Here is a 57671-nt window from a genome sequence, read left to right as displayed (position 1 = left end):
TGGCCGCAGCCGGCCTGGACCCCAAGACGCTGGGCCTGCAGACCCGCGCCTACCCCAATGCCGATGGCAGCCTGGTGCTGGATGCCACCAAGTTCGAAGCGGCCCTGGTCAACCAGGCCGGCGCGGTGCGCCAGGCCCTGACCGGTGATGACGGCGCGGCCGCCAAGCTGTTCAACATGGTGGATGGCTACACCAGCACCACCGTGGGCAAGGAAGGCGCCTTCGTCTCGCGCACCAAGAGCATCAATGCCACCCTCACCGACATCGACAAGCGCCGCAAGGCCCTGGACGTGCGCATGGCCGGCGTGGAAGAGCGCTACAAGAAGCAGTTCCTGGCCCTGGATACGTTGATGGGCAAGCTCAGCCAGACCACCTCCTCGCTGAGCGCGCAGCTCAGCCAGCTGGCCGGTTGATCCATACGGCAGCGTGCTCAAGTTAACCGCGCACGCTGCCGATACAGGTACCGACGCAGTACCAACGCAGGCTCCACCCCCGGTGCCGCAGACCTCGCGAGGCACGCGGCCCCGCACGAAGGAGACATGATTGATGTACGGTTCGAACCGTCAATTCACCGAGCAGTACCGGCAGGTCGGCGTGCAGAGCGCGATCACCGACGCCGATCCGCACAAGCTGGTCGCCCTGCTCCTGGCCGGCGCGCTGGAACGCGTCCGCCTGGCCCAGGCCTGCCTGGAAGGCGGCGACCAGGCCCGCAAGGGCAAGGCGATCGGCGAAGTCTGCGCGATCGTGGGCCACCTCAACGGCTCGCTCGACCACGAGGCCGGCGGCGAGATCGCCGGCAACCTGTCGGCGCTGTATGACTATGTGATGCAGCGGCTGACCGAAGCCAACCTGCACAACGACCCCGAAGCCCTGCGCGAATCGCTGGAGCTGCTGGGCGAAATCGACGCCGCCTGGAACGCGATCCCGCGCGACCAGCGCGTGCCCGCACAGGCCGCGCTGTAATGGCGGCCACCCTGCTCACCCTGGCCGACCTCAACGCCGAGCTGGACACGCTGGAAACCGCGCTGCTGGCCGACGACCACGAGCGCGCCAGCGACTGCCTGGACACGCTGCACGTCAACCAGGGGCGGTTCCTGGCCCAGCCGGGTGCGCTTGACGATGTGGCCGGCCTGAGTGCCCTGGAAGGCCGCCAGCAGCGCATCATGGTGATGATGATGAGCCAGCGCGACGAAGCCGGCCGCCACCTGCGCCACGGTGCCAACGCCAACCGCGCGGCGCATGCCTACCTCACTGCGGAGTCGCTGGCATGAACGACGCGCGCCCCGCGGCCATCCATCATCCGGCCGAAAGCGAGCTGTTCGATGAAACCTTGAGCTGCGAGGTGGCGCTGCCGGCCGAGTTCCGCCTGGGCAGTGCGGTGATCCGCCCCGGCAGTGCTGAAACCCTGCTGCGCAGCGTGGCGCTGGTGGAAGATGCACGCAGCGACGACGGCCACGACGACCGCGGCGAATCCAGCGCGCAGATGCAGCGGCTGGAGGCCAAGCTGGACCTGACCATGGTGCTGCTGGGCCGGCTGGTGCGGCAAAGTGCCCAGGACCTGGACCTGCGCCCGCTGCGCTGGTCGCGCCGGGGCATCCGGCTGGAACAGGGCGCACGCAGCGGTGCCGCGGTGGGCAGCCTGGGCGTGATCCGCCTGCAGCCCTGCGACTGGCTGCCCGACCATATCGACCTGCCGGTCGCCGTGCTGGCCGAAGCAGCCACCGGCGCCGGCGCGCACTTCCTCTGGCTGCGCTTCGAGCCGATGAGCGATGCGCTGGAAATGGCGCTGGAACGCCACCTGTTCCGCCTGCATCGGCGCCAGATCGCCCAGGCGCGGCTGGCCGAGCGTCGCCCGTAAGCGGCCATGAGGGGGCGCCGGCCGGCGGCCGGCACTGCACACCGTGACGGGTTCGGCTTGGCGGTAGGCCGCCACTCCGTTAATGTGGCCGTCTTCTTCACATCCCCCCAAGCCTGCCTGTGCGCGTTCTCATCGTCGACGATCACACCCTGGTCCGCGCCGGCCTCAGCCGCCTGCTCCAGGGCTTTGCCAATGTCGAGGTGGTCGCCGATGCCAGCAATGCCGAACAGGCGCTGCAGATGGCCATCCAGCACAGCCCCGACGTCATCCTGATGGACCTGTCGCTGCCGGGCCGTACCGGCCTGGAAGCCCTGAGCGACATCCTGCTGCGCGCCCCCGGTACCCGGGTGGTGATGATGACCATGCACGACGACGCGGTGCACGTGCGCGATGCGCTGGATCGCGGCGCGGTCGGCTTCGTGGTCAAGGACGCGGCCCCGCAGGAGCTGGAACTGGCGCTGCTGGCCGCCCATGCCGGCCAGGTGTTCCTGAGCCCGCAGATCTCGGCCAAGATGCTGGCGCCGATGCTGGGCAAGGAAAAACCGGTGGGGGTGGCGGCGCTGTCGCCCCGCCAGCGCGAGATCCTGCGCCAGATCGGCCGCGGCGAAAGCAACAAGGAAATCGCCGCCGACCTCGGCATCAGCGTCAAGACGGTGGAAACCCACCGCGCGCGCATGATGGAGTCGCTGGGCTGCCGCCGCGCCAATGATCTGCTGCTGCTTGCCGCGCGCCACCAGCACGAACTGGAGTGAACCGCGCCGGTTCTCCGGCAGCCTGAAGCCTTCAGGCGGCGTGGTGACGGGATTTTGAACGGCGCCAGGCCACCCGGGCGACCAGATACAAGGGTTCCAGCCGCAAGAGGCGTCAATTTCCCGCGCTGATGTAGGGATTTTCCTGACTCACTGTCAGGAACCTGACGACAGCACTAGGGAACCCCCTGATTACGGTGTCGGGATAACACAAGCAAGATGTGTTCCATAACGCGCCGGGGAGTCGGCGCGATGGGGAACACACATGAAGCCGACGATGTCGACCCAGCTGGGTCAGCAGCTCCACCTCACGCCGCAACTGCTGCAGTCGATCCGGCTGCTGCAGCTGGATGGCATGCAGCTGGAGCTGGAGATCCGCCGCGCCCTGGAGACCAACCCGCTGCTGGAGATCGAGGATGCGCCAGAAGCGCCCGCCGCCGAGACCAGCGACACCACCACCGTGCAGGAAGTGGCCGCGTTCGACGAGCTGCCCGAAAGTGCGATGTGGGATGTTCCCGGCGCCAGCTGGCAGGACGGCGACGACGACCGCATGCAGCGCATTGCCGCCGACGAGTCCAGCGACCCGCACCTGCGTGCCCTGCAGCGCCTGAGCCTGGAACTGGATGCACGCGAACTGGCGGTTGCCGGCTTCTGGCTGGAGCACTGCGATGACGCCGGCTACCTGGACGCGCCGCTGGCCCAGCTGCAGCTGCTGGCCAGCGCCCATCACGACGTGGACGCGGCCGGCGTGGAAGCCGTGCGTCAGCAGATCCTGCACGGCGACCCGGCCGGCCTGGCCGCCCGCGACCTGCACGAATGCCTGAGCGTGCAGCTGCGCGCCCTGCCCGGCCGCGTCCCGGCCCGCCACCTGGCCCAGCGCGTTCTGGACGACGGGCTGGAAAGCCTCGCCGCGCACGACTACATCGCCCTGGCCCGCCAGCTCGACGCCGAAGTGGCCGACATCCATGAAGCGGTCCGGCTGATCCTGTCGCTGCAGCCGCGCCCGGGCGACAGCCTGCGCCCGGACGACAACGGCGTGGTCATCCCCGACGTCATCGCCTGGCACGCCGACAACCAGTGGCGCGTGGCGCTGAACCCGGCCACCAGCCGCCGCCTGAGCATCAACCCCAGCTACGAGCATGCGCTGGCCGATGCCGGCGAGGCGGCCCAGCCGCTGCGCGACATGCTGCAGGAAGCGCGTTGGCTGACCCGCGGCCTGTCGATGCGCTATGACACCCTGCTGCGCACCACCCGGGTCATCATCGAACGCCAGGCCGGCTTCCTTACCCGCGGCGAAGAGGCCATGGCGCCGCTGACCTTGAAGGAAGTGGCTGATGCGATCGGCATGCACGAGTCGACCGTGTCGCGCATCACCACCGGCAAGTACCTGCAGACCCCGCGCGGCACCCTGGAACTGAAGCACTTCTTCGCGGTGCGGCTGGAAGGCGCCAGCGTTTCCGGCCAGGCCGTCAAGGCCATGGTGCGCCGCCTGATCGACGCCGAACCGGCCGGCCGCCCGCTGGCCGACGAAGCCATCGCCGGCCTGCTGTCGCGCCAGGGGGTGAACATCGCCCGCCGTACCGTTGCAAAATACCGCGAACAACTGGACATCGCCCCGGCCCGTGAACGCCGCCGGAGCAATGCCAGGACCCCGCAACTGGCCCGGGTGGGCTGAAGGAAATGGAAGACATGAACAAGCTCACCGTCCTGCTGGTCGACGACCACGAGGGCTTCATCAACGCCGCCATGCGCCACTTCCGCAAGGTCGACTGGCTGGACGTGATCGGCAGCGCCGCCAACGGCCTGGAAGCCATCGAACGCTCGGAAACGCTGCGCCCGCAAGTGGTGCTGATGGACTTGGCGATGCCCGAGATGGGCGGCCTGCAGGCCACCCGCCTGATCAAGTCGCAGGACGACGCCCCGTACATCGTCATCGCCAGCCACTTCGACGACGTCGAGCACCGCGAGCACGCCCTGCGTGCCGGTGCCGACAACTTCGTCAGCAAGCTGTCCTACATCCAGGAGGTCATGCCGATCCTGGAAGGTCTGAAGGGGAATGGGTCATGAGTGAGTCGCGCATCCTGGTACTGGACAGCGACGCGGTGCGTGCCGAGCGCACCGTCGCCCTGCTTGAATTCATGGACTTCAACCCGCGCTGGGTGGCCGACGCGGCCGACTTCGACATCACCCGCCAGCGCTCCACCGACTGGATGGCCGTGATCATCGGCGGCCTGGAAGCCGGCGCGCGCAGCGATGCGTTGTTCGCCTGGGCCGGCCAGGGCGCCTTGCCGCCGCCGGTGATGCTGATCGACGGCGACGCCCCGCGCTTCGCCCAGCAGCATGGCCTTCATGAAGCCAACGTATGGCCGCTGGAAGCGCCGTTGCGCCACGCCCAGATGGAAGCCCTGCTGCGCCGTGCCAGCCTGAAGCGGCTGGACGCCGAGCACCAGGCCGGTGCCGTGCAGGAACAGGGTCCCACCGGCGAAGGTGCGGCGGTCAGCGCACTGCGCCAGATGATCGAGCAGGTCGCCGCGTTCGACACCACCGTGCTGGTGCTGGGCGAATCGGGCACCGGCAAGGAAGTGGTGTCGCGCTCGATCCACCAGCGCTCGCCGCGCCGTGACGGCCCGTTCGTGGCGATCAACTGCGGCGCGATCCCCGCCGAGCTGCTGGAAAGCGAGCTGTTCGGTCACGAAAAGGGCGCCTTCACCGGTGCACTGAGCGCGCGCAAGGGCCGGTTTGAAATGGCCGAGGGCGGCACCCTGCTGCTGGATGAAATCGGCGACATGAGCCTGCCGATGCAGGTCAAGCTGCTGCGCGTGCTGCAGGAGCGCAGCTTCGAACGCGTGGGCGGCAACCAGACCATCCGCTGCAACGTGCGGGTAATCGCGGCCACCCACCGTGACCTGGAATCGCGCATCGCCGACGGCAAGTTCCGCGAGGATCTGTTCTACCGGCTCAACGTGTTCCCCATCGACGTGCCGGCGCTGCGCGAGCGCAGCGAAGACCTGCCGGCGCTGGTGACCACCATCGCTGCGCAGCTGGCACGCACCGGCCGTGGCGAAGTGCGCTTCAGCGCCGAGGCCTTGCAGGCCCTGGCCAGCTACGAGTGGCCCGGCAACGTGCGCGAGCTGACCAACCTGGTCGAGCGCCTTGCCGTGCTGCACCCCGGCGGCACCGTGCGCGTGCAGGACCTGCCGGCGCGCTATCGCGGCGATTTCAGCGTCAGCGTCCCGGCGCCGGTGGTGGCCCCGGCACCGGTGAGCGACGAGCGCCTGGACCTGCGCAGCTTTTCCTTCCACGTGCCGACCCCGGGCAACGGTGCCGCGGTGGACGGCGGCCCGGCCGCCCGCGCCCCGGCCCTGCCCGACGCCGGCCTGGACCTGCGCAACCACATGGCCAACATCGAGTTGAACCTGATCAACGAAGCCCTGGAACGCACCCAGGGCGTGGTCGCCCACGCCGCCCAGCTGCTTGGCCTGCGCCGCACAACCCTGGTGGAAAAGCTGCGCAAATACGGTATCGAGCGCGACCAGGAGCAACTGGCCGGTTGATTCGACCACCTCTGGAACGACGCAGAAGCCCGGGCCTGTCCCGGGCTTTGTCGTTGTGGGGCTCCGACCCGGCATTGGCCTGCCCTGCGATTGCACGTTTTCCTACAGACACGCGCCAGGCGCTGACTAGCATCGAAGACACATCCCGCTGGAGGTCATCCGATGCGCCTGTTCCCCCTGCTGCTCAGCCTGGGCCTGCTGCCCGCCACCGCCCTGGCGTGCTCGACATCCTCGGCACCCCGGTCCACGTACAGGGTAGCTACCGCTACCAGCGCCATGCCCCGCACCTCGGTGAGATCCGGATGCGCGAAGCCTTCCCGGGCGGTACCGCCGCATACACCCTGCTGCTCACCTGCCTCACCGACAACGAAGGCATGTTCGTCTTCACCCAGCACGCCGGCCCGATCGCCCCGGCCCGCCGCCAGAACAGCGGCCGCTGGACGCTGACGCCCTGACAAGCGCAGCCACCCATGGGGTGGCTCTACCCCGATACCGCCCCATGGGCGACCGCACGACAACGGTAGAGCCACCCCATGGGTGGCTGCACAACCCGGACCCCCACCGGTAGAGCCACCCCATGGGTGGCTGCATGGCTGCACGACGGTAGAGCCACCCCACAGGTGGCTGCACAACACCCCGCCGGTTTTCCGACGCCGACGTTCCGGCACGCCCGCCGCGTCACACCGCCGCAGCAACATTCCGTCGCGCGGCCCCACCGGCCGCCTCGCCCGCCGTCACCCCGTGAACACGCAAACCCTTGTGCGACCAACAAAACTGAACCGATAAACGGTTTCGGCACGCCACTTGCAACGTATTCACTCGAAACCCCATCCCAGCTTCGGAACGTTCCAGATGTCGCACTCCGTCACCTCCGTCCTTTCCCAGATCCGCTCCTTCCAGACCCAGATGGGGCAGTCCGCCGTCAGCCCGCTGACGGAGGCGCCGAAGAACAATGCCATTCAGGGCCTTGTTTCCCCCCAGGAAGTGCAGGGTCCGAGCTTCACCGAAACCCTGCGTGGCGCCATTGCCGGCGTCAACGATGCCCAGCAGAAATCCGGCGCCCTGGCCAAGGCCTTCGAACTGGGTGAAGCCGGTGCCGACCTTGCCAAGGTGATGGTCGCCTCGCAGCAGTCCCAGATCGCCTTCCGCGCCACCGTGGAAGTCCGTAACCGTCTCGTCCAGGCTTACCAGGACGTGATGAACATGCCGCTGTAAGGATAGAAACGCATGGCCCTGTCGCTCTCCAAGGAATCCCTGAACGCCGAAAAGGCGGGCCAGTGGTTCGACCGGCTGCAAAGCCTGCAGATCACCCGTCGGCTCGGACTGATGGCGATGATCGCCGTGGCCGTGGCGGCAGGTCTGTTCGTGTTCTTCTGGTCGCAGAAGCCGGGCATGGTGCCGCTGTACACCGGCCTGGACCAGAAGGCCACCGCCGAAGCCACCGACCTGCTGCGTGCTGCGCAGATTCCGTTTGAACTGGATCCGGCCACCGGTGGCATCACCGTGCCGGAAAAGAACCTGCACGACGCCCGCCTGAAGCTGGCCGGCTCGGGCCTGACCGACAGCGGCAGGCTCGGCTTCGAGCTGATGGAACGCGATCCGGGCTTCGGCGTCAGCCAGTTCATGGAAAACGCCCGCTACCAGCATTCACTGGAAACCGAGCTGTCGCGCACCATCAACACGCTGCGCCCGGTGCGCGATTCGCGCGTGCACCTGGCCATTCCCAAGCCCAGCGCCTTCACCCGCCAGCGTGACGTGGCCAGTGCCTCGGTGGTGCTGGAACTGCGCGGTGGCCAGCAGCTGGAACGCGGCCAGATCGATGCCATCGTGCACATGGTGGCCGCCAGCATTCCCGACCTGACCCCCGAACGCGTCACCGTGGTGGACCAGAGCGGGCGCATGCTCAGCGTCTCCGACCCCAACAGCGATGCGGCGATGAATGCCGCGCAGTTCGAACAGGTGCGGCGCCAGGAAACCTCGTTCAACCAGCGCATCCGCGAACTGCTGGAACCGATGACCGGCCCGGGCCGGGTCAATCCGGAAACCAGCGTGGACATGGACTTCTCGGTCATCGAAGAAGCCCGTGAGCTGTACAACGGCGAGCCGCAGAAGCTGCGCAGCGAGCAGATGAGCGAGAACAGCAGCAACGTGCCCGGCCCGCAGGGCGTGCCCGGTGCGGCCAGCAATACGCCGCCCGGCCCGGCCGCCGCGCCGGCCACCGCCGCCGCGCCGACCGAAACCTCGAAGAACGCTACCCGCAACTACGAGCTGGACCGCACGCTGCAGCACACCCGCCAGCCGGCTGGGCGCATCAAGCGCGTGTCGGTGGCGGTGCTGGTGGACAACGTGCCGCGTGCCGGCGCTAACGGCAAGACCACCGAGCAGGCCCTGTCGGCGGCCGAACTGACCCGGGTTGAAGCCCTGGTCAAGCAGGCGGTCGGCTTCGATGCCGAACGTGGCGACACCGTGTCGGTGATGAATGCCCCGTTCGTGCGTGAAGTCGCTCCGGTCGAAGGCCCCAAGTGGTGGGAACTGCCGCAGGTGCAGGACGCCCTGAGGCTGCTGCTCGGCGCGATCGTGGTGCTGGCGCTGGTGTTCGGCGTACTGCGCCCGGCGCTGCGCTCGATCACCGGCCAGAACAAGAAAGACAGCGACGAGGCACTGGAACCGCATAGTGCCGACGTACAGCTGGTCGACGATGGCGAAGGCCTGCCCGCGCTGGGCAGCGAACGCCTGAACGCGGCCGGACATGAAACCCTGGCGCTGCCGGTGGACTCCTACGAGGAACGACTGCGCATGGCGCGTGAAGCTGTAAAGACCGATTCCAAGCGTGTGGCCCAGGTGGTCAAGGGGTGGGTGGCCAATGACTGACGCCACCACTGCGCCGCTGAGCGGCGTACAACGCGCCGCCGTGCTGCTGCTGTCGCTGGGTGAACTGGACGCGGCCGAAGTGCTGCGCCACATGGAGCCCAAGGAGGTGCAGAAGATCGGCATCGCCATGGCCACCATGACCGACATCACCCGTGCCCAGGTTGAAGGGGTGATGGACCAGTTCAGTTCCGAACTGGGCTCCAAGACCTCGCTGGGCGTGGGCTCGGACGACTACATCCGCAACATGCTGGTGCAGGCGCTGGGCAGCGAGAAGGCCGGCAACCTGATCGACCGCATCCTGCTCGGCCGCAACACCACCGGCCTGGACGCGCTGAAGTGGATGGACCCGCGTGCGGTGGCCGACCTGGTCCGCAACGAACACCCGCAGATCATCGCCATCGTGATGGCCCACCTGGAAACCGACCAGGCCGCCGACGCGCTCAAGCTGCTGCCCGAGCGTACCCGGGTGGACGTACTGCTGCGCATCGCCACCCTGGACGGCATTCCGCCGAACGCGCTGAACGAGCTCAACGAAATCATGGAGCGCCAGTTCGCCGGCAACCAGAACCTGAAGTCGTCCAACATCGGCGGCGTGCAGTGCGCGGCCAACATCCTGAACTTCATGGACAGCGGCCAGGACCAGGCGATCCTGGGCGAGATCGCCCGCATCGACGCCCCGCTGAGCGGGCGCATCCAGGACCTGATGTTCGTGTTCGACGACCTGGTGGACCTGGACGACCGCGAACTGCAGCTGGTGCTGCGCGAAGTCAGCGGCGAACGCCTGGGCCTGGCCCTGCGCGGCGCGGACATCAAGGTGCGCGACAAGATCACCCGCAACATGTCCCAGCGCGCCGCCGAGATCCTGCTCGAAGACATGGAGGCACGCGGTCCGGTGCGCCTGTCCGACGTGGAAGTGGCGCAGCGCGAGATCCTGGCCATCGTCAAGCGCATGGCCGATGAAGGCACCGTCACCATTGGTGGCAACGCGGAGGCGATGCTGTGAACAACGCCGTGCGCTGGCTTGCCCCGGACCTGCTGGCGGTGCCCGAACCGGCACCGGTGGAGGAGAGTTTCGAACTCACCGAACCGGACCCGGAGCACGAACCGGAACCGCTGCTGCAGCTGCCCACGCTGGAGGAAATCCAGCAGATCCAGGACGCCGCCGAGAAAGACGGCTTCGACCGCGGCCATGCCGACGGCCACGCCCAGGGCCAGGCCGAAGTGCGCCGCCTGGTCGCGCAGATCGAAGGCATCCTGGACAACTTCAGCCGGCCGCTGGTGCGGCTGGAGAATGAAGTGGTGGCCGCGCTCGGCGAGCTGGCGGTGCGCATCGCCGGCACCCTGGTCGGGCGTGCGTACCAGGCCGACCCGGCGCTGCTCGCGCAACTGGTGGGCGAGGCCGTCGACGCGGTCGGCGGCGCCAACCGCGAGGTGGAAGTGCGCCTGCACCCGGACGACATCGCCGCGCTCACCCCGCTGCTGCAGCTGTCGCCCACCCAGCGCCTCACCCCCGACGTCAGCCTGAGCCGCGGCGACCTGCGCGTGCACGCCGAAGCGGTGCGCATCGACGGCACCCTGGAGGCCCGCCTGCGCGGTGCGCTGGATGCGGTGCTGCGCAAATCCGGAGCCAGTGCATGAACACCGCCCCCCTGCCCGTCCCGGCCGCCGAGTGGGCGCCCGCGCGCAACCTGCGCCTGGCCGCGCGCCTGGACAGCATCCAGCCCGACGGCAACCACGGCCGTGGCCTGATCCGCGAAGGCGTGCTGCGCCGCGCGGTCGGGCTCACCCTGGAAGCGGTGGGCTGCGAATCGCCGATGGGCGCCAGCTGCAAGGTGGAAGTCGCCGACGGCGGCTGGGTGGATGCCGAAGTGGTCGGCTTTGCCGGCGAACGCACCTACCTGATGCCCAGCGCCGAACTGCACGGCCTGCTGCCGAACGCGCGGGTGGTGCCGGTACTGGGCCGCGGCGGCGTGGAAGTGGGCGAAGGCCTGCTTGGCCGGGTCATCGACAGCGATGGCGTGCCGCTGGACGGCAAAGGCCCGATCCGCGCCGAAGGCACCGTGAGCATGGCCGGGGTGTCGATCAATCCGCTGGCCCGCGAACCGATCACCCAGCCGCTGGACGTGGGTGTGCGCGCGATCAACGCGCTGCTGCCGATCGGCCGTGGCCAGCGTGTCGGCCTGTTCGCCGGCTCGGGCGTGGGTAAATCCACCCTGCTCGGCATGATGACCCGCTACACCGCCGCCGACGTGATCGTGGTGGGCCTGATCGGTGAACGTGGCCGCGAAGTGCGCGACTTCGTTGAAAGCACCCTCGGCGAAGAAGGCCTGCGCCGCGCCGTGGTGGTGGCCAGCCCGGCCGACCGCCCGCCGCTGGCCCGCCTGCACGGTGCCTACCGCGCCACCGCCATTGCCGAATGGTTCCGCGACCAGGGCCTGAACGTGCTGCTGCTGATGGACTCGCTGACCCGCTTCGCGCAGGCCCAGCGTGAGATCGGCCTGTCGGTGGGCGAGCCGCCCACCACCCGCGGCTACCCGCCGTCGGTGTTCGCCAAGCTGCCGGCGCTGGTGGAACGCGCCGGCAACGGGGCCAAGGGCCGGGGGTCGATCACCGCCTTCTACACCGTGCTCACCGAGGGCGACGATCCGCAGGATCCCATCGCCGACGCCGCCCGCGCGATTCTCGATGGCCACATCCTGCTGTCGCGCCGGGTCGCCGACAGCGGCCTGTACCCGGCCATCGACGTCGAATCGTCGGTCAGCCGCGTGGTCACTGAAATTGCCGACGAACCGTGGCGCCTGCGCATCCGCAAACTCAAGCGGCTGGTCTCGGCGTACTCGTCCAACCGCGACCTGATCGCCATCGGCGCCTACCAGCGCGGCAACGATCCGGCCACCGACGAAGCGCTGGAGCGCTGGTCGGACATCGCCGAATTCCTCGGCCAGGACGTCGGCAAGGCCGCCGACCTGCCGCACAGCCAGGCCGCACTCAAGCGCCTGGTGGAACCTGAGAGCTAAGCCATGATCCAGTCCAAGCGTTTCGATCCCCTGCTCAAGCGAGCCCAGGACCACGAAGACGAGGTCGCCCGTGACCTGGCCGAACGCCAGCGCACGCTCGACACCCACCTGTCGCGCCTGGACGAGCTGCGCCGTTACGCCGACGAGTACGCCAATGCGCAGATGGCGGCCACCAGCCCGGCCCAGCTGCTCAACCGGCGCGCGTTCCTGGACCGCCTGGACAGTGCCGTGGCACAGCAGCGCCAGACCGTGGACCACAACCGCGAAAAGGTCGAGGCCGAACGCGCGCGCCTGATCCTGGCCAGCCGCGACAAGGCGGTGCTGGAACAGCTGGCCGCCAGCTACCGCGCGCAGGAGAAGGTGGTCACCGACCGCCGCGACCAGCGCGAGATGGACGACCTCGGCGCACGCCGCAGCCGCCAGGCGCAGCGCGAAGACACCGACACCGGAGGCACGCCGTGATGCCCCCCGCCCTCCAGGGTACCGCGTCCACCGGTGCCTCCAAGGCCACCGGTACGCCCGCGCGCAGCGACACGCAGACCGGCGATACCCGCCGGGACTTTGACGCGCTGCTCAACGGCGACGCCTCCAGCACCGCCAAGGCGCCCGCGCGCCCCGCCGGCAAGGCCGGCAACGCAGGCAAGCCGGACGCGCCCGACAAATCCGGCACCGAACCGAACACCCCCGCCACTGCCGATGCGCCCAAGCGCACGGGCAGCGATGCGTCCACCGAGGCTACGGCCGACGCAGGCGCCACCGAAGGCAGCGCCACCGCCAAACCGGCGGCACAGGATGGGGCGGACGACACCGAGCCCGCGCCGTGGCCCCCGCTCGGCCTGGCCGGGCTGGCCCTGGCCGGCCTCCCGCCCCAGGTGCCCGCCGCGCTGCAACCGACCGCCCCGGCGGCGGCCGATGCCGACCTGCTGCTGGCCACGGCCGCCCCGCTGCCTGCCCCAGCGGTGCCGTTGCCGGCCGCCGCAGCGGCTGCCGCTACCGCCAGCGAACCGGCCGCCGCATTGGTGCTGCCCGCCGATGCCACGGTGGCCGACGACCCGGCGCTGCTCAAGGCCGTCACCGACGCGCTGGCCGGCGCCGACACCGCCGATGCCCCGGCCACCCCGCTGCTGCATGCGCTGCACGCCGCGGCCGAGCTCAAGACCGGCGCGGTCACGGCCGCGTTCACCGGCAGCCCGACCGCCACCCCGGACGTGGGCGCCGATGACTTCGGCGACGCCATGAGCGCGCGCATTGGCTGGTTGGCCGACCAGAAGATCGGCCATGCGGTGATCCGGGTGACCCCGCATGACCTGGGCCAGATCGAGGTGCGCCTGCAGATTGACGGCGACAAGGTGCACGCCAGCTTCAGCAGCGCCCATGCCGAGGTCCGCCACGCGCTGGAAACCAGCCTGCCCCGCCTGCGCGAAATGCTCGGCGAGCAGGGCTTCCAGCTCGGCAACGCCGATGTGGGCCAGCAGCACACCGCGCAGGGCGGCCAGGACGGCAATGGCCAGGCCGGCGCGACCGGCGGCGATGGCGAACCGACGCTGGCCGATATCACCGTCTCGCCCGCGCAGCTGATGCGCCAGCGCGGGTTGGTTGACGCGTACGCGTAGGCGCATGCGCGCCGTCTAGCCGTAAACACGGCACCCACCGGGCCGTAAACACGGCACCCACCGGGTAGTGCCGGCCGCTGGCCGGCTCCTCAGGAAATCACGGGTGCACGTGAAGCCGGCCAACGGCCGGCTCTACCGGGGGGATCACGGGTATGCGTGAAGCCGACCAACGGTCGGCTCTACCGAAGGCATCACGGGTGTGCGTGGAGCCGGCCAGCGGCCGGCACTACCTGCGGTCATGGGTTTGCGTGGAGCCGGCCAGCGGCCGGCACTACCTGGGTCACGGGTGTGCGTGGAGCCGGCCAGCGGCCGGCACTACCTGGGTCACGGGTGTGCGTGGAGCCGGACAGCGGCCGGCACTACCTGGGTCACGGGTTTGCGTGGAGCCGGACAGCGGCCGGCATTACCGGGGCGCCACGGGCGCCAGAAACCCGACGCCGGCCTGCCCCGGCATTCAGGCACGGCCTTTGCATGTAGCCAGGAAGCAATCCAATGGAGCTTCCCCTCGTGGCCGCAGCCGCCGACAAAACCAAGAAATCCGCCGACAAGGACAAGGCCGCCAAGCCGCGTAGTCCGTTGTTGATCACCGCCCTGGTGGCCGTGCTCGCCGCCGGCGCCGCCGGTGGTGGTGCGTGGTATTTCGCCACCTCGTCCCAGCACGACAGCAAGGCCGCCAAGCCGGCCACCAGCAAGGCCATGCCGGCACCGGCGCAGTACTTCGGGCTGGAGCCGCCGTTCGTGGTCAACCTCAACAGCAGCTTCGACGGCCCGCGCTACCTGCAGGTCGAAGTGCAGTTGATGACCCGCGACCCGGCCGCGCTGGAGGCGATCAAGCTGCACGCCCCGGCCATCCGCGCCAAGTTGCTGATGCTGTTCTCGCAGGTCGAGCCGACCCAGATCGCCGACCGCGCCGGCAAGGAACGCCTGCAGGCCGACTCGCTGGCCGAAGTGCAGAAGCTGCTCAAGGCCGAAACCGGCTCCAAGGGCGCCGACGAACTGCTGTTCACCAGCTTCGTCACCCAGTAAGGGCACACCATGAATGACCTGCTTTCCCAGGACGAGATCGATGCGCTGTTGCACGGCGTGGATTCGGGTGCGGTCGAAACCGATGTGGACGCGGCTACCCCCGGCGAAGCGCGCAGCTACGACTTTGCCAGCCAGGACCGCATCATCCGTGGGCGCATGCCGACCCTGGAGATGGTCAACGAACGCTTCGCGCGCCTGTGGCGGATCGGCCTGTTCAACCTGATCCGCCGCTCGGCCGAGCTGTCGGTGCGCGGCATCGAGCTGATCAAGTTCAACGACTACATGCACTCGCTGTACGTGCCTACCAACCTCAACCTGATCCGCTTCAAGCCGCTGCGCGGCACCGGGCTGATCGTGTTCGAGCCGACGCTGGTGTTCGCGATCGTGGACAACTTCTTCGGCGGTGACGGGCGCTACCCCACCCGCATCGAAGGCCGCGAGTTCACCGCCACCGAAATGCGCGTGATCCACCTGCTGCTCAAGCAGACCTTCGCCGACCTGCAGGAAGCGTGGGCACCGGTGATGGACGTGGAGCTGGAGTACATCAACTCCGAGATCAACCCGCACTTCGCCAACATCGTGACCCCGCGCGAGTACGTGGTGGTCTGCCGCCTGCACGTCGAGCTCGATGGCGGTGGCGGTGACATCCACGTCACCCTGCCCTACTCGATGCTCGAGCCGATCCGCGAACTGCTCGATGCCGGCATCCAGAGCGACCGCAACGACCGCGATGCCAGCTGGGGCGTGATGCTGCGCGAACAGCTCAACATCGCCGAAGTCACCCTGTCCAGCGTGCTGGCCAGCAAGCGCATGACGCTGCGCGAACTGACCGGGCTGAAGGTCGGCGACATCCTGCCGATCGACCTGCAGCCGCAGGTGCCGGTGTGCGTGGAGAACATTCCGGTGTTCACCGGCGAGTTCGGCGTCGCCAATGGCAGCAACGCGGTGAAGATCATCGCCACCCATCCCCCGGGCACCCGCCCACGCGTCCCCGTTATCCAGGAAGACCCGCAATGAACGATATCGAAACCAACGAACCGGCACCGGCACAGTTCACCACGCTGCAGTCCGATGAAAGCCTGGGGCCCGAACTGAACCTGGATGTCATCCTCGACGTGCCGGTGACGCTGTCGCTGGAAGTGGGCCGCGCGCGCCTGCCGATCCGCAACCTGCTGCAGCTCAACCAGGGCTCGGTGGTGGAACTGGAACGCGGTGCCGGCGAATCGCTGGACGTGTTCGTCAACGGCACCCTGATCGCCCATGGCGAAGTGGTGGTCATCAACGATCGTTTCGGCGTGCGCCTGACCGACGTGGTCAGCCCCAGCGAACGGATCCGGAGACTGCGTTGATCGCATCGCTGCTCATCGCCGCCGGCACCCCGGCGGCCAAGGTCGGCCAGCACGCGGCCGCCGCACCGAGCATGTTCGGTGCGGTGTTGGCGCTGCTGGCGGTGCTGGCGTTGATCGTCGGCCTGGGCTGGTTGCTCAAGCGCATGCCCGGCAGCGGCTTCCGCCCGGCCGAAGGCATGCGCGTGGTGGCCAGCCTCAACGTCGGCGCCAAGGAACGCGTGGTGGTGGTGGAGGTCAACGGTGAGCAGCTGCTGCTGGGCGTCACCGCCGGCGGCATCAACACCCTGCACCACCTGCCCGAACCGCTGCCGACGCCGGCCCCGGCGCGCCTGCCGGACCTGAAGAACCTGCCGAATCTCAAGAACCTCCCGAATTTCGCCCAGCTGCTGCAACAGCGGCTGCGCAAGGAACCCTGATCATGCGTGGCCCGAACGCCTCCTGGACCCGTTACCTGCCGTTGCTGCTGCTCCTGCTGTTGTGTGCGCTGCCGGCGCTGGCGATGGCCGCCCCCGGCCTGCCCGGCACCCCGGCACTGCCGGACGTGAATGTCGGCAAGATCGGCGGCCAGCCGGTCAGCCTGCCGCTGCAGACCCTGCTGCTGATGACGGCGATCACCCTGATCCCGTCGATGCTGCTGGTACTGACCGCCTTCACCCGCATCATCATCGTGCTGGGCCTGCTGCGCCAGGCGCTGGGCACCGGCCAGACCCCGTCCAACCAGGTGCTGCTGGGCCTGGCACTGTTCCTCACCGCGATGGTGATGCTGCCGGTGTGGCAGAAGGCCTGGGGCAGCGGCATGGCGCCCTACCTCAACGGTGAGATCGACTTCCAGACCGCCTGGACGCTCACCACCCAGCCGCTGCGCGCCTTCATGCTGGCGCAGATCCGCGAAACCGACCTGATGACCTTCGCCGGCATGGCCGGGCACGGCACCTATTCCGGTCCGGACGCGATTCCGTTCCCGGTGCTGGTGGCCTCGTTCGTCACCAGCGAACTGAAGACCGCTTTCGAAATCGGCTTCCTGATCTTCATCCCGTTCGTGATCATCGACCTGGTCGTGGCCAGCGTGCTGATGTCGATGGGCATGATGATGCTGTCGCCGATGCTGGTCTCGGCCCCGTTCAAGATCCTGCTGTTCGTGCTGGTCGACGGCTGGGTCCTGGTGGTCGGCACGTTGGCCGCCAGCTTCAACGCGGTGCAGTGACATGACGCCCGAACTTGCGTTGACCGAACTGCGTGGCGGCCTGATCGTGGTGCTGTGGGTCGCCGGCCCGCTGCTGCTCACCGTGCTGATCGTCGGCGTGGTGGTGGGCGTGGTGCAGGCGGCCACCCAGCTCAACGAGCCCACCATCGCCTTCGTGGCCAAGGCGGCTGCGCTCACCGCCGTGCTGTTCGCGCTGGGCAGCCTGCTGATCGGCCAGCTGGTGGAGTACACCACGCTGCTGTTCCAGCGCATCCCGCACCTGATCGGGTAGCAGGCCATGGATTCCGCCACCCAGATGGCTGCCGACGGCCTGCAGGCCTTCGGCATGATCGGCACCATCCTGTGGACCATGCTGCGCATCGGCGCCATGCTCATGGCGATGCCGTTGATCGGCACCCGTGCGGTGCCGTCGCGGGTGCGCGTGGTGCTGGCCGGTGCCCTGGCCGTGGCGCTGTCGCCCTTGCTGCCGCCGGTACCGCAGTGGACCGGATTCGATGCGGCCACCGTGCTGAGCATCGCCCGCGAACTGGCGATCGGCGTGTCGATCGGCTTCCTGCTGCGTCTGGTGTTCGAAGCCGGCGCCATGGCTGGCGAGCTGGTCGCCCAGGGCACCGGCCTGGCCTTCGCACAGATGAGCGATCCGCTGCGTGGCGGCAGCTCCGGCGTGATCGGCCAGTGGTTCTACCTGCTGTTCGGCCTGCTGTTCTTCAGCACCAACGGCCACCTGGCCTTGATCTCGCTGCTGATGGACAGCTACAAGGCGGTGCCGATCGGCACGTCGCTGCCCGATATCGATGCCTTCCTCAGTGCCGCACCGACGTTTGCCCTGCAGGTGTTCCGTGGCGCGCTCGGCCTGGCGCTGCCCCTGACCGTGGCGATGCTGGCGATCAACCTCGCCTTCGGCGTGCTGGCCCGCGCCGCGCCGGCGTTGAACCCGATCCAGCTGGGCCTGCCGGTGGCGCTGCTGCTGGGCCTGTTCCTGCTGACCGTACTGGCCGGCGAAATGGGCCCGCCGGTGCAACGCCTGTTCGATGCCGCCTTCCAGGCTGCCGATGGCGTGACCCGATGATTCACCCCGCCCTCACGAAAAAGTGCACGCGGACACTTGCCCTCCCCCCCATCGTTGGCGGTAGGCTGTAGTCACCGCCCGCGTTCCGGGGCCGGGAGCCGCACACGCCGGGGAAAGGCACGTGCGGCCTGCATGCCCAACGCCATTGCAGATGTGCTGACCAAGGAGAGTCATCGATGCTCGACGGCAGCTACACACCGTGGTTGGTCGTGGTTTCGCTGCTGGTCGCCATGCTCGCGTCGTTCACCGCGCTGGACATGGCCAATCGGATCACTACCGCCCCCAGCGCGCGGTTGAGCACCCTGTGGCTGTTCGGCGGTGGCTGCGCGATGGGGCTGGGCATCTGGTCGATGCACTTCATCGGCATGCTTGCCTTCCGCCTGCCCATTCCACTGGGCTACGACCTGGGCTGGACCGCGGTGTCGCTGCTGGCCGCGATGGCCTCGTCGATCTTCGCGCTGTGGCTGGTGTCACGCCCCACCCTGCCGCACTCGCGGCTGGCGCTGGGTGCGCTGCTGATGGGCAGCGGCATCGCCTCCATGCACTACCTGGGCATGGCGGCGATGCGCATGCAGCCGGGTATCGATTACCACCCCGGCTGGCTGGCCGCGTCGCTGCTGATCGCACTGGCAGCCTCGTGGACCGCACTGTTCGTGGCCTTCCGGCTGCGCCACAGCCAGCGCCGCATGCGTCACCGGCTGATGCCGGCCGTGCTGCTGGGCAGCGCCATCGTCGGCATGCACTACACCGGCATGGCCGCCGCGCGGTTCCCGGCCGGCAGCATCTGCGGCGCCGCGGCCGGCGATGGCCTGCAGGCGCAGTGGCTGGCCGCGCTGGTGCTGGTGCTCACCACCGCGATCCTGGCCGTGGTGCTGATCGTGTCCTGGCTGGACCAGCGCATGCAGGCGCACCTGCTGCGGCTGCGCAATGAAACCCTGCGCAGTTCGCTGGACGACGCCCAGGCCGAGCTCACCCAGGCCGCCCTGCATGACCCGCTGACCCGCCTGCCCAACCGCCTGCTGCTGCAGCAGCGGATCGAACAGGCCCTGGCCGAGGCCGAGCAGCGCGGCAGTCGCTTCGCGGTGATGTTCATGGACCTGGACGGGTTCAAGCAGGTCAACGATGCCTACGGCCACCAGACCGGCGACGCACTGCTGGTGGCCGTGGCCGAACGCACCCGCCAGCTGCTGCGCCCGACCGATGTACTGGCCCGCCTGGGCGGCGACGAATTCGTGCTGGTGGTGCGGATCGACAACGACGAAGACATCGCCACGCTGGCCAGCCGCATCCTGCAGGCGGTGGGCGGCGGCCCGCTGCTGCCCGACCACGAACTGCAGGTCACCGCCAGCATCGGCATCGCGATCTGCCCGGATCACGCCGCCAGCGAACGCCAGCTGATGGGCTTTGCCGACGCGGCGATGTACCAGGCCAAGGAAGCCGGCCGCAATGCCTACGCGGTGTTCTCCGACTGGATGAACGACAGCGCCGAGCAGCAGTTCCAGCTGCTGGCCGACCTGCGCCGCGCGATCGGCACCGAGCAGCTGTTCCTGCACTACCAGCCCAAGATCCGCGTGGCCGGCCAAGGGGTCAGTGGCGCCGAGGCCCTGATCCGCTGGCGCCACCCGCAGCAGGGCCTGATTCCGCCGGACCGCTTCATCCGGCTGGCCGAGCGCAGCGGCGTCATCAACGAGATCGGGCGCTGGGCGCTGGGCGAAGCGTGCCGCCAGTTGCGCCAATGGCAGGACGCCGGCCACGAAAGCTGGACGGTGTCGGTGAACCTGTCGCCGATCCAGTTCAGTTCGCCGCACCTGCTGCAGGAGGTACGCGACGCGCTGCGGACCCATCGGCTGGAGCCGCGGCGGCTGGTGCTGGAGATCACCGAAAGCACGGTCATGCGCGACACCGAGGCCAGCCTCACCCTGCTGCAGGGCATGGCCAGCCTGGGCGTGGGCATTTCCATCGACGACTTCGGTACCGGCTATTCCAGCCTGCTGTATCTCAAGCGCCTGCCCGCCACCGAGATCAAGATCGACCACGCCTTCGTGCGCGACCTGGAAACCAGCTCGGAAGACGTGGTGATTGTGTCGGCGATTGTCGCGCTGGGCCACGCGCTGGACATGGACATCGTGGCCGAAGGCGTGGAAACCACCGGCCAGCGTGCCTATCTGGAGCGGTTGGGCTGCGACTACCTGCAGGGTTACCTGCTGGGCCGCCCGGTCGATCCGGAGCGCTTCATGCAGCTGCACGACCACCCGCGCCCGCGGGTGGAGATCGCCGCCGGATGGAAGGCGCAGGCACGGCCGGGCGCGGCGACGGGCTAGCGGCACGCGCTGGAAATTGGCGGCTGCGCGCAATACCCTGCCCATACCATGGGAATAGCAGGCAGCAGGATGTCAGGGAAGAATGTGTTTGAAGGTCCGCGCTGGCAGCGCGATCTTGTCCGTTTCCTTCCCTTGAAGAGCCAGTTCGTGCTCTCCGGGAACATCCGCGACCTGCAGGCCGCCGAAGTGGCACCGGGCACGGTAACCGCGCAGAGCTTCAACCAGACCCTGTGCAACACCCTGCTCGACCAAGGCTACGCGCAGGTGCTTGGCTGGGACCCGTTGGCCGGTTTCCGCGCCTTGGAACGCCCAGGCATCGATCCCGCCAGCGGCATCGCCCTGCTGCAATCGTTGGGACTCACCCCGGTGGACGGCGCCGCGCCCGCCGGTATCGACCTGCTCAGTGCAACGCTCCAACGGCTGGTGGTGCGCCCGGGCGAGCCGGTGGCAGTGATCATCGATTTCGCCTCGCGCCTGGCGGTGCGCAGCGACGCCCTCAGCGCCGCCGAACACCAGCTGTTCACCCAGGCGCTGGTGCTCTCCCACCAGGCACGCAGCCGACCGGGCGGCGTGCAGCGCAAGCCGTTCTTCAACACGGTGCTCTGGGTGGTGGAGAAGGAAGGCGACCTGCCCGACTGGCTGCTGGTCGGCAACCCGCGCATCCGCCACATTCCGGTGGCCAAGCCGGACCAGCTCACCCGGCGCGCACTGGCCCCGGCCCTGCTCAAGGGGCTGGCCGGTGCCCCGGACGCCAGCGCCGAGGCCACCGCGCAGGCGGTGGATGCATTCGTGCAGAGCACCGAGGGGCTGCTGTTGCTGGACCTCAGTGCCATCGCGCAGCTGGCCCGGGTCGAAGGGGTGGCGGTGGACCAGATCGGCGACGCCGTGCGCCGCTACAAGGTCGGGGTCACCGAAGACCCCTGGCTGCGCATTGACCGGCAGCGCATCCGCATGGGCGATGCGTTCGTCCACCAGCGGGTCAAGGGCCAGCACCATGCGGTGACCCACATGCTGGACATCGTCAAGCGTGCCATGACCGGCGTGGGTGCAAGCCGCAAGGGCAACCGGCCGCGCGGCGTGGCGTTCCTGGCCGGCCCCACCGGCGTGGGCAAGACCGAGCTGGCCAAGACCGTCACCAGCCTGCTGTTCGGCGACGAAAGCGCCTACATCCGGTTCGACATGTCCGAGTTCAGCGCCGAGCATGCCGACCAGCGGCTGATCGGCGCTCCGCCCGGCTACGTGGGCTACGACGTGGGCGGCGAACTGACCAACGCCATCCGCGAGAAGCCGTTCAGCGTGGTCCTGTTCGACGAGATCGAGAAGGCCCATCCGCGCATCCTCGACAAGTTCCTGCAGATCCTCGACGACGGCGTGCTCACGTCCGGGCGTGGCGACCGCGTGTACTTCTCCGAGGCGCTGATCGTGTTCACCTCCAATCTGGGCATCTACCGTCAGGGCGAGCATGGCGAGCGCGTGGCCAACGTGTTGCCGGGCGAGCCCTTCGAGCAGGTGCAGAGCAAGGTGCACGACGAAATCGACCGGCACTTCAAGCTGGTCCTGAACCGGCCGGAGATCCTCAACCGGATCGGCGAGAACATCATCGTGTTCGATTTCATCCGCGAGGAGGTCGCGGTGCAGATCTTCGACCAGATGGTCGACGCGACCCTGGCCGACCTGCAGGCCCAGCACCTGCGCGTGACCCTGGCCGCGCCGGCCCGCCACGCGCTGCGCGCGCTATGCCTGAAGGACCTCTCCAACGGCGGGCGCGGCATCCGCAACCAGCTCGAAGCGCACCTGCTCAACCCGCTGGCGCGTGCCCTGTTCGACCAGGACGCGCAGCCCGGCCAGCAGTTCACCATCGTTGCGGTGGATGCCAACGTCCTCAACCTGGAACGCGGTTGAACCGTCCCCTGCAGCTGTCGCGCGTGCATTTCCCGGTGACCACGCTGGGGCCCGGGCAACGCCTGGGCATCTGGTTCCAGGGCTGCAGCATCCGCTGCAGCGGCTGCATTTCAGCCGACACCTGGGGGCCGGGGCGCACCGTCGTCGACGTGGCCTCCCTGCTCGAGCAGGTGGCCCCGTGGCTGGACCAGGCCGACGGCATCACCATTTCCGGCGGCGAGCCGTTCGACCAGTTCGACGCCCTGCTGCAGATGCTGGTGGGGCTGCGCCAACGCACCGCCGCGGACATCCTGGTGTACAGCGGCCACCCGCTGGAAATGCTGCAGCCCATGCTGGACCAGGCGCGCGACCTGATCGACGCGGTCATCAGCGACCCCTACATCGAACAGGCGGACCAGTCGCTGGCGCTGCGCGGCAGCGACAACCAGCGCCTCACCCTGCTCACCGCGCTGGGTCGGTCGCGCCTGGCCGGCCTGGAACGGGCCAGCACGCCGGCCGACAAGGCACTTGACCTGATGTTCGATGCCACCGGCACCGTCTGGATGGCCGGCATCCCCCGCCGCGGCGACCTGCTGCGCCTGCGCGAGCTGCTGCGCGCGCAGGGCCACCAGGTACAGACCAGCGCACACACTTCATCGCGTCGTCCAGTCGAGTAAGTCCATGATTCGTTTTTGCCCCAATTGCCACACCGAACGCGCGCTGGCCGAGATGTTCTGCGAAGGCCATGTTGATGCGCACGCGTGCGGCTGGGATCTGGCCGGCGAGCCGATCCATCCCGATGGCTGGCGGCCGCAGAGCGTGGTCACCCAGGCAGCGGTGCAGGCATCGACGGTCGGCGCCGTTGCCGCGGACGTGGTCTGCGACAACGGCCACCCGATGACCCCCGGCGACCTGATGTGCCTGCACTGCGGCGCCAGCGCTACCGATGGGACGGCGGCGGCGGACCTGCCGCCCCCGGTGGCCGACAGCAGCGAAACGGTCATCGATGGCTGGCGGCTGCTGCGCCAGATCAGCAGCACCGACGGCGTGCGTGACCGCTACCAGGCCGAACACACCGCCACGGCGGTGCAGGCCGTGCTGACCCTGTACCGCCCCGGTGCCGAACCCGACCCGGCCATCTACGACGTGATCCGCCGCCTGCCCCGCGCGCACGTGCCGGAGATCATCGCCACCGGGCGCTGGGATGACCGCGCCTTTGAAGTGGTGGAAATGCTCACCGGTGGCACCCTGGCCGAACTGGGCAGCGTGATCGGCGACCGCGATGCGGTCCGGCATATCGTCAGCGAACTGGGCCAGGCGCTGCATGCGTTCAACGAAGCCGGGCTGCGCCACCGCGACCTGCGCCCGGCCAGCCTGCTGGTGCGGGCGCGCGCGCCACTGGACCTGGTGATCAGCGGATTCGGTTCGGCCCGGTTGTCCGAGTTCGACCTGGACATCGTCTCGCCCCTGGAGATCAGCCGCTACATGGCGCCCGAGGCGATCGCCGGTGGCGTGGCAGCGGCGTCGGACTGGTGGAGCCTGGGGATGATCCTGCTCGAACAGCTCACCGACGGCGCCTGCTTCGACGGCATCCATCCCAATGCGTTCCTGATCCACGTGCTGGCCAATGGTGTCCCGATTCCGGAAACGCTGGACCCGGAGCTGGCGCTGCTGCTGCGCGGGCTGCTGGCCCGCGACCGCCACCAGCGCTGGCAATGGCCGCAGGTGGCCGACTGGCTGGCCGGCATCGCCGTGCCGGCGCCGCCGGCGGCACAGCACGCGCACGATGAGGGCGATGGCGCCAGCCTGCCGCTGGGCACGCGCCGCTATCATCGCCCCGCCGTGTTCGCGCTGGCCGCTGCCCAGGCCGACGGCTGGGACCAGGCCCTGGACCACCTGCTGCGTGGGGCGATCGTCACCTGGGCCGAGCAGGTCGCCCTGCCTGCCACCGGCATCGCCGGGCTGCGCCAGATTGCCCGCCACGAAGGCATCGAGGACGATTTCCGGCTGATGCTGGCGTTGAAGGTGCTCAACCCGGAAATGCCGTTGATTCATCGGGGCGACATCGTCACGCCCGGCTGGTTGCTTGAGCACCCGTTGGAGGGCTACCGGCTGGTCAGCGGTTCGGTGCCGGACCTGCTGGAACACCTGCAGACCGACAACTGGCTGTGCAGGCTGAAGCGGCGCGAGGAAAGCGTACGCCAGCGCGCGCTGCACCAGCACATCGCCCTGGTCGAGGAATCCCTGCGCGTCTACCTGCTGTCCACCTCGCGGGCCAAGCTGGCCTCGCAATGGCAGGAACGCCAGCGCCTGCTGCCCGACACCGCGCATCCCGGGCTGCTGTCGCTGGCCGAGCGCCGGGTGGTGGCCGAAGAAGACCTGATCGTGTTGCTGAGCGCGGAAATCGGCCAGTTCCGCAGCGCCGAGGCCATCCTTGCCGAGGCGGCCACACTCGCCGCCAGCGCCGGTCTGGATGCCTTCGACAGCGACGCAGCCGCGGCCCTGCTGCAGCACCCGCGTACCGAGCTGTATCGCAGCGTGGACGCGCGCATCCTGGGCTTCGCCCGCTCCGGCTTGCCCGTGGTGGATGGCTGGGCCGAGCAGTTCCGGCTGGAACGGCGCATGCCGCTGGCGCGCGCCTTGGTGGTGCTGGCCGTGCCCGCCAGCCGCTGGCTGCAGCCGCAGAAGCAGCAGTACGTCTCGCAGATCCTGGACTTCTTCGAAAAGAAGGTGGTCACCGCGGTGATGCGCGGCCCGCTGGTGCGCATGAGCATCGGCAAGACCACCGCACGCGTGGACATGCACGACGTGGACAGCGCCCGGCGCCCCGCCGCCGCGCTGCTCGATCACCTGTTGCAACGCAACGCGCGCGCCGTGCAGCTGGACCCCGAATCGTTCCAGCGCAACCCGCTGCTGGAACCCCGCCTGATGGCCCTGGCACGGCAGAGCGCGCTGTACAAGCGCGACACCGGCATCGACGGGCTGTATCTGGGTTTTCCGTTCCTGCTCAGCCGCGATCCGCGCGGCACCTCGCGCACCCGCATCATTCCGCTGCTGCTGTGGCCGGCCACGCTGCTGCTGGAGCCGGGCGCGCGCGGCCAGGTCGGGCTGGCCTTCGATGGCGAACGCGAGGAAGTGCGGCTCAACCCCGCGCTTGAAAGCGTGCTGGGTGCCGAGACCTGCAAGCGCTGGCGCAGCACCGCCGACGAACTGCTGGGACGCTCGGCGATCCGCGCCGCCGATGTGATGGATGCCTTCGGGATGCTGGCCACGATCCGCTCGCGCAGCCTGGTCGGCCTGCCCTCCAGCAGCGTGGACGTGGCTCCGTACCAGGACGAACTGGACTGCGCCGCGGTGCTTTTCCATGTCACGTTCATGGGCCAGGCCATCGGCGAAGACCTGCGCCAGCTCAAGGTTCTGTCGCCGTCCGGCACCGGCCTTGAAACCGCGTTGCGGCTGGCACCGCCGACCGACACCGACGGCACGCCCCCGCCTGCCACGCCGGAGCTGCAGCGCTACTTCACCGTGGCCAGCGATCCCTCGCAGGAAGCGGCGGTGCTGCAGGCACGGCAGGGACCGGGCTTGTTGATCGAAGGCCCGCCTGGCACCGGCAAGAGCCAGACCATCGTCAACATGGTGGCCGACGCGATCGGACGGCAACGCAGCCTGCTGATCGTCTGCCAGAAGCATGCGGCGTTGGAAGTGGTGCACAAGCGCCTGGTCGCCGAAGGGCTGGGCCAGCGCGTGGTCATGCTCAACGACGTCAACCGCGACCGCGAACCGGTCATCCGCAGCATCCGCGAGCAGCTCGACGCCCTGTTCACCGCCGGCGCCACGCAAACGGCCTGGCAGCAGCAGCGCCAGCAGGTGGCCGCGCGAATCGAGGCACTGGAAGGCGAACTGGATCGCCACCAGCACAGCCTGCACCAGATCGACGACGCCACCGGGCTGAGCTACCGGCGCCTGCTCGGCGAACTGATCGCGCTGGACGCCGGCACGCCCCCACTGGTCCTGCCCGCCCTGCGCCAACGCCTGCTGGCCCTGGACCTGCCCACCCTGGTGCAGCGCGAAGAAGCCTGCGCGCCCTTGATCCGGTTGTGGCTGCCGGCCCGTTACGAGGGCAGCCCGCTGGCGCAGCTGCGCCCCTTCGCGGCCGACGCGGACACCCTCGCCGCATTCGTTGCCGCCCTGCAGACGTTCACCGCCGCCGAGCAGCACCGGCAGGCGATCCTGCTGGCGCACCCGGCCAGCTTCGAGCTGGACGATCCCGCGCCGCACCAGGCGTGGAAGTCGGCGCATGTGGCGACCCTGCTCGGCCTGGACGACGCACAACGGAGCCGACTGGCACGCTGGCTGCCGCTGTTCCGCACCGCACGCGCGGGGCAGCCAAGCCAGGGCGACATCGCCCTGGACCGGCTGCAGCAGATCGAGAAGGCCGTGGCGGCGCTCGACCTTGACGCGTTCTCCAGCACGCTGTCGCCGGCCCTCACCGGCATCGACGAGCGCACGCTTGCGCAGCTGCAGCGCGACGCCGCGCGCGTGCTGGGCGCGCGCGGCCTGCTGGCGCGCATCAACCCGCTTCACCTGCTGCGCCGGCGACGGGTGAACCGCGTCCTGCAGGCGCAGTCCCATGCGATGGGGGAAGCGGGCACCGCAGCACTGCTGGCCGCTGCGACGCTGGAAGCGCGCCTGCGCCCGCTGCGCACCGAACTGGCCGGCCTGCACCAGCAGCTGGCGCTGGACCCGGTTGGCCAACAGACCGGCATCGCGCTGGGCCCGATGGCACGCGCCAGCGGGCGCCAACTGCTGGATGTACAGGCACTGGCGCAGGCGCTGGCGCAGTCGCCGCGCCCCCAGCAGGCCGACGACGCAGCCCTGGCGGGCGACCGCGCGCACCTGGACGCACTGCTGCAGGACCTGGATGCCTCGCTCGCCCGGCATGCCGCCCGCCATGCCAGTGCGCAGCAGCTCGCATTGCTGGCCGACTGGCTGGAGCAGGCGCTGGCCGACGCATTGGCCACCACCATCGCCCTCAACCAGAGCAACGCCCAGGCGCTGCAGCACCTGCACGATGCCCTGCCCCATCTGGCTGCCTACCAGGCTTTCCGCGGGCGCGCCGGGCAGCTGTCGGGCGCAGACCTGGAGCTGCTGGCACTGCTGCGCCAGCTGCAATCGCAGCTGGATTCCCTTGCCAGCGACGCGCTGGAGCCGGCCGTGCGCCGCCTGCTGCATCGCGAAGCACGGCTGGGCTGGAAGCACCGCATGGAGCAGGCGAACCCGGCGCTGCAGTTCGGCCAGGATGAAACCCAGGCCAAGGTCGCCAGCCTGGCCGCGGCCGACCAGCAGATGCGCCGGCTCAACCGCCAGATGCTGGGCACCCACATCGACCTCCAGCAGTTGGGCAACCGCAAACAGTGGGAAGACGTCACCCGGCTGACCGGGCGCCGTTCGCGCCGCCTGCGCGAGTTCATCGAGCTGGGCAGCGAACTGGGCCTGATGCACCTGCGCCCGGTCTGGCTGATGAACCCGGACGTGGCCAGCCGCGTGCTGCCACTGCAGGCGGGGCTGTTCGACACGGTGATCTACGACGAGGCCTCGCAGATGCCGGTCGAGTTCGCGCTGCCCACGCTGTTCCGTGGCCGGGTCACGGTCGTCAGCGGTGATGAGAAGCAGATGCCGCCCACTGCCTTCTTCTCCAGCCGGGTGGAAAGCGATGAAGCAGAGGTCTTCGATGGCGACGAGCCCGATGCCGAGGTCGATGCCGAGCAGCGCGACGCCTTCGAGGAAACCTGGAACCGGCGCGAAATCAAGGATTGCCCGGACCTGCTGCAGCTGGCCCGCAATGCCCTGCCCAGCACCACGTTGCAGATCCACTACCGCTCGGCGTACCGCGAACTGATCGGCTTCTCCAATGCGGCCTTCTACGGCAACCGCCTCAACGTGCCGGTACGCCATCCGCGCAGCAGCATCGCGCGGATCAAGCCCCTGGAGCTGATCCAGGTCGACGGCGTGTACCAGCACCAGAGCAACCCTGCCGAGGCGGCGCGGGTGGTGGAGTACCTGGCCCAGGTGTGGCAACAGCCCTATGCCATGCGCCCCTCGGTGGGCGTGGTCACCTTCAACCGCAAGCAGGCCGAGTTGATCGAGGAACACCTGGAGCAGCGCGCCGGGCAGGATGCCGCCTTCCGCGCCGCATTCGCCGAGGAACGCGAGCGCAGCGAAGACGGCGAGGACATGGCGGTCTTCGTCAAGAACGTGGAAAACGTGCAGGGCGACGAGCGCGACATCATCGTGTTTTCCTCCACCTTCGGCCGCAACGCGCAGGGCACCTTCCGGCGCAACTTCGGCGTGCTCGGCCAGACCGGCGGTGAGCGGCGCCTCAACGTGGCCGTCACCCGCGCCCGGCAACGGGTGGTGATGATCACCTCGATGCCGATCGCCGACATCTCCGACCTGTTCAACACCCAGCGCGCCCCGGCCAGCCCGCGCGACTACCTGCAGGGTTACCTGGAGTACGCCCGGGCCCTGTGTGCCGGCGAGTTCGACGGCAGCGCACGGCTGTTGGATCGCCTGCAGACCGACCGCAGCGTGGCCAACCGCACCCACGCGGCGCCCGCCGACGGCTTCACGCAGATCGTCGGTGCCTACCTGCAGTCGCTGGGATGGAATGCGGCCGCCGCCAGCGAAGGCGATGCGTTCGGGCTGGACTTCGCCATCGAACACCCCGACACCGGCAACTTCGCCATCGGCATCGAGTGCGACGCGCCCAGCCACCCGCTGCTGGCGCATGCCCGCGCCCGTGAAATCTGGCGACCCTCGGTCCTGCGTCGCGCCATCGGCGGCATCCACCGGGTGTCCTCGCATGCCTGGTACCACGACGGCGAGGCCGAACGGGCTCGCCTGCGCGTTGCCATCGAGGCAGCCATGGCCCCCGCTCCGGTGCCGCCCCCGCCTGTCCCCGCGCAACCGGAAACCCTGCCATGAGTGGTCCCAAAGTCGTCCGTATCGTGACTGCCGAAGAACTGCTGGCCCTGCGCGAAGCGATGCTGCACCGGCTGGACCAGGCGGTTGCGCGCTGGCAGGCCCAGTGCGAGCGGGTCGGCGAGCGCGATGCATCGGCCGTGGCCGCCGTCATGGCACGCCGCCAGGCGCTGCAGGCGCTGGTGGCAGACAGCGACAACACGCGGTATGCGCGACTGATCGAGGCCGAAATCGCCTTCCTGCAGGCCGACACCCGCGACCGCGAGGCGCGCGCCATAGACCGCGCCGCGGCAGGCCGCCAGCAGCAGCGGCGGCAGCGCGACAACGCGGCGGCCGTGCTCAAAACGCTGCAGGACCGACCCGTCGATGCAGACGCGGGCCTGCTGCAGGCGCTACGGGCACTGGCCGACGGTCACCCCGGTGCTGACGCGGAGGCGGTGCTGGCCCGTGCCTTCGCCCTCCTTTCGCCCCCGGACGCGCAGGCAGCACTGAGCGAGGAACAGCGCGCGTTGGCCACCGCATTGCAGACCTCGGCGCCCACCCCCACGCTGGCCGACTGGGCCGCCGGGCAGCCTGCCGACCCCGGACGCGAGGCACGCCTGCTGCGCGTGGACCGCCACATCGCCGAACTGCAGGTGCTGCAAGGCGCGGCCGCCGCCGCGCCCTACCTGGACGCGCTGCACAACGCCGAGCGGGAAACCGCTCCGCAACGGCGCAACCTGCTGCTGGACAGCCTGGTACTGGAACTGGCTGCCGCCTCGGCCGCGTTCGCCCAGCGCCGCATGCAGCTGGAGCGCCTGCAGGATGTGGCCAGCAGGCTGGCTGCACTGGACCCGGCTGACCAGGCGCCGTTGCTGGCCCAGGTGGCCGCCTGCAGCACCGACACCGCGCTGCCGCTGCTGACCGCGCTGACCCTGCAGTGCGACACCGCCCTTGCCAGCCACCAGCAGGCGCTGGCGGCAGTTTCCCGGCGCCAGGCCGTACTCGACGGCCTGGCCAGCCTCGGCTATGAAGTGCGCGAAGGCATGGCCACCGCATGGCAGGACAATGGCGCGGTGGTCCTCAAGAAAGCGGCCACCCCCGGCTATGGCGTTGAAGTGGGCGGCCAGGCCGACGGTGGGCGCCTGCAGGTCCGGGCGGTGGCGCTGGCGGCCGACCGTGACCGCAGTCGCGACCGCGACATCGAAACCCTGTGGTGCGGCGAGTTCGGACGGCTGCAGGCGTTGTTGCACGGCCAAGGCACCGAGCTGGTGGTCGAACGGGCCCTGGGCGTGGGTGAGGTGCCCTTGAAGGAGGCCATCGCCACCGCGACGCCGTCCGGGCAGGTGCAGGTGTCGCACGCGCGCAGCGGCCCGGCCTGACGTCACGGAACGGTTCTTGCACGACCCCGGGTAATCCCCCCGTGTCGTGCAGCCCATGTCCGAGAACGAACAAGCCGGCGAAAAGACCGAGCAACCTACCGAAAAACGCCTGCGCGATGCCCGCGAGCAGGGCAACATCCCGCGCTCGCGGGAGTTAGCCACCGCCGCGGTGTTCGGCGCCGGCGTGCTGGCGCTGATGGCCTATGCCGGCAGCATCAGCAGCAGTGCCAAGACCTGGATGAAGCTGGCGCTGAGCCCGGACCCGGGCCTGCGCATGCACCCCCAGGCCCTGTTCGGCCACTTCGGCGAGCTGCTGTTGCAGCTGCTGTGGGCGATGTGGCCGCTGGTGCTGATCTGCCTGCTGGCCAGCTTCCTCGGCCCGGTGGTGATGGGCGGGCTGCGCTGGTCGAACAAATCACTCATGCCCGATTTCAAGCGGCTCAGCCCGATGGCCGGCATGAAGCGCCTGTACGGGCCCGAAGCCATCGCCGAGTTCACCAAGTCGCTGCTGCGCATCGCCTTCGTCGGCACCGCGGCCGGGCTGGTGGTCTGGCACGGCGTGCGGCCGCTGCGCGACCTGCTCAACCAGCCGCTGGAGGCGGCCATGGTGCATGGCCTGGGCTTCACCCTGAAGCTGATGCTGGCCACCGGCGGGGCGATGATGCTGCTGGCGGCCTTCGATGCGCCGTACCAGCGCTGGAACTGGATGCGCAAGCTGAAGATGACCCGCGAAGAGCTGCGCCGGGAAATGAAGGAAAGCGAAGGCAGCCCCGAGGTGAAGGGCCGCATCCGCCAACTGCAGCAGCAGCTGTCCAACCGCCGGATGATGGAAGCGGTGCCCACCGCCGACGTGGTGGTGGTCAACCCCACCCACTACGCGGTGGCCCTGAAGTACGAGGGCGGCAAGATGGGCGCCCCCACCGTGGTGGCCCTGGGCGTGGATGAAACCGCCCTGCGCATCCGTGAAGTAGCCGACGGCAACAAGGTCGCCATCGTCTCCGCCCCGCCTTTGGCACGCGCCTTGTATCGGGAAGGTCAACTTGGAAAGGAAATTCCCGTGAGACTGTATTCGGCCGTTGCCCAGGTCCTGTCCTACGTTTACCAGCTGCGCACCTGGCGCGGCGGCCCGATGCCGGCCGCGCCCCGCATCGATGTGGATGAATTCGGCACGGGAGGCCGCGCATGAGCGCCCAATCCGTCGGTGCCGGCATGAACGCGCGCAAGGCCCTGGACATGATCCGCAACGGCCTGGGCGCCCCGCTGATCGTGCTGGCGCTGCTGGCCATGGTGGTGGTGCCGCTGGCCCCGCCGGTGCTGGATGCGCTGTTCACCTTCAACATCGCCATCTCGCTGATGGTGCTGCTGGCGGTGGTGTACGTGAAGCGCCCGCTGGACTTCACCATCTTCCCCATCGTGCTGCTGATCACCACGATGCTGCGGCTGGCCCTGAACGTGGCCTCCACCCGCGTGATCCTGCTGCACGGCCAGAACGGCCATGAGGCGGCGGGCAAGGTGATCGCCGCGTTCGGTGAGTTCGTGATCGGCGGCAACTACGCGGTCGGCATCGTGGTCTTCGCCATCCTGACCATCATCAACTTCGTGGTGATCACCAAGGGTGCCGGGCGCGTGTCCGAAGTGACCGCCCGCTTCATCCTGGACGCCATGCCCGGCAAGCAGATGGCCATCGACGCCGATCTCAACGCCGGTTTGCTGACGCGCGAGGAAGCCAAGGCCCGGCGCGAGGAAGTGCGCGAGGAAGCCGACTTCTACGGCGCGATGGACGGTGCGAGCAAGTTCATCCGCGGCGACGCCATCGCCGGCATCCTGATCCTGTTCATCAACCTGCTCGGCGGCCTGGCGGTCGGCGTGCTCCAGCACGGCATGCCGTTCGGCGACGCGGCCGCCACCTACACCCTGCTGTCCATCGGTGACGGCCTGGTGGCGCAGCTGCCGGCGCTGCTGGTGTCCTCGGCGGTGGCCATGCTGGTCACCCGCGCCTCGCGCTCGCAGGACATGGCCCAGGCCATGATGGGCCAGGTGTTCGGCCAGTACCGCGCGCTCACCATCGCCGCCGCCATCATGGGCGTGGTCGGGCTGGTGCCGGGCATGCCCAACGTCGCCTTCTTGACGCTGGCCGCGATCCTCGGCGTGGTGGCCTGGAAGGCCTGGAAGAAGAGCACCGCCGCCGCACGCGCCGCCGAAACGCCGGCCGCCAGCCGCGGCGAGACCCTCGGCCTGCCCGGTGCCACGCCCTCGCCCACCGCCGAACTGACCTGGGACGAACTGCGCCCGGTGGACCCGCTGGGCCTGGAAGTGGGCTACCGGCTGATCCCGCTGGTGGACAAGAACCAGGGCGGCGAACTGATGGCCCGGATCAAGGGCGTGCGCCGCAAGCTCACCCACGACATCGGCTTCCTGATTCCCTCGGTGCACATCCGCGACAACCTGGAGCTGCCGGCCACCGCCTACCGCCTGCTGATCCACGGCGTGCCGGTGGCCACCGCCGAGATCCACCCCGATCGCGAACTGGCGCTGGACCCGGGCAGCGCGCTCGGTGCGCTGGAGGGCATTGCCGGCAAGGACCCTGCGTTCGGCCTGGACGCCACCTGGATCCAGCCGCACCAGCGTGCCCACGCCGAAACCATGGGCTACACCGTGGTCGACCCGGCCACCGTGGTGGCCACCCACCTGTCGCACCTGATCCGCGAACACGCGCCGGAACTGCTGGGCCACGAGGAAGTGCAGCAGCTGCTGGCCAACCTGGCCAAGAGCGCGCCCAAGCTGGTCGAAGACCTCACCCCGAAGTCGCTGCCGTTGTCGGCGGTGGTGCGGGTGCTGCAGAACCTGCTGATCGAACGCATTCCGATCCGCCAGCTGCGCAAGATCGTCGAATCGCTGGTGGAGAACGCACCGCTCAGCCAGGACCCGGCCACGCTGACCGCCGCGGTGCGCAATGCGCTGGGCCGTTTCATCGTGCAGGAGATCGCCGGCATGTCGGCCGAGCTGCCGGTGTTCACCCTCAACCCGCAATTGGAACGTGTCTTGCAGGAGTCCACACAGGGCAACGGCGCCGCGCTGGAACCCGGACTCGCTGAGCGACTGCACCAAAGCCTGGCCGAATGTGTCAGCAAGCAGGAAGCGAAGAACGAGCCGGCGGTCGTGCTGGTACCCGGCCCGGTGCGTGCCGCGCTGGCACGGCTGGTGCGCCACAGCGTCCCCTCGCTGTCGGTGCTGGCCTACAGCGAGGTACCCGAGGACAAACGACTGAAGCTGGTCGGCACGATCAGCTGACGTCGGAACGCCGACGGACATGCGCCAGAAAACAGACACACCCCCATTTCGATATCAACGCAGCAGGACACAAAGGGAAACCCGGACCGTGCAGACCACCGACAACCAGCGCTTCCCTTCCACCACCCCGCCGCCCCAGTCCCGGTACCACAGCATGAAAATCAAACGCTTCGTCGCTCCCGATATGCGCTCGGCCATGAACCTGGTGCGCAAGGAACATGGTCCTGATGCGGTGATCCTGTCGAACCGGCGGATCGAGGAAGGCGTCGAGATCGTGGCCGCGGCGAACTACGACGAAGGCGCGGTGCAGCGTGCGCTGGAAGCAGCGCGCAAGGACGTGGCCCCCGCCCCGGCGCCGCGACCGCGCAATGCCGCCGATGCGGTGATCGCCGCGGTGACCCGTCGCAAGCCGACCGTGGTGGCCGCCGAACCGGTGGCTGCGACCACCTCCGCCGTGGCCGCCCTGGCCCGTGCTGCGGTGGGCGCCACCGGCCGCACCCTGGACACCGCCAACGAGATCGTGCCGCCGCCGGGCAGCAGCGGCTTCGCCGCCACCCTGGCCCGTGCCGCCACCGCCCCGGCGGCGGGCGTGAACGCGCTGCCGGAACAGATCTTCGCCCCGTTCAACGTCGAGCAGGCCGCCGCCGCGTCACCGGCGCTGGCACAGGCCGAGCCGGTCGCCGCCGAACCCGCCGCGGCGGCCGTGGCCCCGCCGATCAACCGCGCCCGTTTCATCATCGACCCGCCGCTGGACGACGAACCGCATTTCCAGATGCACGTGCCGGCCGCCGCCGTGGCGATGCCGCCGCTGCCGGTCAGCGTCACCGTGCCGCCGGCCCTGCCGGTCGCCGAGGCCGTCGCCCCCGTGGTGCCGCAGCCGCTGGCCGCCGTCGCCGAGGTGCGCGCCGACATCCCGGCACCGGTTGCCGTCACGGAACCGGCGCAGGCCCAGCCGCAGCCCGCCGCCGAACTGGTGGTGGTGCAGCGTGACGACGAAGAGATCCGCCAGCTGCGCCATGAAGTGGCCGGCATGCGCCACGTCATCGAGCGCGAAATGCACCGCTTCACCGACGAGCGCCTGCGCGGCTCGCCGGTCCGCGCCGCCGCGCTGGACCTGATGGACGAATACGGCTTCGACGCCGGCATCAGCCGCGACGTGGCCATGCAGATCCCGCTGGACACCGAAGCCCACCGTGGCCGCGGGCTGATGCTGGGCCTGCTGTCGCGCAAGCTGCCGATCGCCCCGGTCGACCCGCTGGAGTCCGGCGGCGTGATCGCCCTGGTCGGCCCGACCGGTGCCGGCAAGACCACCACGATCGCCAAGCTGGCCTCGCGCTTCGCCGAAAAGCATGCCGCCCGCGACGTGGCCCTGGTTACCACCGATACCGGCCGCATCGGCGCCCGCGAGCAGCTGTATGGCTTCGGCCGCCAGCTTGGCATCGCCGTGCACGAAGCCAACAGCGGCAGCGACCTGAACCAGCTCCTGGAGCGCCTGCAGGACTACAAGCTGGTGCTGATCGACACCGCCGGGCTGGGTCCGCGTGACCGTGCCCTGGCCGCCCAGCTGCAGTGGCTGCGCGCCGCCGAGCAGATCCGCACCCTTCTGGTACTGCCGGCCAACACCAGCTTCGGCGACATGGACGAGGTGGTCCGCCGCTTCAGCGCCGCCAACCCGCAGGGCGTGGTGCTGAGCAAGCTGGACGAAACCGGCCGCTTCGGCACCGCCCTGTCGGTGGCCGTGGACCACCGCCTGCCGATCACCTGGGTCACCGATGGCCAGGACGTTCCCGAAGACCTGCACCGGGCCAGTGCCGCCAATCTTGTACTTCGCCTTGAAGATTTGCGCCGCGCGGCCGATATGCCCTGCAACCCGGAGTTGAACCATGCCGTCGCGTGAGTACGCCAAGCTGACCAAGACCTTCCCGTTGTCTGCCACCCGCAGCCAGCCGCTGGGCCCTGTGCGCACCATCGCCGTCACCGGCGGCAAGGGCGGCGTGGGCAAGACCAACGTGTCGGCCAACCTGGCCGTGGCGCTCGCCGACATGGGCAAGCGCACGCTGCTGCTGGACGCCGACCTCGGGCTGGCCAACATCGACGTGATCCTGGGCCTGCAGCCCAAGCTGACCCTGGCCGACCTGGTCGCCGGGCGCTGCACCCTGGATGAAGTGATCATGGAAGGCCCCGGTGGCGTGCTGGTGGTACCGGCCGCGTCCGGTCGCCGGCACATGGCCGAACTGCAGCCGGCCGAGCACGTGGGCCTGGTCAACGTGTTCTCCGAACTGGAGCGCGAGCTGGACTTCATGGTGGTGGACACCGCCGCCGGCATCACCGACGGCGTGCTGACCTTCTGCCAGGCCGCCCAGGACACCGTGGTGGTGGTCTGCGACGAACCGGCCTCGATCACCGACGCCTACGCGCTGATCAAGGTGCTCTCGCGCGAACGCGGGGTGGACCGTATCCAGGTGGTGGCCAACATGGTGCGTGACCCCAACGAAGGCCGCGTGCTGTACGAAAAGCTGACCCGGGTCTGCGAGAAGTTCCTGGCCGATGTGTCGCTGAACTACCTCGGCTGCGTGCCGCAGGACGACTGGCTGCGCCTGTCGGTGCAGCGCCAGCAGCCGGTGGTCAAGGCCTACCCGTCCAGCCCGGCCGCCCAGGCGATCACCGAAATCGCCCGCCGCACCGCCCGCTGGCAGGCCCCGACCGAGCCGCGTGGCGGGGTCGAATTCTTCCTGGAACGCATCCTCAAGCAACGCGGGGTGACCGCATGAAAGGCGCCGCACAATACAAAGAGGTGCAACGCACCGCCGCCAACGAATGCATTGCCCAGCATTCGGACCTGGTGCGCCGCATCGCCCACCACCTGGCCGCGCGCCTGCCGGCCAGCGTGGAAGTGGATGACCTGATCCAGGCCGGCATGATGGGCCTGATCGAGGCCTCGCGCAGTTACGACGCCGACCAGGGCGCCTCGTTCGAAACCTACGCCTCGATCCGTATCCGCGGTTCGATGATCGACGAGATCCGCCGGGGCGACTGGGTGCCGCGTTCGGTGCACCGCCGTGCCCGCGACGCCGCGTCCACCATCCGCCGCCTGGAACAGAGCACCGGCCGTGCCGCCAGCGCCACCGAAGTGGCCGCCGCCATGGACATGCCGCTGCCGGACTACCTGCGCCTGATGGAAGACGCCGCACGCGGCCAGGTGCTGAGCCTGGAATCGCGGATCGAGGACCAGGGCGAGCTGGACACCGTCGCCCAGGGCGGCCCGACCCCGCAGCAGGTGCTGGAGCGCGGCGAGTTCGGCCGCGAACTGGGCAATGCGATCGGCCTGCTGCCCGAACGCGAGCAGCTGGTGCTGTCGCTGTATTACGAGCAGGAACTGAATCTGAAAGAGATCGGCGCCGTACTGGGCGTCAGCGAGTCACGCGTGTGCCAGATCCACGGCCAGGCCGTGCTGCGCCTGCGGGGCCGATTGAAGATCTTCGAGGCGGCCGACGCCGGCCTCGCGAACACTTGATACCGAGGAAAGTGCTTTGAACAAGAACATGCGTATCCTGATCGTCGACGATTTCTCGACCATGCGTCGTATCGTCAAGAACCTGCTGGGCGATCTGGGCTTCACCAATACGGCCGAAGCCGAGGACGGGCATGCCGCGCTGTCGCTGCTGCAGAGCCAGCCGTTCGATTTCGTGGTCACCGACTGGAACATGCCGGTGATGACCGGCATCGACCTGCTCAAGGCGATCCGCGCCGACGCCAAGCTCAAGACCCTGCCGGTACTGATGGTCACCGCCGAAGCCAAGCGCGAACAGATCATCGAAGCGGCCCAGTGCGGCGTCAACGGCTACATCATCAAGCCGTTCACCGCGCAGACTCTGGAAGAAAAGCTCGGCAAGATCTTCGAACGCCTGGCAGCGAGCGCCTGATGGAAACCCTCCGCGACAAATCCGCGCTGGTGCAGCGCCTGCAGGACGCCCTGGCTGCGCTGGAAAGCGGCGATGAAGCCGGCTGGCGCCGGGAAATCGACGCGCTGGCCGCCTTGCGCACCCAGCCGATGATGGCCGGCCTGAACCGGCTCGCCCGCGAACTGGGCCAGGCCCTGGGCGAACTGCCCAGCCTGCCCAGCGAAGCCGGCGAGCTGGACGATGCCTGCGCGCGCCTGGACCACGTGGTGACGATGACCGAACAGGCCACCCACCGCACCCTGGACCTGGCCGAGGAGTGCCGGGCGCTGACCGAACAGCTGCGGGCCAATGGCCTCACCGCCGACCAGGACCAGCAGCTGGACCGGATCCGCCACAACCTCACCGAGATCGCCCTTACCCAGAGCTACCAGGACCTCACCGGGCAGATCATCCGCCGCGTGGTGGGGATCGTGCGTCGCGTGCACGAAGGGTTTGGCGCCCTCGGGCTGCCGCCGCAGGACGACACCGCGCAGAAGCGGGACAACGGCCTGGCCGGCCCGGCCGTGAGTGGCCTGGACCGCCACCAGGTATCCCAGGTGGATGCTGACGACCTGCTTTCGGATTTGGGGCTGTAACACCATGAGCGCTGTTCCAGACGATATTGCCGCCGATTTCATCCTCGAGGCCCAGGAAATCCTGGACCGCCTCGGCGAACAGCTGGTGTCGCTGGAGCAGTCGCCCCAGGACAGCGACCAGCTCAATGCGGTGTTCCGCGGCTTCCACACGCTCAAGGGCGGTGCCGGCTTCCTCGGCATCCAGGCCATGGTCGAGCTGTGCCATGCCGCCGAGGAAACCCTGGGCATGGCCCGCTCGGGCAAGGCCACGCTGCAGGCCCACCACTTCGATGCGGCCCAGCAGTCGCTGGATTACCTGCAGTCGATGCTGGATTCGGTGTCGGCCGGCGAAGAGCCCGGGTATGCGCCGCCGGAGCTGATCGCACAATTCGACGTCAACGGCCCGGCCACTCCGGTGGCGGCAGTGGCCGCCCCGGCCAGCGGCGAGCTGATCACCGACGATGAGTTCGAAGCCCTGCTCGACACCCTGCACGGCGGCGCGGCACCCACCGCCGTGGCGGCTGCCGGCAAGGCCGATGATGGCCTGATCGGCGAAGACGAATTCGAGGCGCTGCTCGACCAGCTGCATGGCGGTGCCGTGCCCGGCGCCAAGCCGGTGGCCGCGCCTGCCCCGCCGCCCCGTGCAGCGGCGGCACCGGCCGCCAAGCCGGCCGCCAACAAGCCGGTGGCCGAAGCCGAGCACACCGTGCGCGTGGACACCAAGCGCCTGGACGCCATCGTCAACCTGATCGGCGAACTGGTGCTGTCACGCAACCGGCTCAAGACGCTGCGTGCGCGCCTGCACGACGAAGAGCTCGACCGCGCCGTGTCCACCCTGGACATCGCCACCGCGCGCCTGCAGTCGGCGGTGATGCGCACCCGCATGCAGCCGGTGGGCAAGGTGTTCTCGCGCTTCCCCAAGGTCGCCCGCGACGTGGCGCGCAACCTGAAGAAGGAAGTGGAACTGGAGCTGATCGGCGCCGAGACCGAGCTCGACCGCAATCTGGTCGAAGCCCTGGCCGATCCGCTGGTCCACCTGGTCCGCAACGCCATCGACCACGGCGTGGAAACGCCCGACCTGCGTGAAGCCCAGGGCAAGCCGCGCAGCGGCCATGTGCGGCTGTCGGCGCAGCAGGAAGGCGACTACGTCAGCATCGAGGTGCAGGACGACGGCGCCGGCATCGATCCCGAACGGCTGCGCCAGAAGGCGCGCGAAAAGGGGCTGATCGATCCGGAAGCGGCGGCCCGCCTGACCAGCGAGGAATGCCTGCACCTGGTGTTCCTGCCGGGCTTCTCGACCAAGCAGGAAGTCACCGACATCTCCGGCCGCGGCGTCGGCATGGACGTGGTGCAGTCGCGCATCCGCGAGCTCAGCGGCCAGATCCAGATCCAGTCCGAGCTGGGCCGTGGCAGCCGCTTCATGATCCGCGTCCCGCTCACCCTGGCGATCCTGCCGACGTTGCTGGTGCAGGCCGGCGACGACGTCTACGCCCTGCCGCTGGCCCGCGTGATGGAGGTGCTGCACGCACCCAACACCTCGCTGGGCTGGTTCGATGGCCGCGCCGTACTCGACCGCAAGTCGCACACGCTCCCGCTGGTGGACCTGCGCCATTGGCTGGCCGTCGCACCGGCCGCCTCGCCGCTGCTCACCATCGTGGTGCTGCAGGCCGGTGAAGCCCGCTTCGGGCTGGTGGTGGACCAGGTGCGGGGCCGCGAGGAAGTGGTGATCAAACCGCTGCCCAAGGCATTGCGCGGCCTGCGCGGCTACGCCGGCGCCACCCTGATCGGCGACGGCCGCATGTCGCTGATCCTCGACGTGGACGGCCTTCGCTGACGCGCCGTAGAGCCGGGCTCTGCTCGGCTGCTTCCCCCAAAAACTGTGACCGCCGCCCCACCGGATTCCTTCGGCATCTCAAGTCCCATTCACATACGCCGATAACGGACCCATGGACAGACTCAGCCTCATCGGACTTTTCCTCGCCCTGGCCTCACTGGTCGGCGGCAGCATCCTCAAGGGGGCCGGCCTGGCGTCACTGTGGTCGCCGGCCGCCTTCGTGATCGTGATCGTCGGCACCATCGCCTCCATCCTGCTGCACACCTCGCCGGCGGTCTTCAAGCACGCCTTCAAGATTGTGCGCTGGGTCATCCTGCCGCCCAGCAGCGACCGCCACGAACTGATCAAGCAGATCGTCGAATGGAGCAACATCGCCCGTCGCCAGGGCCTGCTCGGCCTGGAAGCCCAGGTGGATGCACAGAACGACCCGTTCCTGCGCAAGGGCCTGCAGCTGCTGGTGGACGGCGTGGAGCCGGAAACCATCCGCCACATGATGGAAATCGAACTGAGCAGCCAGGAGCACCAGGACCTGGCCGCGTCCAAGGTGTTCGAGGGCATGGGCATCTACGCCCCCACGCTGGGCATCATCGGCGCGGTGCTGGGCCTGATCGCGGTGATGAAGAACCTCGCCGACCCGAGCAAGCTCGGCCACGGCATCGCCGCGGCATTTACCGCCACCATCTACGGCATCGCCTCGGCCAACCTGCTGTTCCTGCCGGTGTCGGCCAAGCTGAAGAGCGTGATCCACCACAACAGCCGCGACCGCGAAATGATCATCGAAGGCCTGATCTCGATCGCGCAGGGCGAGAACCCGCGCAACATCGAAACCAACCTCTCCGGATTCCTGCACTGACATGGCCCGCCGCAAGCATCACGAAGAGCATGCCAACCATGAGGCCTGGGCCATTCCCTACGCCGACCTCATGACGCTGCTGCTCGCCTTCTTCGTGGTGATGTACGCCATCTCCTCGCTCAACGAAGGCAAGTACCGGGTCATGGCCGATGCGCTGACCACCGCCTTCGGTGGCGCGCCGCGCACCATCAACCCGGTGCAGGTGGGCAACCAGCAGGTGCAGGGCGGCGGCTGGGACAGCCCGTCGGTGATCAAGGCCGGCAACCGCGTCGGCCCGGCCGCGCCCGCCCCGTCCAACGACCCCACCCTGCTGCCGGCGATGGCCTCGCAGATGCGCATGCCGGTGTCGGTGCGCAACCAGGAACAGCTGCAGCGCGCCGAGCGCCAGCTCAACACCATCGCCGACCGCCTCACCGCCACGCTGGCACCGCTGATCGAGCGCGGGATGATCACCGTGCGCCGCACCGAGCTGTGGATCGAGGTGGAGATCAACAGCGACATCCTGTTCCCCACCGGCTCGGCCACGCTGGATGTGCACGCACGCGACACCCTGTCCAAGCTGGCCCAGGTGCTGCGCGAGGCGCCCAACGGCGTGCGCGTGGAAGGCCACACCGACAACATTCCGATCGCCACCCCGTTGTTCCCCTCCAACTGGGAACTCTCGGCCGGGCGCGCGGCCAGCGTGGTCCACCTGTTCGCCGACCAGGGCCTGCAGCCGTCGCGGCTGGCGATGGTCGGCTACGGCCAGTTCCGCCCGCGCGAAGACAACGCCAGCGCCGAAGGGCGCAACCGCAACCGGCGGGTGATGGTGATCATCCTGGCCGACACCGCGCAGGGCGTGGATCCGATCGGGCCGCAGTTGACCGCCGAATCGGACCCGGCCACGCCCGGCAAGACCCCCGCCCCATCCCCCATCGCACCGGTGCACTTGCCACCGGTGCCGGCCGGCAGCCGTGTGGGCGCCGCCGTTTCCCCTGCAATGAAGGAGTGAACCGAATGCGCATCTGGGCAATCGCCAATCAGAAGGGCGGCGTGGGCAAGACCACCACGACCCTGGCCCTCGGCCGTGGCCTGGCCACCCTGGGCCACCGCGTGCTGCTGATCGATCTTGATCCGCATTCGTCGCTGACCCGCGCCTTCGGCGTGCCGCTGGACCCGCCGCCGCAGGGCGTGCTGGAACTGTTCGGCGCGCCGCCGGCCGAGCTCTCCTCGCTCAGCCGCCACAGCGATATTCCCGGCCTGGATTACGTGTGCGCGCAGGCCGCGCTGGCCACCCTGGAACGGCGCAGCGCCAACCAGCCCGGGCTGGGCCTGGCCCTGCAGAACGCGTTTGCCCGCCACCAGGGCCAGCACGACTACATCCTGCTGGACTGCGCACCCACGCTGGGCCTGCTGATGATCAACGCGCTGGCCGCCGCCGACCGCCTGATCATTCCAACCCAGGCCGAACCGCTGGCCCTGCATGGCCTGGACGGCATGGTGCGGACCGGCGAGATGGTCGAGCGTTCGCGCCGCCGCCCGCTGCCGATGTCGATCCTGCCAACCCTGTTCGACCGCCGCACCCGCGCCGGCAACGAAACCGTCAAGCTGATGCAGGACACGCACGGCCACCGCGTCTGGGAAGACGCGATTCCGGTCGACACCCGCATCTGCAACGCCGCCAGCCTGACCGTTCCGGCGCAGTCCGACGACTACCCCGGCCGCGGCCTGGCCGCGTACCGCCGTGCCCTGGAATGGATCGTCGCCGACGACGCGCTGCAGATGGAGCGCGCGGCATGACCACCGCCGGCGTGCTCGACGACTACCTGGAACAACTGCTGGGCGATGCCGTCCCGGCTGCGCCGGTGCAGGCAGACGCATCGGCCCCGCCGGCCGCCACGGTGGCCGCGCAGGACGACGCCGAAGCCGATGGCGTGGCCCGTGCGATCAGCGCCGAGTTCGCCCGCCACGCGCTGGCCGATGCCGCCCCCGGCATCGACCCGGACAGCGACGCGCCCACGCCCGCAACGCCGTTCGACACCCCCACCGCCGTGGGTGCACCGGCCCACCTGGCCCTGCTCGACGAACTGATGAACGATCCCGCGCTCGGCCCACCGGTCGAGACCCTCGCGACCGTCCACGACACCCCGACCTCGCCCGGCGCACCGGCCAACCTGGCGCTGCTCGACGAGCTGATGAACGACCCCGCGCTCGGCCCACCGGTCGAAACCCTCGCGACCGTCCACGACACCCCGACCTCGCCCGGCGCGCCAGCCAACCTGGCGCTGCTCGACGAGCTGATGAACGATCCCGCGCTCGGCCCTCCGGTCGAGACCCTCGCGACCGTCCACGACACCCCGACCTCGCCCGGCGCGCCAGCCAACCTGGCCCTGCTCGACGAGCTGATGAACGACCCCGCACTCGGCCCACCGGTTGCGGCGCTGCCGGCTGCGGCCACAGGCGCGGACGCGGCCAGGCCGAGCTGGGACGACCTTCCCGACGACGTGCTGCACGACAGTGCGCCGGCCGTCGCCGCAGCAGCAATGCCCGTCGCGCCTGCCCGTCCCGTTCCCACCCCCACCCCAACACCCGCCGCCCGCACCATGCCCCCACCGATGCCGATGAGTGCCCCGAGCGCCCGCAGCGCTGCCCCGGCACCGGCCCACACCCGACCAGGCAGCTGGCAGGAATTGCAGGCGCAGGCGCGTAACCCGGCCTCCAGTCCGCGCGAGAACCGTCGGGCCAGCGAGCGCACCTCGCGCTGGCTGCGCCTGCGTTGCGGCGCCCAGGCCTACGCATTGGAACTGCTCAAGGTGCAGGAAGTGGTGCTGCCAGTGCCGCTGCTGCCGTTGCGCGGTACCGCCGACGCCATGCTGGGCATCATGAACCTGCGCGGCCAGGTGGTACCGGTGATGGACCTGGGCATCCATCTGGGCGCCGGTCCGGCCCAGGAAGACGCCAACACCCGCATCGTGGTGCTCGAGGAGGACGGCGAAACCATGGGCCTGCGCGTGTCGGCCGTGGAAGACGTGGCCAACCTCACCGACTCGCAGATCGAGCCGCCCGATACCGCCCGCATCTGCCAGATTTCCAACGACCTGTTCCGTGGCGTCGCCCGGATCAGCGCCCAGCCGATGATCCTGCTGGATGCCACCCAGCTGTTGAATTGACCGCCCCCCACGCGGTAGAGCCACCCCATGGGTGGCTGCCGTCCTGTTCGACGTCGTGACGGCATGACGACGGGTGTGCCTCATCCCGTGCGGCGCAGCCACCCATGGGGTGGCTCTACCCCTCCCGCGGGCGGGGCGGCCGACCGAATGATGAAGATCTCCCGCACCTCCCCTAAAGCTTTGTGGGCGCAGGCCGTTATCTCTCTCGGAACCGTTTGTCCGGAGCAAACATGAGCACTGTTGCCCTGGGTGGTGATCTCGGAATCGAGACCAGCACCGAGCTGAAAACCCGCCTGGCCCCGTTGGTGGACCAGGCCGGCGAACTGACGCTGGATGCCAGCCAGGTGAGCCGTATCCATACCGCAGCAATGCAGGTCCTGTGCGCATTCGTCGACGCCCGCCGCCAGGCAGGCCACCCGACCGGATTCGACGGTTGCACTGCCACTTTCCGTGATGCCGCGCGACTGCTCGGCCTCACCCAGGCCCTCGGCCTGGACGCAACCCATGACAACCTGAAATCTGTGGAGAACGCTGCATGAGCGCACGAATCTTGGTGGTGGACGACTCGGCGTCGATGCGCCAGATGGTCTCTTTCGCCCTCACCTCGGCCGGCTTTTCGGTCGAAGAGGCCGAAGATGGTGCCGTCGCACTGGGCCGGGCCAAGGGCCAGCGGTTCAACGCGGTGGTGACCGACGTCAACATGCCCAACATGGACGGCATCTCGCTGATCCGCGAGCTGCGCCAGCTGCCCGACTACAAGTTCACCCCGATGTTGATGCTGACCACCGAATCGGCCGCCGACAAGAAGTCCGAAGGCAAGGCCGCCGGTGCCACCGGCTGGCTGGTCAAGCCGTTCAACCCCGAACAGCTGGTCGCCACCGTGCAGAAAGTGCTGGGCTGATCCCGGCGCACACCACCGCACCACCCTCCCTCCCTTCGCAACCGGACCCCACGCACCATGAGCATGGATCTGCAACGTTTCCACGCCACGTTCTTTGAAGAAAGCCGCGAGGGGCTGGATGCAATGGAGGCTGGCCTGCTGGCGCTTGAATCGGGCCAGCAGGACCCGGAAATCATCAATTCGGTGTTCCGCGCCGCGCATTCCATCAAGGGCGGCGCCGGCACCTTCGGCTTCGACGCGATCGCCGCGTTGACCCACGTGCTGGAAACCCTGCTGGACGAATTGCGTGCCGGCAAGCGCGCCCTGGAAGCCACCGCGGTCGACGCCATGCTGTCCTCGGTGGACGTGCTGCGCGCCCTGCTGCGCGAAGCCGAGCACGGCCAGCCTGCCGACCCGCAGGCCGTGGCCGCGATCAAGGCGCGCCTGGAAGCAGTGCTGTCGGGCCAGGCGGCTGCCGCCACGCCGGTAGCCGCGGCCAAGGTGGATGACACCCCCGAAGCGTGGCAGATCGGCTTCGTGCCCTCGCCGTCGCTGTTCATGAGCGGCAACGATCCGCTGCGCATCATCCGCGAGCTGGAACACCTGGGCTCGCTGCAGGTGGCCGCGCGGCTGGACCGCCTGCCCGGCTTCGACCAGCTTGACCCGCTTGAAGCCCACCTGGCGTGGGACCTCGGCCTGGTCGGCAAGGTGCCGCGCAGCAAGATCGAAGACACCTTCGCCTGGGTCGTGGACGACTGCGAACTGGACATCCGTCCGGCCGCACCGCCCAGCCTGGCCACTCACGCGCCAGCGGCCCCGGTGGCCGCCCCGGCACCTGCAGCTGCGGCGGCACCTGTCGCAGCCGCTGCCCCGGCCGCACACGAAGCAGAAACCTCGATCCGCGTCGCCGTGGAAAAGGTCGATGCCCTGATCAACCTGGTCGGCGAACTGGTCATCACCCAGGCCATGCTCAAGCAGGTGTCGCACGCCCTGGACCCGGTGCATGCCGAACAGCTGTTCGCCGGCCTGGACCTGCTTGAACGCAACACCCGCGACCTGCAGGAAGCGGTCATCGGCGTGCGCATGCTGCCGGTGGACGCGGTGTTCCGCCGCTTCCCGCGCCTGGTCCGCGATTTGTCCTCGCGGTTGGGCAAGCACGTTCGCCTGCGCACCATCGGCGAAGGCACCGAGCTGGACAAGGGCCTGATCGAGAAGATCGCCGATCCGCTCGTGCATCTGGTCCGCAACTCGATCGACCACGGCCTGGAAATGCCCGATGTCCGCCGCGATGCCGGCAAGGACGAGACCGGCACGATCACGCTGGCGGCCTCGCACCAGGGCGGCCACATCGTCATCGAAGTCAGCGACGACGGCCGCGGCCTGAACCGCGACAAGATCCTGTCCAAGGCGCTCGAGCGTGGCTTGAGCGTGCCCGACAACCCCACCGACGCGCAGGTCTGGGACCTGATCTTCCAGCCGGGCTTCTCCACCGCCGACGCGGTTACCGATCTGTCCGGGCGTGGCGTGGGCATGGACGTGGTCCGCCGCAACATCCAGGCACTGGGCGGCGAAGTACAGCTGGAAAGCAAGGCCGGCAATGGCACCCGCGTGCTGATCCGGCTGCCGCTGACCCTGGCCATCCTCGACGGCATGACCGTGGCGGTGGCCGGTGAAACGGTGATCCTGCCGCTGGCCTACGTGCTGGAGGCGCTGCAGCCGCAGCCCGAGGACGTGCGCACCATGGCCGGCGAAGGCCGCGTGCTGCGGGTGCGTGGCGAGTACCTGCCGATCCTCTCGCTCAGCGAGTACTACGGGTTCGGCGGGCGTACCAAGGACGACTCGCTGGTGGTGGTGGTCGAAGGCGATGGCCAGAAGATCGCGCTGGAAGTGGACGAACTGGTCGGCCAGCAGCAGGTGGTGGTCAAGAACATCGAGAACAACTACCGCCGCATCAGTGGCGTGTCCGGTGCCACCATCCTCGGCGATGGCCGGGTGTCGCTGATCGTGGATATCGGTGGCCTGGTGCGGTCGTTGCGGATGCCACAGGCGGCTTGATCATTCGCGATCGCGAAGGATCCCCAAAGTTTGCGTTGCAAACTTTGGGCGCCGCTTCACCAGCAGCCAACACCCCCCGCCTGTCGGCGCGCCCCCGCTACTAGCGGGGGCTCCTCGTTTGGGAGTCCCCGGCCTTCGTCCCGGTAGTGCCGGCCGCTGGCCGGCTCCTCATTCCGCCCGCCACCCGGTAATGCCGGCCGCTGGCCGGCTCCTCATTCCGCCTGCCACCCGGTAATGCCGGCCGCTGGCCGGCTCCTCATTCCGCCTGCCACCCGGTAGTGCCGGCCGCTGGCCGGCTCCTCATTCCGCCCGCCACCGGTAGTGCCGGCCGCTGGCCGGCTCCTCGCGGTGCCGGATGGGGTCATGGGCTTGCCGGCCAACGGCCGGCACTACCGATTGCTGCGTTGCCGGCCAGCGGCCGGCACTACCGGGTTATGCGCTACCGGGCTGTGGTCGGCATTGCCGTGCGCGCGTGTGCGTTTGCGTCCCTTTTTTTGAAACTGTGATGTTGATCTGTGGCGATACGTTGGCGTACTGATGCGCCTGCTTGTGCTGCGAATCGAACGCCTTGCCGCTGCTTGCTTATGCAACCAATGCCGCTTTACCCGGCGCGGATGAACCGCGCGAAAAAATGTGACATCGAACACTCAAGTTGCGACGTCGCGTCGCCGCTATCCCGGGAGAGCGTTGACTTCACCGTCACGCGCCCCTCGCCCCATCCCGCATTCGCCACGACCTCACGCCCAGCGCCCCCACGGCTGCGCGCCACTGCCCTGCCCGGAGTTCCTGCCATGAAGTGGTTCCACGATCTGCCCATCGCCCGCAAACTGGCCGTGGGCTTTACCCTCACCACCCTGATGACCGTCATCCTCGGTGCCTTCGCGCTGGTCCGCCTCAATGGCGCCAACGCCGAACTGGGCGCGATGGCCAGCAACGACATTCCGTCGGTGCAGCACCTGGGCGAGGTGCGCTCGCAGCTGGGTGAATTCCGCACCTACGAAATGGCGCAGGTGAGCATGTTTGACCAGCCGGAAAAGGTCGCCGACTACAACAAGCGCATGGAGACCACCGCCAAGGTGGTCCGCGACGAACTGGCGGCCTACGCGGCACTGCCGGCCGGTGAGCGCGAACGCGCCCTGTTCGCCAAGGTGTCCGCCGACACCGATGCCTACTTCGCCGCCAACGTCGAACTGCGCGCCGCCGTCGCCGCCGGTGACGGTGCGCTGGCCCGCCAGGTCTCCGACGAGAAGTCGCGCCCGGCCCGCCGCCAGTTGTTCGATGACCTCAAGGCGCTCGGTGCGTTCAGCAACGGCCTGATGGCCAGCAAGATCGCCGCGGCCAATGCCACCCACCGCACCAGCGTGATCGCCATCATCTGCTGCATGGTGCTGCTGTCGCTGGTGGCCGCCGGCCTGGCCTTCATGATCTCGCGCATCATCACCCGTCCGCTGGGCCAGGCCGTGCACGCCATCAAGTCGGTGGCCCGCGGCGACCTGAGCGTCACCATCCGCGCCACCAGCGCCGACGAGGCCGGGCAGATGCTGGCCGCCACCGGCGAGATGACCAGCATGCTGCGCCGCTACTCCGAGGAAACCCGGCAGATGGCCGCAATGCATGCCGGCCCGGATATTTCGCACCGCATGCCCACCGACTTCCCGGGCGTGTACGGCGAGCTGGCCGTGGGTACCAACACGGTGGTGTTCGATCACCTGGATGCCATCAAGGACGCCATCGCGGTGCTGAACCAGTACGCCGCCGGTGACCTGTCGCCCAACGCCCGCCGCCTGCCCGGCAGCCGCGCGATCCTGCACGAATCGATGGACGCCGCGAAGGCCAGCCTGCTGGCCATCAACACCCAGATCCAGTCGCTGGCCCAGGCGGCCGCGGCCGGTGACTTCAGCCAGCGCGGCGATGCGCTGCGCTTCGATCACGATTTCCGGGTGATGATCGAGCACCTCAACACCATGATGGAAGTGGCCGACGGCAACCTGTCGCAGCTGTCGCACCTGCTGCAGTCGATCGCCAACGGCGACCTGACCGCACGCATGCAGGGCCAGTTCCACGGCGTGTTCGCCAGCATGCGCGACGACGCCAACACCACCGTGGCCCAGCTTACCCAGATCGTGGGCCGCATCCAGCACGCGTCCTCCAGCATCAGCACCGCCGCCGGCGAAATCGCCTCGGGCAACAACGACCTGTCGCGCCGTACCGAGCAGCAGGCCGCCAACCTGGAAGAAACCGCCGCGTCGATGGAGGAACTGACCTCCACCGTGCGCCAGAACGCCGAACACGCCCGCCAGGCCAACCAGCTGGCGATCGGCGCGCACGGTGTGGCCAGCCAGGGCGGCGACGTGGTCGGCCGCGTGGTCAGCACCATGCACGAAATCGACGCGTCCTCGCGCCGCATCGCCGACATCATCACCGTGATCGACGGCATCGCCTTCCAGACCAACATCCTGGCGCTGAATGCCGCCGTGGAAGCGGCACGTGCAGGCGAACAGGGCCGTGGGTTTGCCGTGGTGGCCTCCGAAGTGCGCACCCTGGCCCAGCGCTCGGCCAGTGCGGCCAAGGAGATCAAGGGCCTGATCGACGAGTCGGTCGGCAAGGTGGCCGAGGGCTCGGCGCTGGTCAACCAGGCTGGCGAGACCATGGGCGAAATCGTGGCGTCGGTGCAGCGCGTGACCGACATCATGGCCGAGATTTCCGCCGCTTCGCAGGAACAGTCGGCGGGCATCGAGCAGGTCAACCAGACCATCACCCAGATGGACGAAACCACCCAGCAGAACGCCGCGCTGGTGGAAGAAGCCACCGCCGCCGCCCGTTCGATGGAAGAGCAGGCCGGCCACCTCACCGATGCGGTGGCGCTGTTCAAGCTGGACGGCCAGGCGGCGCCGGTGGCCAGCGTGTCGGCTGCCAGCCCCCGTGCCCCGGCGGCCGCGGCACCGCGTGCGCGTGCGGCGGCAGCGCCGGTGCGCCGTCCCGCGGTGCGCGAGCCGGTGCTGGCCAATGAAGGCGACTGGCAGGAGTTCTAAGCCGTCCTCGTCTGTGACGTCTGTCCACGGCACCCCGCTTCGGCGGGGTGTCGTGCGTCTGGGGTAGGCAATGTGATCTACACGGATTGGCCCTACATTAATGTGAACCGCTGCCGATAAACGGACAGAGCCCCGGTAAATCCCGCCGGCGGCGCCCACTCAATTCAGCACGCATCCATGTCCGAAGGCAGCCTTGACGCACACGACGATCCCCACGCCGCGCACGACGACGGCGCGGACGATCGTTACCTGGTCCGCAATCCCCGGCAGATCCGTCAATTGCTGCAGGCATTGATCGACCAGCGCTCGTTGATCAATGCCCACCTGGGCGGTCGGGACCAGTCGTTCCCGACCGCGATCCTGGAGCTGGACGAGGACGAGGACATGCTGCTGCTCGACGGCAGTCCGTCCGAGCCGGCCAACCGGGCGGCGGAGGAAGCCGGGCACCTGCTGTGCTTCGCGCAGCTGGACAAGGTGATGGTACGGTTCCGGCTGGACCATCTGGAGCGCGTGGGCAGTACGCACCATGTGGCGTTCCGGGTGGCGTTCCCGAGCGAGCTGGTGCACCTGCAGCGTCGCGAGCTGTACCGCCTGGAGACGCCGATCACCGATTCACCGCAGTTGCTGTTCCCGATCAACGAGGACCGCAGCGAGGCGTTGAGTCTGCGGGTGGTGGACATCAGTGGCGGCGGTCTGGCGGTGACGGTGCCGGTGGACTGCAATGTGTTCGCGCTGCAGAAGCGTTATGACGCGCGGCTGGACATGCCGGAGGGCGGGTCGCTGCAGATTGCGTTGATCGTGTGCAATCAGCTGGCGGTGAAGCTGCCCAACGGGGTGGAGATGAAGCGGGTGGGGATGCGTTTCGACACGCTGCCACGCGGGGGCGACAGTGCGATCCAGCGCTACATTTTCCGCATCGACCGGCAGCGTAGCGCCCGCAAGAATGGGGAGAGTTAGGCGGCTGCTTTTCTTGGGAGCAACTGCAACCGCAACTGCGGCGGTTCGGTGCTGTCGGGGTGGGTCGGTACGGGTGGGTTGGCGGGACACGCCGTAAATCCATCCCTGGAGGCTCGTGGGCGCCATCCATGGCGCCCAACGGTCCCGCCAACCCACCCGTACCGCCCCAGCGCAGATGGCTTTCGCCGTGTTGAGAGCAAGAGCACGCAGCGCGGGGTGGGGGTGTAGGTGCCGAGCAACGCTCGGCACTACCCCTCCCCACCACGGGCGGCTTTATCCCACCGATCACGCATTCTGTGGGGCGGGCGGTGCCAGGCCCTGCCGGGACCGTTGGGCGCCATGGGTCCGGCGCATGCGCCGGACGGGTTGGGCAGGACGCCCAACCCCGGTCTTGCCGTTTGTGCAGGATTGCATAAACGAGCAAGGCGCCCACGAGCCCCCAGGGATGGGTTCACGGCGTGTCCCGGCAGGGCCTGGCACCGCCCGCTGGCCATCAGCAGCGAATAGCTGGAAGCCGCCAATCACACCCCGTCTAAAGTCGCCCCACTCCAGGCCGATATTGAGCGTGACGCCCGGTTTTTCCTTACCGCCACGCCCGACCCAGGATTCCTTCCATGAACGACAGCAACCCCAACGCCGCCAGCAGCGGTGGCGAGTACCTCAGCTTCACCCTCGGCGCCGAGCACTACGGCGTGGATATTCTCAAGGTCCAGGAAATCCGCGGCTACGACTCGGTCACCCGCGTGCCCGATGCCCCCGATTACATCAAGGGCGTCATCAACCTGCGCGGCACCATCGTCCCGGTCATCGACCTGCGCCTCAAGCTGCGCCTGGAAAAGGCCACGTATGACGCCTTCACCGTGATGATCGTGCTCAACGTGGAAGACCGCGTCGTCGGCATCGTCGTCGACAGCGTCTCCGACGTCATCCCGCTCAACGCCGACCAGATCCGCCCCACCCCCGAGTTCGGCGCCGCCGTCGATACCCGCTTCATCTCCGGCATCGGCACCCAGGACGATCGCATGCTGATCCTGCTGGATATCGAAACCCTGCTCGACAGCGCCGACATGGGCCAGCCGGCCCACGTTGAAGACGCCGCCGCCTGATCGCACCCCGCCATCCCGGTCGATTCGACCGGGATCGTGAAAAAAGTTCTTCAGTTCCCTGCGCGACGGCCGATAGCTGCTTCAGGACCCGGCTGTGTAGGGCTGCCCAAGGCCGGGCCAACTCGTCCAATTTCCCCCGGAGATTATTCCCGATGAAGTCCCTGCTTGCGCTGTTCTCGGTTGCCGTCCTCGCCTCCTCTGCCTCGTCCGCCTTCGCCCAGTCGGCCGAGATGATCCCGCCGGAAATGGCACCGCGCTCGGTCGGCAAGGACGGCATGGTCTGCGGCAAGGTCGAAAAGGCCCGCTACGCCGAAGGCTCCGAAGGCCAGCCGACCTTCCTGTACATGGGCGGCGCGTTCCCGCGCCACACCTTCTCGGCCCGCATCGCCGGTGCCAACCGCGGCAAGTTCAGCTTCCCGCTGGAAACCCTGGAAGGCAAGACCGTCTGCGTGATCGGCAAGATCGCCCGCGACGCATCGCGTGCTGAAATCGAAGTCAGCTCGCCGGCCGGCCTCAAGCTCGCCAACATCAAGTAATCCGCCGTACGCCATGCCACGCCGGCACTGGCCGGCGTGGTCGCTGCAACCGGGCACGACGCCCGGACGCGTTTGCCACTGGAGATCGCACCGCCCATGCCCTGGATCAACAACCTCAAACTGATGCCGAAGTTGATGCTGACTTTCGGTGTCCTCCTGCTGGTGATGCTGCTGCAGGGCATCGTGGCGTATCGCGGGCTGTACTCGCTCAACAACGTCACCACCGAACTGGCCGGCCACCGGATGGAAAGCATCCGCACCGCCGGTGAAATCCGCGGCATGGTGGGCGAATACCGCAACTCGGCCTACCAGGGCCTGATCCGCGCCAGCGACGACGTCAAGGCCGACGCCAAGAAGCGCGCCGCCGAACTGCGCGGCAAGATCGACCTGTCCATCAAGAAATACCCCGAATTGATCGACAATCCCCAGCAGAAGAAGCTGTTCGACACCTTCGCCAAGGATTGGAAAGACTCGCTGGCCTCCTACGATGCCGTCACCGAGATGCTGGAACTGGATCTCCCCGATGACGCCGTGGACACCTTCGTCGGCGAAACCCGCACCAAGCACCTGAAAGCCTCCTCGGCGCTCGAAGCGCTGATTGCCGAAGACAACCGCCTGGCCCGCGCCTCGCGCGAGGAAGCCGAATCGACCTATGCCGCGTCGGCCACCCTGACCGTCATCGCCCTGCTCGGCGGTGCCGCCCTCGGCCTGGTGCTGGTGTACCTGTTCGCCCGTTCGCTGGTGGGCAGCATGCGCGGCGCCGTGTCGGTCGCCAACGACGTGGCCGGCGGCAAGCTCGACGGCCATATCGACGTCACCCGCAAGGATGAAGTCGGCGACCTGATGCAGGCCATGCAGCGCATGCAGCGCGACCTGCGCGAGCGCACCGAAACCGACCAGGCCATCGCCCGCGAGAACCTGCGCATCCGCACCGCGCTGGATTACAGCTCCACCGGCGTGTACCTGACCGACAACCAGCTCAACATCGTCTACGCCAACCGCGCACTCGAGCAGAGCCTGACCCAGTACCAGGATGAGCTGCGCAAGCACCTGCCCGACTTCGATGCCGGCACCTCGCTGGTGGGCCGCCCGCTGACCGTGCTCGAGCACCGCGGCGAGATGGATGCCAACCTGCTGAACAACCTCAAGGCGAACGGCGTGGCCCGTCGTGCCATGCAGTTCGGCGACGCGCAGTTCGCCCAGGTGGTGTCCACCATCCGCAACCAGGACGGTGAGAGCGTCGGCCACGTGGTCGAGTGGCGCGACCGCACGCCCGAAGCGCTGGTCGAAGCCGAAGTGGCCCGCGTGATTGCCCAGGCCGCCGCCGGCGATCTGTCCGGCCGCATCCGCGCCGATGGCAAGGAAGGTTTCTTCCTTCAGCTGGCCCAGCAGATCAACGGCCTGCTGGACGCCAACGCGGCCAGCATCGAGCAGATCTCCGGCCTGCTCACCGCACTGTCGCAGGGTGATCTCACGGTGCGCATGCACGGTGATTTTCAGGGCGTGTTCGCCACCATGCGCGACGACGCCAATGCCACCGCCGAACAGCTCAGCGGCATCGTCACCAAGATCAAGCACTCCAGCCAGGCCATCAGCTCGGCGGCCAGCGAGATCGCCACGGGCAACAGCGACCTGTCGCGCCGTACCGAACAGCAGGCGGCGAACCTGGAAGAAACCGCGGCGTCGATGGAGGAACTGACCTCCACCGTGCGCCAGAACGCCGAGCATGCCCGCCAGGCCAACCAGCTGGCCATCGGCGCGCACAGCGTGGCCAGCCAGGGCGGCGAAGTGGTCGGCCAGGTGGTCACCACCATGAGCGCGATCCAGACCTCGTCCAAGAAGATCGCCGAGATCATCTCGGTCATCGACGGCATCGCCTTCCAGACCAACATCCTGGCGCTGAATGCCGCGGTGGAAGCCGCGCGTGCAGGCGAACAGGGCCGCGGTTTTGCCGTGGTTGCCTCCGAAGTGCGCACCCTGGCCCAGCGTTCGGCCGGTGCGGCCAAGGAAATCAAGGGCCTCATCGACGACTCGGTCGGCAAGGTCAACGACGGCTCGGCACTGGTGCACAAGGCGGGCGCGACCATGGGCGAGATCGTCGCCTCGGTGCAGCGCGTGACCGACATCATGGCCGAGATCTCCGCCGCCTCGCAGGAACAGTCGGCCGGCATCGAGCAGGTCAACCAGACCGTGGTGCAGATGGACGAAACCACCCAGCAGAACGCCGCGCTGGTGGAAGAAGCCACCGCTGCCGCGCGTTCGATGGAAGAACAGGCCGGCCACCTCAGCGACGCGGTGTCGATCTTCAAGCTCGACGCGCATGACGTGGTGCTGCCGCCGGTAGCCGTGGCGGCCCCGACCCCGCGTGCCGCACGCCCGGTTGCCGCAGCGCCGGCCCCGGTCCGCCGTGCAGCGGCCCGCCCGGTCGCCACCGAGCTGGCCGACGGCGACTGGCAGGAGTTCTAAGCGCGCCTGCGCGCTGTAACCTGGCATGACGGAAGGCCCCGATACCCATCGGGGCCTTTTTTGTTTGCACAACCGCCGGTAGAGCCACCCCATGGGTGGCTGCGTACCTTCGGGTGCCGCGTGCAGCCACCCATGGGGTGGCTCTACCCATCTGCGCCATTGCGTGCAGCCGACCAACGGTCGGCTCTACCCCTTCGGCACCCCGTGCAGCCACCCATGGGGTGGCTCTACCCCCGCCGTGGGCTGCGTGAACCTGAATACGCTCAGTCACCTGCCCTCAATAGCCGCTGCCTTTGGCCGATAACAGCATTGCCGCGACACGTTCGTCGACCAAAGATGCCCTGCCCATGAATCTGATCAGCCGCTGGAACCAGTATTTCTCCAACCTGTCCGTCAGGCGCAAGCTCAACCTGCTCACTGCCCTCATCGCCGTCGGCGTCATCGCCCTGGCCGTGATCGCTGCGCGCATGCAGTACCTGGACCTCACCGATACCCGCAAGGACAGCCTGAAGATCCAGGTCGAACTGACCTACGGCATCCTGGACCACTACCACCGCCTGGCCGAGACCGGCGAGCTGACCGAACCGGCCGCCAAGGCCGCCGCGCTGGAAGCCCTCGAGCGCATGCGCGCCGACAGCGACGCCTACTACTACAGCGTCTACGACACCCAGTACCGCGTGCTGATGCATCCGTTCCGCAAGGACCTCATCGGCAAGGACATGCAGGCATTCCGCTCCGAGGACGGCGTGCAGCTGTTCCACGACCTGGTCCAGGTCGCGCGCCAGGGCGGCGGCGTGGTGTCCTACAAGTGGGCCAAGGCCGGCGCCGAGGGCCTGTACGACAAGTCGTCCTACGCCGGCCTGTACAAGCCGTGGCAGTGGGTGATCAGCAGCGGCGTGTACATGGAAGACGTACAGCAGCAGGCGCTGGTATTCACCGCCATCATGACCGCCAGCGGCGGCGCCGTGGTGCTGATCGTGCTGGCGCTGAGCTGGCTGATCGGCAACCGCATCACCCTGCCGCTGCGCCAGGCCACCCAGGTGGCCGAGAGCATCGCCGCCGGCAAGCTCGACAGCCGCATCGGTGCCCAGGCCCACGACGAACCCGGCCGTCTGCTGGAAAGCATGGCGCGCATGCAGCAGCAGCTGCACGCGGTGATCAGCGGCCAGCGCGAGATGGCCAACCGCCATGACGCCGGCCAGACCAGCTACCGCATGGACGAAAGCGCCTTCCCCGGCGAGTACGGGCTGATGGTGCACGAAACCAACACCCTGGTCGGCGCGCACGTGCAGACCATGCAGAGCGTCCTGCAGGTGGTGCAGCGCTACGCGGTGGGCGACCTGTCCGCCGAGATCGCGCGCTACCCGGGCGAGAAGGCCGCCATCACCGACACCGTCGATTCGGTCAAGCAGAACCTGGCCAGCATCAATGCCGAGATCAAGCGCCTGGGCGCGGCCGCGGCAGCCGGTGATTTCAGCCAGCGCGGCGACACCGCCGGCTTCGACCACGACTTCCGCCTGATGATCGCCAACCTCAACGCGATGATGCAGGTCAGCGACGACAACCTGGGCAAACTCTCGCAGCTGCTCTCGGGTATCGCCGAGGGCGACCTCACCGTGCGCATGCACGGCGACTTCCAGGGCGTGTTCGCCAGCATGCGCGACGATGCCAACGCCACGGTCGCCCAGCTCACCCAGATCGTGGGCCAGATCCAGGCCGCGGCGGGCAGCATCAACCAGGCGGCCGGCGAGATCGCCAGCGGCAACAGCGACCTGTCGCGCCGCACCGAACAGCAGGCCGCCAACCTGGAAGAAACCGCCGCCTCGATGGAGGAACTGACCTCCACCGTGCGGCAGAACGCCGAGCATGCCCGCCAGGCCAACCAGCTGGCCATCGGCGCGCACGGCGTGGCCAGCCAGGGGGGCGAGGTCGTCGGCCAGGTGGTCACCACCATGAGCGCGATCGAAGCCAGCTCCAGGCGCATCGCCGAGATCATCTCGGTCATCGACGGGATCGCCTTCCAGACCAACATCCTGGCGCTGAACGCTGCGGTGGAAGCGGCGCGCGCGGGCGAACAGGGCCGCGGTTTTGCCGTGGTCGCCTCCGAAGTACGCACCCTGGCCCAGCGTTCGGCCGGGGCCG

The 57671-nt window shown here is 68.7% G+C and carries 49 protein-coding genes (2 of these 49 cut by a window edge); all 49 read left to right on the top strand.

From position 1 onward, the window contains the following. Nucleotides 1–413, top strand: the 3' end of a protein-coding gene (gene fliD, locus ABIA71_RS04865) for a flagellar filament capping protein FliD (protein ID WP_128095946.1). Its footprint begins 970 nt before the window's first position; 413 of the gene's 1383 nt are visible here — the last part of the coding sequence; the start codon falls outside the window, past its left edge; the stop codon is at nucleotides 411–413. A gap of 133 nt (nucleotides 414–546) precedes the next feature. Further along, nucleotides 547–963, top strand: a complete 417-nt coding sequence (gene fliS / locus ABIA71_RS04860) for a flagellar export chaperone FliS (RefSeq protein ID WP_038688455.1) — start codon at nucleotides 547–549, stop codon at nucleotides 961–963. Beyond that, nucleotides 963–1271, top strand: a complete 309-nt coding sequence (locus ABIA71_RS04855) for a hypothetical protein (protein WP_354283576.1) — start codon at nucleotides 963–965, stop codon at nucleotides 1269–1271. The genes fliS and ABIA71_RS04855 overlap by 1 nt, the downstream gene beginning before the upstream one ends. Beyond that, nucleotides 1268–1858 (top strand): PilZ domain-containing protein, encoded by a 591-nt coding sequence (locus ABIA71_RS04850; RefSeq protein WP_354283574.1) that lies wholly within the window; start codon nucleotides 1268–1270, stop codon nucleotides 1856–1858. The genes ABIA71_RS04855 and ABIA71_RS04850 overlap by 4 nt, the downstream gene beginning before the upstream one ends. Before the next feature lie 119 nt (nucleotides 1859–1977). Continuing rightward, nucleotides 1978–2610 carry a response regulator gene (locus ABIA71_RS04845; protein WP_038688461.1) on the top strand — a complete coding sequence of 211 codons (633 nt, stop codon included), beginning with the start codon at nucleotides 1978–1980 and terminating at the stop codon, nucleotides 2608–2610. Between the two features lie 262 nt (nucleotides 2611–2872). Continuing rightward, a complete protein-coding gene (gene rpoN, locus ABIA71_RS04840; protein WP_354283571.1) occupies nucleotides 2873–4282 on the top strand; it encodes an RNA polymerase factor sigma-54 in 1410 nt (469 codons plus the stop codon). Between the two features lie 14 nt (nucleotides 4283–4296). Beyond that, nucleotides 4297–4674: a response regulator gene (locus tag ABIA71_RS04835; RefSeq protein WP_038692225.1), complete on the top strand. Its 378-nt coding sequence runs from the start codon at nucleotides 4297–4299 to the stop codon at nucleotides 4672–4674. Next, a complete protein-coding gene (locus ABIA71_RS04830; protein ID WP_354283569.1) occupies nucleotides 4671–6161 on the top strand; it encodes a sigma-54 dependent transcriptional regulator in 1491 nt (496 codons plus the stop codon). Before ABIA71_RS04835 ends, ABIA71_RS04830 begins: the two co-directional genes overlap by 4 nt. 218 nt (nucleotides 6162–6379) lie before the next feature. Further along, nucleotides 6380–6616: a hypothetical protein gene (locus tag ABIA71_RS04825; protein WP_354283567.1), complete on the top strand. Its 237-nt coding sequence runs from the start codon at nucleotides 6380–6382 to the stop codon at nucleotides 6614–6616. Nucleotides 6617–7013: 397 nt separating this feature from the next. Continuing rightward, on the top strand, nucleotides 7014–7376 hold the full coding sequence (gene fliE / locus ABIA71_RS04820; RefSeq protein WP_354283565.1) for a flagellar hook-basal body complex protein FliE: 363 nt from the start codon (nucleotides 7014–7016) through the stop codon (nucleotides 7374–7376). Between the two features lie 12 nt (nucleotides 7377–7388). Continuing rightward, nucleotides 7389–9032, top strand: coding sequence for a flagellar basal-body MS-ring/collar protein FliF (gene fliF / locus ABIA71_RS04815; RefSeq protein WP_128095591.1), 1644 nt, complete (start codon nucleotides 7389–7391; stop codon nucleotides 9030–9032). Between the two features lie 16 nt (nucleotides 9033–9048). Then, complete coding sequence (fliG, locus tag ABIA71_RS04810) at nucleotides 9049–10035, top strand: flagellar motor switch protein FliG (RefSeq protein ID WP_038692227.1); 987 nt, start codon at nucleotides 9049–9051, stop codon at nucleotides 10033–10035. After that, a complete protein-coding gene (locus tag ABIA71_RS04805; protein ID WP_502960977.1) occupies nucleotides 10032–10670 on the top strand; it encodes a FliH/SctL family protein in 639 nt (212 codons plus the stop codon). Before fliG ends, ABIA71_RS04805 begins: the two co-directional genes overlap by 4 nt. Further along, entirely contained in the window at nucleotides 10667–12049 is a 1383-nt protein-coding gene (locus ABIA71_RS04800; RefSeq protein WP_354283563.1) for a FliI/YscN family ATPase, read from the top strand. Before ABIA71_RS04805 ends, ABIA71_RS04800 begins: the two co-directional genes overlap by 4 nt. A 3-nt stretch (nucleotides 12050–12052) precedes the next feature. Continuing rightward, entirely contained in the window at nucleotides 12053–12511 is a 459-nt protein-coding gene (gene fliJ / locus ABIA71_RS04795) for a flagellar export protein FliJ (RefSeq protein WP_038688476.1), read from the top strand. Beyond that, nucleotides 12511–13662: a flagellar hook-length control protein FliK gene (locus ABIA71_RS04790; protein WP_354283561.1), complete on the top strand. Its 1152-nt coding sequence runs from the start codon at nucleotides 12511–12513 to the stop codon at nucleotides 13660–13662. Before fliJ ends, ABIA71_RS04790 begins: the two co-directional genes overlap by 1 nt. 492 nt (nucleotides 13663–14154) lie before the next feature. Beyond that, nucleotides 14155–14688 carry a flagellar basal body-associated FliL family protein gene (locus ABIA71_RS04785; protein ID WP_354283559.1) on the top strand — a complete coding sequence of 178 codons (534 nt, stop codon included), beginning with the start codon at nucleotides 14155–14157 and terminating at the stop codon, nucleotides 14686–14688. Nucleotides 14689–14697: 9 nt separating this feature from the next. Then, nucleotides 14698–15705: a flagellar motor switch protein FliM gene (gene fliM / locus ABIA71_RS04780; RefSeq protein WP_038688480.1), complete on the top strand. Its 1008-nt coding sequence runs from the start codon at nucleotides 14698–14700 to the stop codon at nucleotides 15703–15705. Continuing rightward, complete coding sequence (fliN, locus tag ABIA71_RS04775; protein ID WP_128097107.1) at nucleotides 15702–16037, top strand: flagellar motor switch protein FliN; 336 nt, start codon at nucleotides 15702–15704, stop codon at nucleotides 16035–16037. Before fliM ends, fliN begins: the two co-directional genes overlap by 4 nt. Further along, nucleotides 16037–16453, top strand: a complete 417-nt coding sequence (fliO, locus tag ABIA71_RS04770; RefSeq protein WP_481500816.1) for a flagellar biosynthetic protein FliO — start codon at nucleotides 16037–16039, stop codon at nucleotides 16451–16453. Before fliN ends, fliO begins: the two co-directional genes overlap by 1 nt. A 2-nt stretch (nucleotides 16454–16455) precedes the next feature. After that, nucleotides 16456–17241, top strand: a complete 786-nt coding sequence (fliP, locus tag ABIA71_RS04765; RefSeq protein WP_038688484.1) for a flagellar type III secretion system pore protein FliP — start codon at nucleotides 16456–16458, stop codon at nucleotides 17239–17241. Between the two features lies 1 nt (nucleotide 17242). Beyond that, a complete protein-coding gene (locus ABIA71_RS04760) occupies nucleotides 17243–17512 on the top strand; it encodes a flagellar biosynthetic protein FliQ (protein WP_038688486.1) in 270 nt (89 codons plus the stop codon). Between the two features lie 6 nt (nucleotides 17513–17518). Beyond that, nucleotides 17519–18310 (top strand): flagellar biosynthetic protein FliR, encoded by a 792-nt coding sequence (gene fliR, locus ABIA71_RS04755; protein ID WP_354283554.1) that lies wholly within the window; start codon nucleotides 17519–17521, stop codon nucleotides 18308–18310. A 176-nt stretch (nucleotides 18311–18486) separates the two neighbouring features. After that, on the top strand, nucleotides 18487–20631 hold the full coding sequence (locus tag ABIA71_RS04750; protein WP_354283552.1) for a putative bifunctional diguanylate cyclase/phosphodiesterase: 2145 nt from the start codon (nucleotides 18487–18489) through the stop codon (nucleotides 20629–20631). A gap of 69 nt (nucleotides 20632–20700) precedes the next feature. Beyond that, nucleotides 20701–22533, top strand: coding sequence for an AAA family ATPase (locus ABIA71_RS04745; protein ID WP_354283550.1), 1833 nt, complete (start codon nucleotides 20701–20703; stop codon nucleotides 22531–22533). Continuing rightward, the gene (locus tag ABIA71_RS04740) at nucleotides 22530–23189 is read left to right on the top strand and encodes a 4Fe-4S single cluster domain-containing protein (RefSeq protein ID WP_354283548.1); all 660 of its coding nucleotides are present in this window, start codon (nucleotides 22530–22532) and stop codon (nucleotides 23187–23189) included. Before ABIA71_RS04745 ends, ABIA71_RS04740 begins: the two co-directional genes overlap by 4 nt. 4 nt (nucleotides 23190–23193) lie before the next feature. Then, nucleotides 23194–29496 (top strand): AAA domain-containing protein, encoded by a 6303-nt coding sequence (locus ABIA71_RS04735; protein WP_354283546.1) that lies wholly within the window; start codon nucleotides 23194–23196, stop codon nucleotides 29494–29496. Continuing rightward, nucleotides 29493–30854: a hypothetical protein gene (locus tag ABIA71_RS04730; RefSeq protein WP_354283544.1), complete on the top strand. Its 1362-nt coding sequence runs from the start codon at nucleotides 29493–29495 to the stop codon at nucleotides 30852–30854. The genes ABIA71_RS04735 and ABIA71_RS04730 overlap by 4 nt, the downstream gene beginning before the upstream one ends. 55 nt (nucleotides 30855–30909) lie before the next feature. Beyond that, nucleotides 30910–32040 (top strand): flagellar biosynthesis protein FlhB, encoded by a 1131-nt coding sequence (gene flhB / locus ABIA71_RS04725; RefSeq protein ID WP_354283542.1) that lies wholly within the window; start codon nucleotides 30910–30912, stop codon nucleotides 32038–32040. Beyond that, the gene (flhA, locus tag ABIA71_RS04720; protein ID WP_463270172.1) at nucleotides 32037–34145 is read left to right on the top strand and encodes a flagellar biosynthesis protein FlhA; all 2109 of its coding nucleotides are present in this window, start codon (nucleotides 32037–32039) and stop codon (nucleotides 34143–34145) included. The genes flhB and flhA overlap by 4 nt, the downstream gene beginning before the upstream one ends. Nucleotides 34146–34299: 154 nt before the next feature. Continuing rightward, nucleotides 34300–36042, top strand: a complete 1743-nt coding sequence (locus tag ABIA71_RS04715) for an AAA family ATPase (protein WP_354283540.1) — start codon at nucleotides 34300–34302, stop codon at nucleotides 36040–36042. Beyond that, nucleotides 36029–36916 (top strand): MinD/ParA family ATP-binding protein, encoded by an 888-nt coding sequence (locus ABIA71_RS04710; RefSeq protein WP_038688502.1) that lies wholly within the window; start codon nucleotides 36029–36031, stop codon nucleotides 36914–36916. Before ABIA71_RS04715 ends, ABIA71_RS04710 begins: the two co-directional genes overlap by 14 nt. After that, nucleotides 36913–37659 carry an RNA polymerase sigma factor FliA gene (locus tag ABIA71_RS04705; RefSeq protein ID WP_038688503.1) on the top strand — a complete coding sequence of 249 codons (747 nt, stop codon included), beginning with the start codon at nucleotides 36913–36915 and terminating at the stop codon, nucleotides 37657–37659. Before ABIA71_RS04710 ends, ABIA71_RS04705 begins: the two co-directional genes overlap by 4 nt. 16 nt (nucleotides 37660–37675) lie before the next feature. Next, nucleotides 37676–38068 (top strand): chemotaxis response regulator CheY, encoded by a 393-nt coding sequence (gene cheY / locus ABIA71_RS04700; RefSeq protein WP_038688505.1) that lies wholly within the window; start codon nucleotides 37676–37678, stop codon nucleotides 38066–38068. Further along, a complete protein-coding gene (locus ABIA71_RS04695; protein ID WP_159496679.1) occupies nucleotides 38068–38682 on the top strand; it encodes a protein phosphatase CheZ in 615 nt (204 codons plus the stop codon). Before cheY ends, ABIA71_RS04695 begins: the two co-directional genes overlap by 1 nt. Before the next feature lie 4 nt (nucleotides 38683–38686). Continuing rightward, nucleotides 38687–40495: a chemotaxis protein CheA gene (locus tag ABIA71_RS04690; RefSeq protein WP_354283537.1), complete on the top strand. Its 1809-nt coding sequence runs from the start codon at nucleotides 38687–38689 to the stop codon at nucleotides 40493–40495. A 112-nt stretch (nucleotides 40496–40607) separates the two neighbouring features. Beyond that, nucleotides 40608–41348 carry a flagellar motor protein gene (locus ABIA71_RS04685; RefSeq protein WP_038688511.1) on the top strand — a complete coding sequence of 247 codons (741 nt, stop codon included), beginning with the start codon at nucleotides 40608–40610 and terminating at the stop codon, nucleotides 41346–41348. 1 nt (nucleotide 41349) lies between these two features. Next, on the top strand, nucleotides 41350–42339 hold the full coding sequence (gene motD, locus ABIA71_RS04680) for a flagellar motor protein MotD (RefSeq protein WP_502960963.1): 990 nt from the start codon (nucleotides 41350–41352) through the stop codon (nucleotides 42337–42339). Nucleotides 42340–42344: 5 nt separating this feature from the next. Next, nucleotides 42345–43127, top strand: a complete 783-nt coding sequence (locus ABIA71_RS04675) for a ParA family protein (protein ID WP_354283534.1) — start codon at nucleotides 42345–42347, stop codon at nucleotides 43125–43127. Further along, on the top strand, nucleotides 43124–44497 hold the full coding sequence (locus ABIA71_RS04670; RefSeq protein WP_354283532.1) for a chemotaxis protein CheW: 1374 nt from the start codon (nucleotides 43124–43126) through the stop codon (nucleotides 44495–44497). The genes ABIA71_RS04675 and ABIA71_RS04670 overlap by 4 nt, the downstream gene beginning before the upstream one ends. A gap of 230 nt (nucleotides 44498–44727) precedes the next feature. After that, nucleotides 44728–45036 carry an STAS domain-containing protein gene (locus tag ABIA71_RS04665; RefSeq protein WP_128097726.1) on the top strand — a complete coding sequence of 103 codons (309 nt, stop codon included), beginning with the start codon at nucleotides 44728–44730 and terminating at the stop codon, nucleotides 45034–45036. Beyond that, the gene (locus ABIA71_RS04660; protein WP_038688521.1) at nucleotides 45033–45398 is read left to right on the top strand and encodes a response regulator; all 366 of its coding nucleotides are present in this window, start codon (nucleotides 45033–45035) and stop codon (nucleotides 45396–45398) included. The genes ABIA71_RS04665 and ABIA71_RS04660 overlap by 4 nt, the downstream gene beginning before the upstream one ends. A gap of 57 nt (nucleotides 45399–45455) precedes the next feature. Then, nucleotides 45456–47432 carry a chemotaxis protein CheA gene (locus tag ABIA71_RS04655; protein WP_354283530.1) on the top strand — a complete coding sequence of 659 codons (1977 nt, stop codon included), beginning with the start codon at nucleotides 45456–45458 and terminating at the stop codon, nucleotides 47430–47432. Between the two features lie 791 nt (nucleotides 47433–48223). Then, the gene (locus ABIA71_RS04650) at nucleotides 48224–50464 is read left to right on the top strand and encodes a methyl-accepting chemotaxis protein (RefSeq protein WP_354283528.1); all 2241 of its coding nucleotides are present in this window, start codon (nucleotides 48224–48226) and stop codon (nucleotides 50462–50464) included. Between the two features lie 177 nt (nucleotides 50465–50641). Then, entirely contained in the window at nucleotides 50642–51421 is a 780-nt protein-coding gene (locus ABIA71_RS04645) for a flagellar brake protein (protein ID WP_354283526.1), read from the top strand. A gap of 614 nt (nucleotides 51422–52035) precedes the next feature. Then, on the top strand, nucleotides 52036–52527 hold the full coding sequence (locus ABIA71_RS04640) for a chemotaxis protein CheW (protein WP_128095881.1): 492 nt from the start codon (nucleotides 52036–52038) through the stop codon (nucleotides 52525–52527). 152 nt (nucleotides 52528–52679) lie between these two features. Next, complete coding sequence (locus tag ABIA71_RS04635; RefSeq protein WP_128095882.1) at nucleotides 52680–53063, top strand: hypothetical protein; 384 nt, start codon at nucleotides 52680–52682, stop codon at nucleotides 53061–53063. A gap of 96 nt (nucleotides 53064–53159) precedes the next feature. Continuing rightward, nucleotides 53160–55529 carry a methyl-accepting chemotaxis protein gene (locus ABIA71_RS04630; RefSeq protein ID WP_354283524.1) on the top strand — a complete coding sequence of 790 codons (2370 nt, stop codon included), beginning with the start codon at nucleotides 53160–53162 and terminating at the stop codon, nucleotides 55527–55529. A 347-nt stretch (nucleotides 55530–55876) separates the two neighbouring features. Then, nucleotides 55877–57671, top strand: partial view of a methyl-accepting chemotaxis protein gene (locus ABIA71_RS04625; RefSeq protein WP_354283522.1) — the 5' portion only. The gene runs 476 nt beyond the window's last position; the window shows 1795 of its 2271 coding nt (coding positions 1–1795); it begins with the start codon at nucleotides 55877–55879; its stop codon lies beyond the right edge, outside the window.

This window comes from Stenotrophomonas sp. 2619 (assembly GCF_040548725.1).
In the GTDB taxonomy this organism is placed as follows: Bacteria; Pseudomonadota; Gammaproteobacteria; order Xanthomonadales; family Xanthomonadaceae; genus Stenotrophomonas; species Stenotrophomonas maltophilia_AP.
This window is presented reverse-complemented; position numbering and strand designations above follow the sequence as displayed.

Bases quoted from the DNA above. Each gene is read 5' to 3' on its own strand.
- fliS (WP_038688455.1), top strand. From the start codon at position 547: ATGTACGGTTCGAACCGTCAATTCACCGAGCAGTACCGGCAGGTCGGC.
- ABIA71_RS04855 (WP_354283576.1), top strand. From the start codon at position 963: ATGGCGGCCACCCTGCTCACCCTGGCCGACCTCAACGCCGAGCTGGAC.
- ABIA71_RS04850 (WP_354283574.1), top strand. From the start codon at position 1,268: ATGAACGACGCGCGCCCCGCGGCCATCCATCATCCGGCCGAAAGCGAG.
- rpoN (WP_354283571.1), top strand. From the start codon at position 2,873: ATGAAGCCGACGATGTCGACCCAGCTGGGTCAGCAGCTCCACCTCACG.
- ABIA71_RS04835 (WP_038692225.1), top strand. From the start codon at position 4,297: ATGAACAAGCTCACCGTCCTGCTGGTCGACGACCACGAGGGCTTCATC.
- ABIA71_RS04830 (WP_354283569.1), top strand. From the start codon at position 4,671: ATGAGTGAGTCGCGCATCCTGGTACTGGACAGCGACGCGGTGCGTGCC.
- fliE (WP_354283565.1), top strand. From the start codon at position 7,014: ATGTCGCACTCCGTCACCTCCGTCCTTTCCCAGATCCGCTCCTTCCAG.
- fliF (WP_128095591.1), top strand. From the start codon at position 7,389: ATGGCCCTGTCGCTCTCCAAGGAATCCCTGAACGCCGAAAAGGCGGGC.
- ABIA71_RS04800 (WP_354283563.1), top strand. From the start codon at position 10,667: ATGAACACCGCCCCCCTGCCCGTCCCGGCCGCCGAGTGGGCGCCCGCG.
- fliJ (WP_038688476.1), top strand. From the start codon at position 12,053: ATGATCCAGTCCAAGCGTTTCGATCCCCTGCTCAAGCGAGCCCAGGAC.
- ABIA71_RS04790 (WP_354283561.1), top strand. From the start codon at position 12,511: ATGCCCCCCGCCCTCCAGGGTACCGCGTCCACCGGTGCCTCCAAGGCC.
- ABIA71_RS04785 (WP_354283559.1), top strand. From the start codon at position 14,155: ATGGAGCTTCCCCTCGTGGCCGCAGCCGCCGACAAAACCAAGAAATCC.
- fliM (WP_038688480.1), top strand. From the start codon at position 14,698: ATGAATGACCTGCTTTCCCAGGACGAGATCGATGCGCTGTTGCACGGC.
- fliN (WP_128097107.1), top strand. From the start codon at position 15,702: ATGAACGATATCGAAACCAACGAACCGGCACCGGCACAGTTCACCACG.
- fliP (WP_038688484.1), top strand. From the start codon at position 16,456: ATGCGTGGCCCGAACGCCTCCTGGACCCGTTACCTGCCGTTGCTGCTG.
- ABIA71_RS04760 (WP_038688486.1), top strand. From the start codon at position 17,243: ATGACGCCCGAACTTGCGTTGACCGAACTGCGTGGCGGCCTGATCGTG.
- fliR (WP_354283554.1), top strand. From the start codon at position 17,519: ATGGATTCCGCCACCCAGATGGCTGCCGACGGCCTGCAGGCCTTCGGC.
- ABIA71_RS04750 (WP_354283552.1), top strand. From the start codon at position 18,487: ATGCTCGACGGCAGCTACACACCGTGGTTGGTCGTGGTTTCGCTGCTG.
- ABIA71_RS04745 (WP_354283550.1), top strand. From the start codon at position 20,701: ATGTCAGGGAAGAATGTGTTTGAAGGTCCGCGCTGGCAGCGCGATCTT.
- ABIA71_RS04735 (WP_354283546.1), top strand. From the start codon at position 23,194: ATGATTCGTTTTTGCCCCAATTGCCACACCGAACGCGCGCTGGCCGAG.
- ABIA71_RS04730 (WP_354283544.1), top strand. From the start codon at position 29,493: ATGAGTGGTCCCAAAGTCGTCCGTATCGTGACTGCCGAAGAACTGCTG.
- flhB (WP_354283542.1), top strand. From the start codon at position 30,910: ATGTCCGAGAACGAACAAGCCGGCGAAAAGACCGAGCAACCTACCGAA.
- flhA (WP_463270172.1), top strand. From the start codon at position 32,037: ATGAGCGCCCAATCCGTCGGTGCCGGCATGAACGCGCGCAAGGCCCTG.
- ABIA71_RS04715 (WP_354283540.1), top strand. From the start codon at position 34,300: ATGAAAATCAAACGCTTCGTCGCTCCCGATATGCGCTCGGCCATGAAC.
- ABIA71_RS04710 (WP_038688502.1), top strand. From the start codon at position 36,029: ATGCCGTCGCGTGAGTACGCCAAGCTGACCAAGACCTTCCCGTTGTCT.
- ABIA71_RS04705 (WP_038688503.1), top strand. From the start codon at position 36,913: ATGAAAGGCGCCGCACAATACAAAGAGGTGCAACGCACCGCCGCCAAC.
- ABIA71_RS04695 (WP_159496679.1), top strand. From the start codon at position 38,068: ATGGAAACCCTCCGCGACAAATCCGCGCTGGTGCAGCGCCTGCAGGAC.
- ABIA71_RS04690 (WP_354283537.1), top strand. From the start codon at position 38,687: ATGAGCGCTGTTCCAGACGATATTGCCGCCGATTTCATCCTCGAGGCC.
- ABIA71_RS04685 (WP_038688511.1), top strand. From the start codon at position 40,608: ATGGACAGACTCAGCCTCATCGGACTTTTCCTCGCCCTGGCCTCACTG.
- motD (WP_502960963.1), top strand. From the start codon at position 41,350: ATGGCCCGCCGCAAGCATCACGAAGAGCATGCCAACCATGAGGCCTGG.
- ABIA71_RS04675 (WP_354283534.1), top strand. From the start codon at position 42,345: ATGCGCATCTGGGCAATCGCCAATCAGAAGGGCGGCGTGGGCAAGACC.
- ABIA71_RS04670 (WP_354283532.1), top strand. From the start codon at position 43,124: ATGACCACCGCCGGCGTGCTCGACGACTACCTGGAACAACTGCTGGGC.
- ABIA71_RS04665 (WP_128097726.1), top strand. From the start codon at position 44,728: ATGAGCACTGTTGCCCTGGGTGGTGATCTCGGAATCGAGACCAGCACC.
- ABIA71_RS04660 (WP_038688521.1), top strand. From the start codon at position 45,033: ATGAGCGCACGAATCTTGGTGGTGGACGACTCGGCGTCGATGCGCCAG.
- ABIA71_RS04655 (WP_354283530.1), top strand. From the start codon at position 45,456: ATGAGCATGGATCTGCAACGTTTCCACGCCACGTTCTTTGAAGAAAGC.
- ABIA71_RS04650 (WP_354283528.1), top strand. From the start codon at position 48,224: ATGAAGTGGTTCCACGATCTGCCCATCGCCCGCAAACTGGCCGTGGGC.
- ABIA71_RS04645 (WP_354283526.1), top strand. From the start codon at position 50,642: ATGTCCGAAGGCAGCCTTGACGCACACGACGATCCCCACGCCGCGCAC.
- ABIA71_RS04640 (WP_128095881.1), top strand. From the start codon at position 52,036: ATGAACGACAGCAACCCCAACGCCGCCAGCAGCGGTGGCGAGTACCTC.
- ABIA71_RS04635 (WP_128095882.1), top strand. From the start codon at position 52,680: ATGAAGTCCCTGCTTGCGCTGTTCTCGGTTGCCGTCCTCGCCTCCTCT.
- ABIA71_RS04630 (WP_354283524.1), top strand. From the start codon at position 53,160: ATGCCCTGGATCAACAACCTCAAACTGATGCCGAAGTTGATGCTGACT.